At 68.3% G+C, this 55,960-nt stretch carries 53 protein-coding genes and 1 tRNA gene (2 of these 54 cut by a window edge); 20 read left to right on the top strand and 34 right to left on the bottom strand.

What is annotated here, in order from left to right:
• Positions 1-946 carry the 5' portion of a uroporphyrinogen decarboxylase gene (gene hemE, locus R5H32_RS03325; RefSeq protein ID WP_318337255.1) on the bottom strand. It extends 80 nt beyond the left edge of the window, so 946 of the gene's 1,026 nt are visible here — the first part of the coding sequence; it begins with the start codon at positions 944-946; the stop codon falls past the left edge of the window.
• Positions 947-1,056: 110 nt separating this feature from the next.
• Between hemE and hemC the strand changes: the two genes are divergently transcribed.
• Entirely contained in the window at positions 1,057-1,989 is a 933-nt protein-coding gene (hemC, locus tag R5H32_RS03320; protein ID WP_412098987.1) for a hydroxymethylbilane synthase, read from the top strand.
• 79 nt (positions 1,990-2,068) lie between these two features.
• On the opposite strand, the gene R5H32_RS03315 is transcribed toward hemC, so the two are convergent.
• Entirely contained in the window at positions 2,069-3,487 is a 1,419-nt protein-coding gene (locus tag R5H32_RS03315; protein ID WP_318337253.1) for an FAD-binding oxidoreductase, read from the bottom strand.
• Between the two features lie 180 nt (positions 3,488-3,667).
• Between R5H32_RS03315 and R5H32_RS03310 the strand changes: the two genes are divergently transcribed.
• Positions 3,668-4,351, top strand: a complete 684-nt coding sequence (locus R5H32_RS03310) for a YceI family protein (RefSeq protein WP_318337252.1) — start codon at positions 3,668-3,670, stop codon at positions 4,349-4,351.
• A gap of 15 nt (positions 4,352-4,366) precedes the next feature.
• On the opposite strand, the gene R5H32_RS03305 is transcribed toward R5H32_RS03310, so the two are convergent.
• The gene (locus tag R5H32_RS03305) at positions 4,367-4,981 is read right to left on the bottom strand and encodes an arylesterase (RefSeq protein WP_318337339.1); all 615 of its coding nucleotides are present in this window, start codon (positions 4,979-4,981) and stop codon (positions 4,367-4,369) included.
• Between the two features lie 79 nt (positions 4,982-5,060).
• Here R5H32_RS03305 and R5H32_RS03300 point away from each other — a divergent pair, with 79 nt between their 5' ends.
• Positions 5,061-5,759, top strand: coding sequence for an ABC transporter ATP-binding protein (locus tag R5H32_RS03300; protein WP_263333684.1), 699 nt, complete (start codon positions 5,061-5,063; stop codon positions 5,757-5,759).
• The gene (locus R5H32_RS03295; protein ID WP_318337251.1) at positions 5,756-8,284 is read left to right on the top strand and encodes an ABC transporter permease; all 2,529 of its coding nucleotides are present in this window, start codon (positions 5,756-5,758) and stop codon (positions 8,282-8,284) included. The genes R5H32_RS03300 and R5H32_RS03295 overlap by 4 nt, the downstream gene beginning before the upstream one ends.
• Before the next feature lie 64 nt (positions 8,285-8,348).
• Here the strand turns inward: R5H32_RS03295 and R5H32_RS03290 are convergent, their stop codons facing one another.
• From R5H32_RS03290 to R5H32_RS03275, 4 genes are all read right to left on the bottom strand, one after another.
• Positions 8,349-10,796 carry a heavy metal translocating P-type ATPase gene (locus R5H32_RS03290; protein WP_318337250.1) on the bottom strand — a complete coding sequence of 816 codons (2,448 nt, stop codon included), beginning with the start codon at positions 10,794-10,796 and terminating at the stop codon, positions 8,349-8,351.
• Positions 10,797-10,871: 75 nt separating this feature from the next.
• On the bottom strand, positions 10,872-12,083 hold the full coding sequence (locus R5H32_RS03285; RefSeq protein WP_318337249.1) for an efflux RND transporter periplasmic adaptor subunit: 1,212 nt from the start codon (positions 12,081-12,083) through the stop codon (positions 10,872-10,874).
• Between the two features lie 3 nt (positions 12,084-12,086).
• Positions 12,087-14,456 carry an ABC transporter permease gene (locus R5H32_RS03280; protein ID WP_318337248.1) on the bottom strand — a complete coding sequence of 790 codons (2,370 nt, stop codon included), beginning with the start codon at positions 14,454-14,456 and terminating at the stop codon, positions 12,087-12,089.
• Complete coding sequence (locus R5H32_RS03275; protein WP_318337247.1) at positions 14,450-15,157, bottom strand: ABC transporter ATP-binding protein; 708 nt, start codon at positions 15,155-15,157, stop codon at positions 14,450-14,452. Before R5H32_RS03275 ends, R5H32_RS03280 begins: the two co-directional genes overlap by 7 nt.
• Before the next feature lie 189 nt (positions 15,158-15,346).
• On the opposite strand from R5H32_RS03275, the gene R5H32_RS03270 reads away from it, so the two are divergent.
• Positions 15,347-15,976, top strand: coding sequence for a L,D-transpeptidase (locus R5H32_RS03270; protein ID WP_318337246.1), 630 nt, complete (start codon positions 15,347-15,349; stop codon positions 15,974-15,976).
• A 43-nt stretch (positions 15,977-16,019) separates the two neighbouring features.
• A complete protein-coding gene (mnmH, locus tag R5H32_RS03265; RefSeq protein WP_318337245.1) occupies positions 16,020-17,090 on the top strand; it encodes a tRNA 2-selenouridine(34) synthase MnmH in 1,071 nt (356 codons plus the stop codon).
• Between the two features lie 83 nt (positions 17,091-17,173).
• On the opposite strand, the gene selD is transcribed toward mnmH, so the two are convergent.
• Positions 17,174-19,354 carry a selenide, water dikinase SelD gene (selD, locus tag R5H32_RS03260; protein WP_318337244.1) on the bottom strand — a complete coding sequence of 727 codons (2,181 nt, stop codon included), beginning with the start codon at positions 19,352-19,354 and terminating at the stop codon, positions 17,174-17,176.
• Between the two features lie 110 nt (positions 19,355-19,464).
• Between selD and R5H32_RS03255 the strand changes: the two genes are divergently transcribed.
• Both R5H32_RS03255 and R5H32_RS03250 read left to right on the top strand, forming a co-directional pair.
• On the top strand, positions 19,465-20,475 hold the full coding sequence (locus R5H32_RS03255; protein ID WP_318337243.1) for an NAD-dependent epimerase/dehydratase family protein: 1,011 nt from the start codon (positions 19,465-19,467) through the stop codon (positions 20,473-20,475).
• 56 nt (positions 20,476-20,531) lie between these two features.
• A tRNA-Met gene (locus R5H32_RS03250) sits at positions 20,532-20,608 on the top strand.
• A 19-nt stretch (positions 20,609-20,627) separates the two neighbouring features.
• Here R5H32_RS03250 and R5H32_RS03245 read toward each other — a convergent pair.
• Positions 20,628-21,506 carry a LysR substrate-binding domain-containing protein gene (locus tag R5H32_RS03245; protein ID WP_318337242.1) on the bottom strand — a complete coding sequence of 293 codons (879 nt, stop codon included), beginning with the start codon at positions 21,504-21,506 and terminating at the stop codon, positions 20,628-20,630.
• 125 nt (positions 21,507-21,631) lie between these two features.
• On the opposite strand from R5H32_RS03245, the gene R5H32_RS03240 reads away from it, so the two are divergent.
• Positions 21,632-23,188: a trimethylamine methyltransferase family protein gene (locus R5H32_RS03240; RefSeq protein WP_318337241.1), complete on the top strand. Its 1,557-nt coding sequence runs from the start codon at positions 21,632-21,634 to the stop codon at positions 23,186-23,188.
• Between the two features lie 18 nt (positions 23,189-23,206).
• Positions 23,207-24,292, top strand: coding sequence for an aminomethyltransferase family protein (locus tag R5H32_RS03235; protein WP_318337240.1), 1,086 nt, complete (start codon positions 23,207-23,209; stop codon positions 24,290-24,292).
• A gap of 11 nt (positions 24,293-24,303) precedes the next feature.
• On the opposite strand, the gene R5H32_RS03230 is transcribed toward R5H32_RS03235, so the two are convergent.
• The 18 genes from R5H32_RS03230 to R5H32_RS03145 all read right to left on the bottom strand — a co-directional run bounded on the left by R5H32_RS03230 (position 24,304) and on the right by R5H32_RS03145 (position 41,389).
• Positions 24,304-24,738 carry a PaaI family thioesterase gene (locus tag R5H32_RS03230; RefSeq protein ID WP_318337239.1) on the bottom strand — a complete coding sequence of 145 codons (435 nt, stop codon included), beginning with the start codon at positions 24,736-24,738 and terminating at the stop codon, positions 24,304-24,306.
• Complete coding sequence (gene pdeM / locus R5H32_RS03225; protein ID WP_318337238.1) at positions 24,735-25,397, bottom strand: ligase-associated DNA damage response endonuclease PdeM; 663 nt, start codon at positions 25,395-25,397, stop codon at positions 24,735-24,737. The genes R5H32_RS03230 and pdeM overlap by 4 nt, the downstream gene beginning before the upstream one ends.
• Before the next feature lie 134 nt (positions 25,398-25,531).
• Positions 25,532-27,934 (bottom strand): ligase-associated DNA damage response DEXH box helicase, encoded by a 2,403-nt coding sequence (locus tag R5H32_RS03220; protein ID WP_318337237.1) that lies wholly within the window; start codon positions 27,932-27,934, stop codon positions 25,532-25,534.
• Between the two features lie 38 nt (positions 27,935-27,972).
• On the bottom strand, positions 27,973-28,779 hold the full coding sequence (locus R5H32_RS03215; RefSeq protein ID WP_318337236.1) for an NAD(P)-binding domain-containing protein: 807 nt from the start codon (positions 28,777-28,779) through the stop codon (positions 27,973-27,975).
• Positions 28,779-30,089: an ATPase gene (locus tag R5H32_RS03210; RefSeq protein ID WP_318337235.1), complete on the bottom strand. Its 1,311-nt coding sequence runs from the start codon at positions 30,087-30,089 to the stop codon at positions 28,779-28,781. The genes R5H32_RS03215 and R5H32_RS03210 overlap by 1 nt, the downstream gene beginning before the upstream one ends.
• 66 nt (positions 30,090-30,155) lie before the next feature.
• A complete protein-coding gene (locus R5H32_RS03205) occupies positions 30,156-30,410 on the bottom strand; it encodes a hypothetical protein (RefSeq protein WP_318337234.1) in 255 nt (84 codons plus the stop codon).
• A 15-nt stretch (positions 30,411-30,425) separates the two neighbouring features.
• Positions 30,426-30,929 (bottom strand): prepilin peptidase, encoded by a 504-nt coding sequence (locus tag R5H32_RS03200; protein WP_318337233.1) that lies wholly within the window; start codon positions 30,927-30,929, stop codon positions 30,426-30,428.
• Positions 30,930-30,933: 4 nt separating this feature from the next.
• Positions 30,934-31,794 (bottom strand): tetratricopeptide repeat protein, encoded by an 861-nt coding sequence (locus tag R5H32_RS03195; RefSeq protein ID WP_318337232.1) that lies wholly within the window; start codon positions 31,792-31,794, stop codon positions 30,934-30,936.
• A 27-nt stretch (positions 31,795-31,821) separates the two neighbouring features.
• The gene (locus R5H32_RS03190; RefSeq protein WP_318337231.1) at positions 31,822-32,388 is read right to left on the bottom strand and encodes a tetratricopeptide repeat protein; all 567 of its coding nucleotides are present in this window, start codon (positions 32,386-32,388) and stop codon (positions 31,822-31,824) included.
• A 4-nt stretch (positions 32,389-32,392) separates the two neighbouring features.
• Positions 32,393-33,376: a type II secretion system F family protein gene (locus R5H32_RS03185; protein ID WP_318337230.1), complete on the bottom strand. Its 984-nt coding sequence runs from the start codon at positions 33,374-33,376 to the stop codon at positions 32,393-32,395.
• 15 nt (positions 33,377-33,391) lie between these two features.
• Positions 33,392-34,360: a type II secretion system F family protein gene (locus tag R5H32_RS03180; protein WP_318337229.1), complete on the bottom strand. Its 969-nt coding sequence runs from the start codon at positions 34,358-34,360 to the stop codon at positions 33,392-33,394.
• Between the two features lie 6 nt (positions 34,361-34,366).
• On the bottom strand, positions 34,367-35,800 hold the full coding sequence (locus R5H32_RS03175; protein WP_318337228.1) for a CpaF family protein: 1,434 nt from the start codon (positions 35,798-35,800) through the stop codon (positions 34,367-34,369).
• A gap of 15 nt (positions 35,801-35,815) precedes the next feature.
• Positions 35,816-37,063, bottom strand: coding sequence for an AAA family ATPase (locus R5H32_RS03170; RefSeq protein WP_318337227.1), 1,248 nt, complete (start codon positions 37,061-37,063; stop codon positions 35,816-35,818).
• Positions 37,064-37,322: 259 nt separating this feature from the next.
• Positions 37,323-37,991, bottom strand: a complete 669-nt coding sequence (locus R5H32_RS03165) for an OmpA family protein (RefSeq protein WP_412098985.1) — start codon at positions 37,989-37,991, stop codon at positions 37,323-37,325.
• Between the two features lie 10 nt (positions 37,992-38,001).
• On the bottom strand, positions 38,002-39,426 hold the full coding sequence (locus tag R5H32_RS03160) for a type II and III secretion system protein family protein (protein ID WP_318337338.1): 1,425 nt from the start codon (positions 39,424-39,426) through the stop codon (positions 38,002-38,004).
• Positions 39,427-39,639: 213 nt separating this feature from the next.
• Positions 39,640-40,545 (bottom strand): Flp pilus assembly protein CpaB, encoded by a 906-nt coding sequence (gene cpaB / locus R5H32_RS03155; protein ID WP_318337225.1) that lies wholly within the window; start codon positions 40,543-40,545, stop codon positions 39,640-39,642.
• A 215-nt stretch (positions 40,546-40,760) separates the two neighbouring features.
• A complete protein-coding gene (locus tag R5H32_RS03150; protein WP_318337224.1) occupies positions 40,761-40,958 on the bottom strand; it encodes a hypothetical protein in 198 nt (65 codons plus the stop codon).
• Between the two features lie 227 nt (positions 40,959-41,185).
• Entirely contained in the window at positions 41,186-41,389 is a 204-nt protein-coding gene (locus R5H32_RS03145) for a hypothetical protein (protein ID WP_318337223.1), read from the bottom strand.
• Positions 41,390-41,744: 355 nt separating this feature from the next.
• On the opposite strand from R5H32_RS03145, the gene R5H32_RS03140 reads away from it, so the two are divergent.
• Together R5H32_RS03140 and R5H32_RS03135 are read left to right on the top strand one after the other, a co-directional pair.
• The gene (locus tag R5H32_RS03140) at positions 41,745-42,626 is read left to right on the top strand and encodes a lytic transglycosylase domain-containing protein (RefSeq protein ID WP_412098984.1); all 882 of its coding nucleotides are present in this window, start codon (positions 41,745-41,747) and stop codon (positions 42,624-42,626) included.
• A 10-nt stretch (positions 42,627-42,636) separates the two neighbouring features.
• Positions 42,637-44,070, top strand: a complete 1,434-nt coding sequence (locus tag R5H32_RS03135; protein ID WP_318337222.1) for a UbiA family prenyltransferase — start codon at positions 42,637-42,639, stop codon at positions 44,068-44,070.
• Positions 44,071-44,074: 4 nt separating this feature from the next.
• Here R5H32_RS03135 and R5H32_RS03130 read toward each other — a convergent pair whose 3' ends face one another.
• Positions 44,075-44,311, bottom strand: coding sequence for a hypothetical protein (locus tag R5H32_RS03130; RefSeq protein WP_318337221.1), 237 nt, complete (start codon positions 44,309-44,311; stop codon positions 44,075-44,077).
• Between the two features lie 180 nt (positions 44,312-44,491).
• On the opposite strand from R5H32_RS03130, the gene R5H32_RS03125 reads away from it, so the two are divergent.
• The 5 genes from R5H32_RS03125 to R5H32_RS03105 all read left to right on the top strand — a co-directional run bounded on the left by R5H32_RS03125 (position 44,492) and on the right by R5H32_RS03105 (position 46,977).
• Positions 44,492-45,244, top strand: a complete 753-nt coding sequence (locus tag R5H32_RS03125) for a M48 family metallopeptidase (protein ID WP_318337220.1) — start codon at positions 44,492-44,494, stop codon at positions 45,242-45,244.
• A gap of 42 nt (positions 45,245-45,286) precedes the next feature.
• Complete coding sequence (locus R5H32_RS03120; protein WP_318337219.1) at positions 45,287-45,622, top strand: DUF6455 family protein; 336 nt, start codon at positions 45,287-45,289, stop codon at positions 45,620-45,622.
• 64 nt (positions 45,623-45,686) lie between these two features.
• On the top strand, positions 45,687-46,049 hold the full coding sequence (locus R5H32_RS03115; protein WP_318337218.1) for a YigZ family protein: 363 nt from the start codon (positions 45,687-45,689) through the stop codon (positions 46,047-46,049).
• A gap of 112 nt (positions 46,050-46,161) precedes the next feature.
• On the top strand, positions 46,162-46,524 hold the full coding sequence (locus R5H32_RS03110; RefSeq protein WP_318337217.1) for a diacylglycerol kinase: 363 nt from the start codon (positions 46,162-46,164) through the stop codon (positions 46,522-46,524).
• Between the two features lie 123 nt (positions 46,525-46,647).
• A complete protein-coding gene (locus tag R5H32_RS03105) occupies positions 46,648-46,977 on the top strand; it encodes a GYD domain-containing protein (RefSeq protein WP_318337216.1) in 330 nt (109 codons plus the stop codon).
• A 39-nt stretch (positions 46,978-47,016) separates the two neighbouring features.
• Here R5H32_RS03105 and rimO read toward each other — a convergent pair whose 3' ends face one another.
• The 5 genes from rimO to R5H32_RS03080 all read right to left on the bottom strand — a co-directional run bounded on the left by rimO (position 47,017) and on the right by R5H32_RS03080 (position 51,897).
• Positions 47,017-48,402, bottom strand: coding sequence for a 30S ribosomal protein S12 methylthiotransferase RimO (rimO, locus tag R5H32_RS03100; protein ID WP_318337215.1), 1,386 nt, complete (start codon positions 48,400-48,402; stop codon positions 47,017-47,019).
• A 40-nt stretch (positions 48,403-48,442) separates the two neighbouring features.
• Complete coding sequence (locus R5H32_RS03095; protein WP_318337214.1) at positions 48,443-49,204, bottom strand: ABC transporter permease; 762 nt, start codon at positions 49,202-49,204, stop codon at positions 48,443-48,445.
• Positions 49,201-50,127 carry an ABC transporter ATP-binding protein gene (locus R5H32_RS03090; protein WP_318337213.1) on the bottom strand — a complete coding sequence of 309 codons (927 nt, stop codon included), beginning with the start codon at positions 50,125-50,127 and terminating at the stop codon, positions 49,201-49,203. Before R5H32_RS03090 ends, R5H32_RS03095 begins: the two co-directional genes overlap by 4 nt.
• Positions 50,128-50,205: 78 nt before the next feature.
• Positions 50,206-50,820, bottom strand: coding sequence for a GcrA family cell cycle regulator (locus tag R5H32_RS03085; protein ID WP_318337212.1), 615 nt, complete (start codon positions 50,818-50,820; stop codon positions 50,206-50,208).
• Between the two features lie 123 nt (positions 50,821-50,943).
• Complete coding sequence (locus R5H32_RS03080) at positions 50,944-51,897, bottom strand: carbon-nitrogen hydrolase family protein (RefSeq protein ID WP_318337211.1); 954 nt, start codon at positions 51,895-51,897, stop codon at positions 50,944-50,946.
• Positions 51,898-52,156: 259 nt separating this feature from the next.
• Between R5H32_RS03080 and R5H32_RS03075 the strand changes: the two genes are divergently transcribed.
• Together R5H32_RS03075 and argF are read left to right on the top strand one after the other, a co-directional pair.
• Entirely contained in the window at positions 52,157-53,347 is a 1,191-nt protein-coding gene (locus tag R5H32_RS03075) for an aspartate aminotransferase family protein (RefSeq protein WP_318337210.1), read from the top strand.
• Positions 53,348-53,408: 61 nt separating this feature from the next.
• A complete protein-coding gene (gene argF, locus R5H32_RS03070; protein ID WP_318337209.1) occupies positions 53,409-54,335 on the top strand; it encodes an ornithine carbamoyltransferase in 927 nt (308 codons plus the stop codon).
• Here argF and R5H32_RS03065 read toward each other — a convergent pair.
• Positions 54,317-55,276: a LysR family transcriptional regulator gene (locus R5H32_RS03065; RefSeq protein ID WP_318337208.1), complete on the bottom strand. Its 960-nt coding sequence runs from the start codon at positions 55,274-55,276 to the stop codon at positions 54,317-54,319. The two genes, argF and R5H32_RS03065, sit on opposite strands and share 19 nt — an antisense overlap.
• 99 nt (positions 55,277-55,375) lie before the next feature.
• On the opposite strand from R5H32_RS03065, the gene R5H32_RS03060 reads away from it, so the two are divergent.
• Positions 55,376-55,960 carry the 5' portion of a sterol desaturase family protein gene (locus R5H32_RS03060; RefSeq protein ID WP_318337207.1) on the top strand. 411 nt of this gene lie beyond the right edge of the window, so only the first 585 of its 996 coding nucleotides appear in the window; its start codon is at positions 55,376-55,378; its stop codon lies beyond the right edge, outside the window.

Genomic DNA, 55,960 nt, shown 5'->3' with positions numbered 1-55,960 from the left:
TGTGGGGGCCGTTCGAGAAGGCCTTCACGATGCGCCGCGTCTCGGTCACCAGCGCCTCGCCGCCGGTGACGAGGAGCGAGGGGTCGAGATTGCCCTGCACGCAGCCGTCCCTCTGCACGTTCTCGGCCGCCCAGTCGGCCGCGACCGAATTGTCTAGTGCCACGCAATCGGCGCCGGTCGCCTTTGCGAAGCCGACATAGCGCCCGCGCGCCTCGCGCGGGAAGGCGATGACCGGCAGGCCGGGATGGCGCGCCTTGAGCGCGGCGATGATCCGCGCGGCGGGCGTCACGGCGAAATCGTCGAAGTCCCGGCCCTTGAGCGAGCCGGCCCAGCTGTCGAAAAGCTTGATGACCTCGGCTCCGGCCTCGACCTGGGCCGAGAGGTAGTCGATCGTCGCCTCGGTCAGAAGGTCGATGAGCGCGGCGAAGGTCGCACGGTCGGCGGCCTTCAGCGCATGGGCCGGACCCTGGTCGGGCGTGCCGCGCCCGGCGATCATGTAGGTCGCCACGGTCCAGGGCGCGCCGGCGAAACCGATCAGCGTGACCTCCTTCGGGAGTTCGCGGGAGAGGATCCGCACCGTCTCGTAGACGGGTGCCAGCGTCTCGTGGATCGCGTCGCGGTCCTTCAGCCGGGCGAGGTCGGCTTGTCCCGTGATCGTGGACAATCGCGGCCCTTCGCCGGTTTCGAACCAGAGATCGGCACCGAGCGCCTGCGGCAGCAGGAGGATGTCCGCGAAGAGGATCGCGGCGTCGAAGCCGTAGCGGCGAAGCGGCTGCAGCGTGACCTCGGCGGCGAGGTCGGGGTTATAGCAGAGCGACAGGAAATCACCGGCCTTCGCGCGAGTTTCGCGGTATTCCGGCAGGTAACGGCCCGCCTGGCGCATCATCCAGACCGGCGGTACGGGCAGGGTTTCGCCGGCTAGGGCGCGCAGGATCGTCTTGGTCATCTCTCACCTCTCGGCCTCTTTCATCCCGCCCTGCGACGGGATGTCAAGCGGATGCGCCGGCGCGGCCCATTGCAAGGGCATTCTGTCGCGGTTATGCCGGGCTCATGGACATGCCCGACGCAAACCGACCGCTGAAGATCGGCACCCGCGGCTCGCCGCTGGCGCTGGCGCAGGCTTTCGAGACCCGTACGCGCCTGATGGCCGCGCACGGGCTGCCCGATGACGCCTGCGAGATCGTGATCATCAAGACCACCGGCGACAAGGTGCTCGACCGTCCCTTGAAGGAGATCGGCGGCAAGGGGCTCTTCACCAAGGAGATCGAAGAGGCGCTCCTGTCGGGCGAGATCGACATCGCGGTCCATTCGATGAAGGACATGCCGGTCGCCCAGCCCCGCGGGCTGACGCTCGACTGCTACCTGCCGCGCGAGGACGTGCGCGATGCCTTCGTGTCGCCGTCGGCCGGGAGCCTCGCGGATCTGCCCGAGGGCGCGGTCGTCGGCTCCTCCTCGCTGCGCCGGCGCGCCCAGCTTGCCAACCGGCGGCCGGACCTGAGGATCGTCGAGTTCCGCGGCAATGTGCAGACAAGGCTAAGGAAGCTCGAGGACGGGGTGGCTTCGGCGACCTTCCTCGCAATGGCGGGGCTGAACCGGCTCGGCATGACCGGGGTCGCGCGGGGGGCGATCTCGGTCGACGAGATGCTGCCGGCCGTCGCGCAGGGCGCCATCGGGATCGAACGGCGCCTGGCCGACACCCGCGCCGCGGAGCTGCTCGCGGCGATCCACGACCGCGCGACAGGCGAGCGGCTGGCCGCCGAGCGCGCCTATCTCGCCACGCTCGACGGCTCCTGCGAGACGCCGATCGCCGGGCTCGCGATCCATAACGGCGCGGGGCTATTGCTCAGGGGCGAGATCCTGAGGCCGGACGGCTCCGAGGTGATCCGCGGCGAGCGGCGCTGCGGGGTCAGGGACGGGGCCGAGGCCGGGGCGGACCTCGCGCGCGATCTACTCGCGCATGCGCCCGCGGGATTCTTCGACTGGCGCTGAGGTGACTTTGGCCGCGGTGCCGCCCTCCGACCGCAGATCGTGAAGCCGAGCCGTCGTAAGCGGCGGATCGGGGCTGCGGTCAGGTCTGGGGTTCGGGCACGGTCTTTCCCGGATTGAGGATGCCCTTGGGATCGAAGGCCGCCTTCACCGCCCGCATCATGTCGAGCGCCACGGGATCCTTGCGCCGCCGCATCGAGCCGAGCTTCGACAGGCCGATGCCGTGCTCTGCGGAGAAGGAGCCGCCGAGGTCGGCGACGATGTCCTCCACCGCCTCGGTGATCCTGTCGTCGAGTGCCGAGTCCTCGCGGCCGGGGAAGATCGCGAGGTGGATGTTGCCGTCGCCGAGGTGGCCGACCGTGTTTGTCACGGCGCCGGGGGCGAGGGTGTGAAGCCCGTCCTTCAGCCGCGCGAGGAAGGTCTCTACCCGGTCGAGCGGCAGCGCCACGTCGAGATCGACGGCGTGGCCGACCCCGGTCGCGATCTCGGCCGCTGCCTCGCGCCGGGCCCAGATCGCCGCGCGCTGGGCCTCGGACGTGGCGATGACGGCGTCGAGAACCAGCCCCTCCTCGAGCATGGCGCCGAGCGTCTCCTCGAGGAGGCCGGTCAGGGGAACGCTGCCGTCCGCGCCGGGGTCGGTGTCGCGGGGCGCGGTCGCGCCAAGCTCGACGAGGATAGTCACGTCATGGATCTCCGCGAAGGGCTGGCCGAGATCGGGACGCCGGTCGCGGAGCTGCTCCATGTAGTCGCGCGGCATGAACTCGAAAGCCTCGACGAGGCCGCCGGTCGCCCGCTGCAGCCGGTTGAGGAGCGCCAGCGCCGCGGCCAGCGAGGGCGCGGCGAGCATCGCCGTCGCATGGGCGCGCGGGGCGGGAACGAGCTTCATCACCGCCGCGGTGATGACGCCGAGCGTGCCTTCCGCGCCGATGAATAGGCCCTTCAGGTCGTAACCGGAGTTGTCCTTGTGAAGCTCTGACATGAGATCCATCACCCGCCCGTCGGCCAGAACCACCTCGAGCCCGAGGCAGAGCGCGCGGGTGGAGCCGTAGCGCAGCACGTTGGACCCGCCCGCATTGGTCGAGAGCGCCCCGCCGATCGTCGCCGACCCGCGCGCGCCGAACCAGAGCGGAAAGTAGAGGTCCAGCGCCGCGGCCGCGTCGTGGAGGCTCGACAGGATGACACCGGCCTCGACGACGGCGGTCCGCGCCTCGGGGCGGATCGCGCGGATCCGGTTCATCCGTTCGAGCGACAGCATGAGCGCGCCTTCGGCCTCGGTGCCGCCCGTGAGGCCGGTGCGCCCGCCGGCGGGGACGACGGCAAAAGCCTCGGCGCTGGCGAGGCGCAGGATCGCGGCGACCTCCGCGGTCGTGGCCGGGCGCAGGACGGCGCGCGGTTCGGACCGGTACCGGCCGGTCCAGTCGTCGCGGTACGGGGCCATGTCGGCGCCGGTCAGGACGTTCGCGGGACCGACGATTTCGACGAGCCGCTCGATAAGGGTCATGCGGGGAGCCTCCGGATTTCGGGCGCCACTCTCTGGCATGGTCGCGGCATTGGCCAGCGGAAACTAACTCGCGCCGCGCGGGGTGGCGCCGATCCGGAGCGCGGTCCGGACGCGCGCGTTGACAGCCGCCCGAGGCCGGTGGAGCGTGGCCCCCGGAGCCCATGCCGAGGGAGACCACATTTGCCGCCGTTCGCGCGTTCCCGCGCCCTCCTGATCGCCGCCCTCCTAGCCGGTGCGGGCGCCGCCGCCGAGGATCGTCCGGCTATCGTGCCGGTCGCCACGCTCGCGCCCGCGGGGGAGTACCGCCTCGATCCGGCCCACGCGCGTCTCAGCGTCGCGGTGAGCCATCTCGGCTTCTCGAATTACACACTCTTTCTGACCGGACTCGAGGCCACGCTGGCCTTCGACCCGGCCGATCCCGAGGCGATGGAACTGAAGGCGCGCGTCGATCCGGGTTCGGTGCGGACCCTCCACCCCGATCCCGAGGTCGATTTCGACTCCATTCTGGCAGGACCGAACTTCCTCGACGCCGCGCGTTACCCCGAGATCACCTTCGAGAGCCGCTCGGTGCGGCTCGTCGCGCCCGAGCGGGCGGCGGTGACGGGAGACCTGACGCTCCACGGCGTCGCCCGCCGGATCACGCTCAGCGTGACCTTCAACGGCGGCTATGCCGGTCATCCGCAGGATCCCGGCGGGGCGCGGGTCGGGTTCTCGGCGCGCGGCACGATCTTCCGGTCGGATTTCGGAATCACCTTCGGCCTTCCCGCGCCCGGCACCACGCTCGGCGTGGGCGACGAGGTCGCGATCCGGATCGACGCGGAGTTCATCAATCCCGACGCGCCGGGGCCGCAGCTCGGCCCGTGAGGCGCGCCGGGTGCCTCACTCTGCGCTGTCGAGCATGTCCAGCACCTCCGGCCCGAGCCCCTCGACCACGAGCGCCACGCCCTCGGCGTTCGGGTGCAGCCCGTCGGGCTGGATGTAGGCGGCGATCGCGGCGGCGCGATCCTCCTGCGCGAGGATCGGGGCGAGGAAGGGCGGGGCGAGGCGGGCGCCGTGCGCCTCGGCGAGATCGGGATAGATCGCGTCGAAGGCGGCCTTGTAGTCGGGCCCGTAATTGCCCGGCGCCGTCATCGGCACGAGGAGGACCGGAAGCCGACGTTCGTTCGCGCGGTCGAGGATCGCGTCGAGATTGGCGCGTGCCTCCTCCGGCGGCAGGCCACGCAGGAGGTCGTTGCCGCCGAGCGTCACGATCATCGCATCGACCTCGGGCGTCAGCGCCCAGTCGATCCGCGCCAGCCCGCCGGCCGTCGTGTCGCCCGAAACGCCGCCGTTCAGGACCGTGATCTCGGCGCCATGCTCGGCGAGCCAGCCCTGCAGCTGCTGCACGAACCCCTCTTCGGGCGGCAGGCCGTAGCCCGCGGTGAGACTGTCGCCGAAGGCGAGCAGGGTCAGCGGCTCGGCCGCCGCCCCCGCCGGAACGAGCGCCGCAAGCAGGGCTGTGGCGCGGGCGAGGTTGCCAGCGCGCCCCCGGACCCCATATGGATTTGGAAGGCGGAACGGGCGGATAGACCGGATGAGCGAGACGATCCTGAAGATGGAAGCGGCCCGGCTGGTGCTGGAGGGCAATGCCGGACCGCTGGAGATCCTGCGCGGCGTCACGCTGTCGGTGGCGCGCGGCGAAAGTCTCGGTCTGGTCGGTCCGTCCGGGTCGGGCAAGTCCTCGCTCCTCATGCTGATGGGCGGGCTCGAACGCGCCACATCGGGCCGGGTCGAGGCTCTGGGCCAGGACCTGACGGCGATGGACGAGGACCAGCTTGCCCGGTTCCGCCGGGGCAATATGGGGATCGTGTTCCAGTCCTTCCACCTTATTCCGACGATGACCGCGCTGGAGAACGTCGCGATCCCGCTGGAGTTGGCGGGCAAGCGCGACGCCTTCGGCCGCGCGGCGGCGGAGCTGGAGGCGATGGGTCTCGGCGCGCGGATGGATCATTATCCGGCGCAGCTCTCGGGCGGCGAGCAGCAGCGCGTGGCGCTGGCGCGCGCCGCCGCGCCGCGCCCGGCGATCTTCCTCGCCGACGAGCCCACCGGCAATCTCGACGGGGCGACCGGCGAGGCGATCATGGAGCTTCTCTTCGGCCTGCGCGACCGGCATGGCGCGACGCTTATCCTCGTCACCCACGCGCCTGAGCTTGCGGCGCGCTGCGACCGGGTTGTGCGGCTTCTCGACGGGCGGATCGCCGGTGAGGAACTGGCCCGCAAGGTGGCCGAATGACGCTCGCGCTCGCCGCCCGGATCGCCCGGCGCGAGATGCGCGGCGGGCTCGGCGGGTTCACGGTGTTCCTCTTGTGCCTGATGCTCGGGGTCGCCGCCATTGCCGCTGTGGGCACGGTGCGGTCGGCGATCGAGGTGGCGATCCGTGACCAGGGCGCGGTGCTCCTGGGCGGCGATGCCGAGATGTCCTTCACCTATCGCTACGCGAGCGAGGCCGAGCGCGCCTTCATGGAGCGCCGGGCGGAACGGGTGGCGGAGGTCGTCGATTTCCGCTCCATGGCGGTCGCGGGCGAGGGCGAGACGGCCGAACGGGCGCTGACCCAGGTCAAGGGTGTGGACGACGCCTACCCTCTGACCGGGCGGCTGGTGCTCGATCCCGACATGCCGCCCGCCGAGGCGCTGGCGGATGTGGACGGGGTGCCGGGCGCGGTTCTCGACCCGGTGCTGGCCGACCGGCTCGGGCTCGCGGTCGGCGACCGCTTCCGGCTCGGGCTGAAGGAGTTCCGCGTCGCCGCGCGGCTCCTGCGCGAGCCGGACGGCGCCACGTCGGGATTTACCTTCGGGCCGCGCAGCATCGTTCGGAGCGAGGCGCTCGCGGGCTCGGGGCTGCTGGAACCCGGCAGTCTCTTCGACACCCATTACCGGCTCCTGCTGCCGGCGGGGAGCGACCTCGACGCGCTCAAGCGCGAGGCCGAGGCCGCGTTCCGCGACACCGGGCTCCGGTGGCGCGACGCGCGGCGCGGCGCGCCGGGTATGCAGAGGTTCGTGGAGCGGATGGGCTCGTTCCTGGTGCTGGTCGGGCTTGCAGGGCTTGCCGTCGGCGGTGTCGGCATCGGCGCGGCGGTGACCTCCTACCTCGAGGGCCGGGTCGAGACGATGGCGGCGCTAAAGGCGCTCGGCGCGGAAAGCCGCATGATCTTCGCGGTCTATCTCGTCCAGATTGGCATGCTGGCGGGGATCGGCATCGCCCTGGGGCTCGCCCTTGGCGCGGCGCTGCCGGTTCTGGCCGGCCCGCTCATCGCCGCGCGGCTGCCGATCCCGGTCGAGATTGTCGTGGCTTGGCGGCCTCTGGCCGAAGCTGGTGTCTACGGTGCGCTTGCTGCGGCCCTCTTCGCGCTCTGGCCGCTCGCGCGAACGCGGGAGGTGAAGGCGGCGGCGCTCTTTCGAGATCTCGGTCCGGGGCGGCGGCAATGGCCGGGCTGGCGGCTGGGGCTCGTGCTCGCGGCCATCGCCGGTCTCCTGGTGGCCGTGGCCACGTCCCTGTCCGGCGTGCCGACCCTCGCGCTCTGGACGCTCGGCGGCGTCGCGACGGCGCTTGTCGTTCTCGCCCTCGCGGCCTTCGCACTCAGCCGGATCGCCCGCCGGATGGGCAAGCGCGCGCGCGGGCGGCCGGCGCTGCGGCTCGCGCTCTCGGCCATCGGGGGGCCTCGCGAGGAGGCCCGCGCCGTGGTTCTGTCGCTAGGGCTCGGGCTCTCGGTCCTGGCCGCCGTCGGCCAGATCGATGCCAATCTCAGGGGCGCCATCGCCGAGGACCTGCCGGAAGTGGCACCGTCCTATTTCTTCGTCGACATCCAGCCCGACCAGATCGAGGGCTTCCGCGCCCGGCTCGCCGATGACAGGGCGGTGACGAGGGTCGAGGCCGCGCCGATGCTGAGGGGCGTGGTGACCGAGATCAACGGCCGTGACGCGCGCGAGGTGGCGGGCGATCACTGGGTGGTGCGGGGCGATCGCGGTCTGACCTATGCGGCGGTGCCGCCGGAGGGCACGAAGGTGGTGGCGGGGGCGTGGTGGCCGGAGGATTACGCCGGGCCGCCGCAGATGAGCTTCGCGCGCGAGGAGGCCGCGGAGATGGGCTTGAGGCTCGGCGACCGGGTGACGGTGAACGTCCTCGGCCGCGACATCGAGGCCGGGATCACCTCGTTCCGCGAGGTGGATTTCGGCACCGGCGGCATCGGCTTCGTGATGTCTATGAACCCCGCCGCCCTTGCCGGCGCGCCGCACAGCTGGATCGCCACCGTCTATGCCGATCCGACTGCCGAGGCGGCGATCCTGCGCGATCTCGCCTCGGCCTATCCCAACATCACCGCGATCCGGGTGCGCGACGTGGTCGACCGGGTCTCCGAGGCGCTCGCCGCGATCGCCCGGGCGACCGCGATCGCGGCCGGGGTGACGCTTCTGACCGGGGTCGTAGTGCTCATTGGCGCAGCGGCGGCGGGCGAGCGGGCGCGGATCTTCGAGGCGGCGGTCTTGAAGACGCTCGGGGCGACGCGCGGGCTGGTGCTGAGGAGCTTCGCGCTCCGTTCGGCGCTGATGGGGGCGGCCGCGGGGCTGGTGGCCGTCGGGTTTGGCGCCGGCGCGGGCTGGGCGGTGATGGTCTTCGTGATGGAGGGGGCGTTCCGTTTCGAGCCGGTCTCGGCGGTGGCCATCGTTTTCGGTGGCGCGCTGGCGACGCTGGCCGCGGGGCTTCTCTTCGCGCTCCGGCCGCTCGCGGCGCGGCCGGCGCAGGTTCTGCGGGCGCGGGACTGACGGCGAGGCCGGGGGGCGCCGCCCCCCGGGACCCCCCGGGGGTATTTCGGCAATGAAGAAGGGATCAGGCGCGTGCCTGCCGCCATGGGCCGGCGCGGCGGAGCCGGAGCGCGTTCGTCACCACGAAGACCGAGGAGAGCGCCATCGCGGCGGCGGCGAGCATCGGCGAGAGCAGCATGCCGTTCACCGGGTAGAGGAGACCGGCGGCGACCGGGATGAGGAGCACGTTGTAGCCGAAGGCCCAGAAGAGGTTCTGGCGGATGTTGCGCATCGTCGCGCGCGAGAGCCGGACCGCGTCGGCGACCGCGCCGGGGTCGCCGGTCATCAGCACCACCTCGGCGGCCTCGATCGCGACATCGGTGCCGGTGCCCATGGCGATGCCGATATCGGCGGCGGCGAGGGCGGGGGCGTCGTTGATGCCGTCGCCGGTGAAGGCGGTCGTGCCTTGCGATTTGAGGGATTCGAGGGCCGCGACCTTGCCTTCTGGCAGGACCTCGGCCTCGACATGGTCGATGCCGAGGCCGGCGGCGATGGCCTCGGCCGTGGCCCTGGTGTCGCCGGAGATCATCGCGGTCTTCACGCCCATCTCGTGGAGCGCGGCGATTGCCGACCTGGCACCCGGTTTGACCGGGTCCGCGACGGCGAGGAGCGCGGCTGGTCTTCCGTCGACGGCGATCAGGATCGGGGTCTTGGCCTCGGCGGCGAGGCGCGCGGTCTCGGGGGCGAGGGGAGCCGCGTCGATCCCGGCCTCGGCGAGCGCGCGGGCATTGCCGATGAGGAGCTCGAGGCCGCCCACGCGCGCGGCGAGGCCGCGGCCGGGCAGCGCCTTCGCGTTCTCCGCCTCGGGCGGGGTGAGGCCGCGCGCCTCCGCCTCGGCGAGGATCGCCCGGGCGAGCGGGTGTTCGGAGCGCGCCTCGGAGCCGGCAGCGAGGGCGAGGACGGTGTCGGCATCGAAGCCGTTCGCGGGGATCAGATCGGTGAGGCGCGGCGTGCCCTCGGTCAGGGTGCCGGTCTTGTCGAAGGCGACGATGCGCGCCTCGGAGAGCCGCTGGAGCGCGTCGCCGCGGCGAAAGAGGAGGCCGAGCTCGGCGCCGCGGCCGGTGCCGACAAGGATAGAGACCGGGGTGGCGAGCCCCATCGCGCAAGGACAGGCGATGATCAGGACCGAGATCCCGGCGACCAGCGCATGGGTGAGCGCGGGGGCGGGGCCGACCAGGAGCCAGGTGAGAAAGGACAGCGCGGCAAGCGCCATCACCGCGGGGACGAACCAGAGCGTGATCCGGTCGACGAGCGCCTGGACCGGGAGTTTCGCGCCCTGCGCATCGGCGACCATGGCGATGATCCGGGCAAGGACGGTATCGGCACCGGTGGCGGTGACGCGGAAGCTGAGGGCCGCAGCGCCGTTCACGGTGCCGCCGGTGACCGGGGCGCCCGCGTCCTTCTCGACCGGGGCGGGTTCGCCGGTGAGCATGGATTCGTCGATCCAGCCATGCCCCGCGGTCACGATGCCGTCGACCGCGACGCGTTCGCCGGGGGCGAGGCGGATGATGTCGCCGGGGGCGAGGTCCTCGACCGGCACGTCCTCGACGCCGCCGTCGCGCTCGACCCGCGCGGTGTCGGGGCGGAGCCCGATGAGCCGCCGGATCGCCTCGCCGGCCTGGCCCTTGGCGCGGGCCTCGAGGAGCCGGCCGAGCAGGATCAGCGTGACGATGGTGGCGGCGGCCTCGTAATAGACGCCGCGCGCGGCCTCGGGGAGAAGGCCGGGGGCGAAGGTCGCGACCGCGGAATAGGCGAAGGCGGCGAGGCTTCCGAGCGCCACGAGCGAGTTCATCTCGGGCGCGCCGCGCAGGAGCGCGGGAATGCCGTGGCGGAAGAAGAGGAAGCCGGGGCCGAGGAGAATTGCCGCGGTCAGAACGAACTGGATGCGCCAGGAATTGGCTTCGCCGAGCGTTCCCATGACCCAGTGGTGAAACGCGGGCACCATGTGGGTGCCCATCGCGAGCACGACGACCGGGACCGCGAGCACGGCCGAGATCGCGACGGCGCGGCGGAGTTTTGCGGCCTCGTCGGCCTGACGGTCGCCCGAAGGTGCCGCCTTGAGGGCCGGCTTCGCAGCATAACCGGCGGCGGTGACGGCTGCGGCGAGCGCCTCGGGCGTCGTGGTGCCGGAGGTGTAGCGGATGCGGGCCGACTGGGTGGCGAGGTTGACCTCGGCCTCCGCGACGCCCGGAACGGACTTCAAGGCCCGTTCCACCCGACCGACGCAGGAGGCGCAGGTCATGCCCTCGACCTCGAGCCGGGTCTCGATCTCCGTGGCGGGGTAGCCCGCCGCCTTCAGCGCCGCGGCGAGCGTCACCGCATCGGTGCCGTCGAAATCGACGCTCGCGGTGCCGGCGATGAGGTTCACCTGCGCGTCCTCGACGCCTGAGACGGCTTTTAGCGCGCGCTCGACGCGGCCGACGCAGGAGGCGCAGCTCATGCCCTCGACGGTGAAGGTGGTGTGGGTGGTCATGGGGCCTCCTTCCGCCGATAGATGTGGGGCGGAGGGGGGAAAGTCAAACGCGCGTGTCGCCGCAGGACCGCCCGATCAGGGTGCGCCGCGGTCGGTGACCGGCGTGCCCTCGGCAATGGCGTCGGAGGGGTGCAGGATCACCCGGTCGCCGGGGGCGAGGCCGTCGGTGACTTCGGCCGCGGTGCCGTTCCGGCGGCCGATCGCGACCGGGGTCAGGCGGGCGGCGCTGTCCATCTCGCGAAAGACCGCCCATTGGCCGTCCCGCCGAAAGAGCGCCGAAAGCGGCACCTGAAGCACATCGGCGCCTTCCCAGGTGACGATGCGCAGATAGACCGCGAAGCCGTCGCCGAGGCCCTTGCGCGTCTCGGGCGGGCTGGTGATGTCGAAGATCGCGTCGACGCGCTGCTCCTCGATGCCGAGGGCGGAGACCTTGGTGCGGGCCGAGGGTTCGACGCGCCGCAAAGTCGCCTCGAGCGGCACCGGGCCACCCCAGCGTTCGACGATGGCGCGGGTGCCGGGTTCGAGGCCCACCGCATCGGCTGAGAGAAGGTCGGCGACGATCTCCAGATCGTCGGTGCGGCCGAGCGAGACGAGCCTCGTGCCCGCAAGGACCGGCCGCTCGCTGACGATGTCGACCGAAAGAACGGTGCCGGTGATCGGCGCGCGGAGCGTGACGCAGCATTGCTCGCCGGGGCCGGAGGCCGCGCCCGGCTCGATCAGCGCGGCGCGGGCGCGTTGCAGGGCGCTCGTCGACATCGCCACGTTCGACTGCGCGGCTTCGCGCGCGGCGAGGCGGATCGAGAGGATCTGGCTCGCGTCCTCGAGCTGGGTCAGCGAGGTGACACCGCGCTCGGCGAGCGTCTGGGCGCGGTCGAACTGGCTTTGCGCATGGGTGAGCTCCTCCTCCGCCTGCCGGAGCTGGGCCTCGGCGAAGCGGAGCGCCGCCTCGGCTTCCTGCACCGCGGCCTGGGCCTGCTGGCGCGAGCGCGCGTCGAGGAGGGCCGGAGCCGCGGGTTCGACCACCGCGACCACCGTTTCGCCCGCGACCACCGGATCGCCGACCTCCACCGGCGCCCGGCGCGCGGTGCCGAAGATCGGGGTTGCGACATCGAAGACGTCATGGATCCGGGTTTCGCCGTCGGCGTTCACGGTGACCATCATCGGCCCGCGCGCGAGTTCGGCGATGTCGACCGGCACCGGCTCGGTCCGAAAACCGATCCAGCCGAGCCCGGCCAGCGTCGCTGCGCCAATGAGGCCGATGATGTAGTGGCGCGGTTGCAGGGCCATGGGTCACTCCCTTGTTTTCATGACCGCGACGAGGTCGAGCCTGTCGATGCGGCGGCGCACGATGAGCGCCGAGATGAGCGCGGTGACGAGCACGATCAGGCTCGCGCGGGCGAAGGTGGAGGGGACGATCACGAAGGGGATCTCGTAAAGGTCGCTCGTCACGCCCTGGGTGAAGGCCCAGGCGATGCCCATGCCGGCGAGCCAGCCGAAGGGTTGGGCGAGGAGGGCCAGCACCATCGTCTCGCCGACGAGGATGAAGGAGACCTCGCCGCGCGAGAAGCCGAGGATCCTGAGGCTCGCGAGCTCGCGGGCGCGCTCGGAAAGCTGGATGCGGGCGCCGTTGTAGGTGACGCCCACCGTGATCAAGACGGCGATGACGATGTAGACCGTCGCGGTGATGTCGATGTTCTTCTGGATCGTGTCCTTGAACGAGCGCAGCATGTCGGTGAGCATCGCCGTCCCGGCGAGCGCCGGCATCTCGTTGAGCGCGCGGTGGAATTCGGCCCTGTGCGCCTCGTCGATGGTCACGTTGGCGACCGAGACGCGCGGCGCTTGGCGGCGGATCGCGTTCAGCGTCTCGAAATCGGCATAGGCGCCGAGGCCGATGTATTGCGGGATCGTCGCGTGGAGCGGCAGCGACACTGTCTCGCGGCGGCCCGACAGGAACTCGACCTCGACAGGATCGCCGATGGCGAGGTCGAGCTGCTCGGCGAGCCGCTCGGTGAGGACGAGCCCGCCCGGCGCTACCGCGGTGACGCGGCCCGCGTCGGTGACGACGCGCGAGAGATCGGAATCGGGGCGGCGCGCCTCGATCCCGGTGTGCTTTTGGAGATGGCCGTTCCGGAGGATCACCGCTTCGCTCAACTGCCCCTCGATCTGGAGGGCGCCGGGCAGGCTGCGCAACTCGTCGAGCGCGATCTCGGGCAGGTCTTCGGTGAACATGAGAACGACATCCTGACGGTTGGCGAGGCCGAATGTGGTGTCGAGCATCTTGTCGAGCGCGTCGTCGAAGAAGTTCGCCGCGGCGAGGACGGCGACGGCCATGGAAAGCCCGAGCGCGCTCGCCGCCGCGCGGAGCGGCCAGCGAACGAGGTTGCGCAGGATCATCATCGCCGGCTGCGACAGGCGCAGGCGGGCCATGATCCGGTCGATGAGCCCGCGGCGGAAGCGCGGCGGCGCGGGCGGCTGCATCGCGACGGCTGGCGGCAGGCGCGCGGCCTTGAGCGCCACCCTGAGCGCGCCAAAGGCGGCGGAGCCGAGACCGATCAGGCCGGAGATCGCGTAGACCGTCCAGGAGCCGCGGAAGATCAGGTAGGGGAAGTTGAAGAAGTCGGCATAGAGCGTGGCGAGCCCATGTGCCATCCAGGCGCCAAAGCCCCAGCCGACGAGGATGCCGACCACCGCCGTCAGCCCGGCGAGCATGAGGTAGTGCATCGCAATCGCGGCGTTGGAATAGCCCAGGGCCTTCAGGAGCCCGATCTCGGAGCGTTCGAGCGCGACGATGCGGCCAAGCACCATGTTCACGAGAAAGGCGGCGACGCCGAAGAAGATCGGCGGCAGGACGACCGTCATGGTCCAGAGCTGGTCCATCTCGGAGGAGACGAAACTGTCGGAGATCTGGCGGTCGCGGCCGTAGGCGCCGGTGCCGCCATAGGGGTCGAGCAGGGCGTCGAGCCGGTCTATGACCTCGGCCTCGCTCGCGCCGGCATAAAGCGCGATGGTCACGCTGTTGAAGGCGCCCGACATGTCGAAGGCGGCCTGCACCGCGCGTTCGGGCATCCAGATGACCGCGAAGCCCTCCTTGTCGGGCATCAGCGCGCCGGGGCCGAGCGCGTAGATGAACTCGGGCGAGAGCACGGTGCCGGTGATCGTGAGCTCGCGCCTTGCGCCGTTCAGGTTGGCCGAGAAGCGGTCGCCGGGCCGGTAGCCGTTGGCGAGCGCGAAGGGCTCGTTGACCGCGATCTCGGCTTCGGCATCGGGGTCGGGCAGGCGGCCCGAGCGCAGGATCGGCAGGTTGAGAAGCGGCTCCCCCGAGGCGGGCAGCGAGAGGATCTGGCCGACCGCGACCTCCTCGCGCCCCGGCAGGTCGAGCATCACCATGCCCTCGGTCCGCGCCTCGGCGGTGCGGATGCCGGGGATCGCGGCGATCTCGGGCAGAAGCGACATCGGCGCGCGCCGCGCCGGGGCCCAGAGATCGGCGAGGCGGTTGCGCCCGTAATAGGCGTCGCGGCTGTCGCCGAGCGCCTGGTACATGCCGAACGACGTCAGGAGCGCCGCGACACCGCAGGCCAGAACCATGGAGATCGCGAGGACCTGCGCCCAGAGGCGGAAGAAGTCGCGCAGGAGCTTTCGGTCGAGCGCGTGCATCACCATTCGATCTCCGAGGGCGCGAGCCGGGTGTCGTTGGTCTCGACGGAGGAGATGCGGCCGTCCTGAAAGCGGAGGACCCGGTGCGCCATCTTCCGGATCATCGCGTTGTGGGTGATCACCACGGTCGCGGTGCCGAGTTGCTCGTTCACGGTCTGCAGCGCCTCGAGAACCTGGACGCCGGTCTTGCTGTCCAATGCGCCGGTCGGCTCGTCGCAAAGAAGCACTTCGGGCCGCTTGGCGATGGCCCGCGCGATCGCCACCCGCTGCTGCTCGCCGCCCGAAAGCTCGGCCGGGAAATGGTCGAGCCTTGGTTCGAGCCCGACGAGCGCCAGCGCCTCGGCCGGGCGCATCGGGTGTTTCGAGACATCGGTGACGAGCTGGACGTTCTCGCGGGCGGTGAGCGAGGCGACGAGGTTGTAGAACTGGAAGACGAAGCCGACATGGTCGCGCCGGTAGGCGGTGAGCTGGCGGTCGCCCATGCCGGTGAGCTCCAGGTCGCGAAACCAGACCCGGCCCGAGGTCGCGCCGTCGAGCCCGCCGAGGATGTTCAGAAGCGTCGACTTGCCCGAGCCGGAGGGGCCGAGCAGGACCGTCAGCTCGCCCTCGTAAAGCTCCAGATCGACGCCGGCGAGGGCGTGGACCTTCACCTTGCCGGTGTCGTAGATCTTGGTGAGGCTTTCGGTTCTGAAGACAGGCGGGGCCATGGCAAGTCCTTTGCGATCCTATCGCCCGGAGTGCGGGCCGCGTCATTGATCTGGCGCAATCTGGAGACGACGATCGTGGCGGTGTCTTAATCCATAATGGCATGTCCGTGCCGTAACGAGGCCATATTCTTCGGAAAAAACCGATCCAACGGTGCTGTTTTTGGGTTAGAATGGAAAATACCGCCCTGCATGGGCGGCGCTGCAGAGGAGATCGAGACGATGCCCGACCGTCGTGCGCTTGTGACCGGAGCCCTCGCCGCGGGGATGTTCGCCGCCCTGCCGCCCGCCGCTCGCGCCGCCGCCGGGCAAGCGACAGCGACGTCCGCCCAGCCGGTGCCCGGCCTCACGATCGCGCCGGAGTTCTACCCCACCGTGATGCGAGTCAAGCGCAGCTTCGTGCAGGGCTCGATTCATGTGCTCTCGTCGCAGCATTTCCTCTATTTCATCGACAAGCCCGGCTGGGCGGTCCGCTACGGCGTCGCGGTGGGCAAGGCCGAGCTCGTCTATCGCGGTCAGGCCGTGGTCGGGCGCAAGGTCGAGTGGCCGAGCTGGAAGCCGACGCCAGAGATGATCGAACGCAATCCTGCGGCCTACGCGAAATATGCCGACGGCATGCCGGGCGGGCCGAACAACCCATTGGGCGCGCGGGCGCTCTATCTCTACCAGAACGGCCATGACACCGCGATCCGGATCCACGGCACGACCGAGCCGAACTCGATCGGGCGCTCGGTCTCGAACGGCTGCATCCGGATGGTCAACTCCCATGTCGTCGACCTCTACAACCGCGTCGCGCTCGGCGCGCCGGTGACGGTCTACTGAAGCCCCCCCTTCCGGCGCAGCGCGCGGGGCGCTATGAGGGGCCATGGCGCTGACCCTCACCTCCCTTGCCCAAGTGGCCGCGTTCGATTTCGACATGGTGATCGACGTGCGCTCGCCCTCGGAATATGCCGAGGATCACCTGCCGGGCGCGATCAACCTGCCGGTGCTCGACGATGATGAGCGCGCCCGCGTCGGCACGATCTACAAGCAGGACTCGCCCTTCCTCGCCCGCAAGCTCGGTGCCGCCCTCGTGGCGCGGAGCGCGGCGCGGCATCTCGAAGGGCCGCTTGCGGATCTGCCGGGCGGCTGGCGGCCCCTGGTCTATTGCTGGCGCGGCGGCCAGCGGTCGGGCTCCTTCGCGACGATCCTCGGCCAGGTCGGCTGGCGGGTGGAACTGGTGCAGGGCGGCTACAAGGCCTGGCGCACGCTCGTGGTCGAGGAGTTACAGGAACGCCCCGTCCGGGCCCCGGTCGTGGTGCTCGACGGCAATACCGGCTCGGCCAAGACCGAGGTTCTCGGGCTCCTCGCGGCCGAGGGGCTGCAGGTGATCGACCTCGAAGGGCTCGCCAACCATCGCGGTTCGCTCTTCGGCGACATGCCCGGCGGCCAGCCCTCGCAGAAGGCGTTCGAGGGGCGGCTCGCCACGGCGCTCGCCGCGCTCGATCCGGACCGGCCGGTGGTGGTGGAGGCGGAAAGCTCGCGCGTCGGCAACCTCTCGGTGCCGAAGCAGCTCTGGGCGGCGATGTGCGCCGCGCCGCGGGTCCGGATATCGGCGCCGCTGGCGGCGCGGGCGGACTATCTCGCGCGGGCCTATGCCGATGTCACCGACGATCCGGCGCGGCTCGCCGCCGTGGTGGAGCGATTGCGGCCGGTCCATTCCGCCGAGGTGATCGAGACCTGGCTCGGGCTCGCGGGGCAGGGCGCCTATCCCGATCTCGCGCGCGACCTGATGCAGCGCCACTACGACCCGCGCTACGAAAAACACCGGGCGCGTTTCGAGCCGGACCGCGAGGCCGTGGTCGAGACCCCGAGCCTCGCCCCGGATGCGCTGCCCCCGCTCGCAAGCGCAGTGGCCGCGGCCGCGCGGCGCCTCGCGGTACCTGCGCGGGACTGACCCCGCCCGAGTGCCCGTCGCCTTTACGACGGGCGCGAGAGATCGCGTGCGCCCGGAACGGGCGCTCCGCCGGATCAGCCGGATCAGTCCTCGACCGTCAGGAAGGCGGGACCCTCGGTCAGCTCGCCGATGACCGCCGCCGGTTCACCCGCATCGCGCAGCCGGCGGACGAGATCCATCGCCGCCTCTGCCGGCACGGCGGCGAGAAGGCCGCCCCCGGTCTGCGGATCGAAGAGCAGGTCGGCGCGCGGGCTCTCTGTCAGGAACATCCGCGCCATCACCGCGCGGTTCGCGGGCAACAGAGTCGATCCATGCCCCGCCGCCGCCAGCGCCTCGGCGCCGGGAAGGAGCGGAACGTGGCGGAGCGAGATCCGCGCTGCCGTGTCCGAGGCCTCGAGCATCGTCATCAGGTGGCCGGCGAGGCCGAAACCGGTGATGTCGGTCATCGCATGGGCCTCGGGTCCGAGGATGCGCGCCGCCGCGCCCTGGGTCCGCGCCATCGAGGCGAGCGCCCCGGCCACCACGTCGCCCGGCGCGGCGCGGGCCATCTCGGCGGCGAGGATCACGCCGGTGCCGATCGGCTTGGTCAGGATCAGCCAGTCGCCCGGACGCGCGTCGGACTGGGCGAGCGCCGCGCCGGCCGACAGGCCGGTGACGGTGAAGCCGATCGTCAGCTCGGCGCCGAGGCTCGTGTGGCCGCCGACGACATCGGCGCCCTCGACGCCGAAGGTCTCGGCCGCCGCCGCCATGATCTCGCGCAGGGTCTCGGCCTGGAGCCGCGGCGACATGCGCGGCAGGATCACCTGGGCGAGAGCCGCCTGCGGTCGCGCGCCCATCGACCAGACATCGCCCATCGCATGAATCGCGGTGATCCGGGCCAGGAGCCAGGGATCCTCGGTAAAGGCGCGGACATGGTCGGTCGTGATCACCTGCTGGCCCTTGCCGTGGGCGAGGACCGCGGCGTCGTCGCCGGGGCCGGATATCACGTCGGGGCGATGCGGCGCGGGCAGGCCCGCGAGCGCTGCCTTGAGATCGGCCTGGCCGACCTTGGCGCCGCAGCCGCCGCAGAGCGGCTTGCCGCGGCCAAGCTCCTCGCGCACCCCGGCCGCGACGCGCGCGGGCAGGGCGGGCGGGTCCATCGCCGGCAGCTCGTGGAACTTCGCCATGAAGCGGCGGTCGATCCGGTCCTTACAGCGCCAGAGCCAGGCGCCGTCGAGCGGCAGACCCCACTTGTCGGCGACCGCGTGCTTCGATCCGGTCGAGATGAGCTTGAGATAGTCCGATTGCGGCCGGTAGCGCCGCATCCGCCCCTTGCCGGTCAGCGCGACGCCGAGATTGCGCAGGAGCACCGGCGCCTGGCGCACGGCGAAGACCCCGGCCTTCGGGCGCGGCGCGTGGGACAGATGCGCGATGTCGCCCGCGGCGAAGATCGCCGGGTCGCCGGTCGAGCGCAGCGTCGGACCGACCATTACGAATCCATCCTTGAGCGGCAGCCCGGTCGTGGCGAGCCACCCCGGCGCCCGCGCCGCGGCAGTGCCGATCACGAAATCGGCCGGGACGAGCTGGCCGTCGGCGAGCCGCACGCCGTCAGGCTCCACCGCCGCGGCGGGCATCTCCTCGATCAGGGTGATCCGGGCGCGGTCGAGATGCGCCCGGAGCGCCCGGCCCGCCCCTCTGCCGAGCGCGGCGAGCGCGCGATCGCGCTCGACGAGCGTGACCGAAGCCTCGGAACCGAGCCGGTGGCGGGCCGCGAGCGCGAGTTCCACCCCCGCGACGCCGGCGCCGACCACGGCGACCCTGGCGCCGGCCGCGCCGGCGGGACGCAGGCCGACATAGGCCTCCCAGCGATCGGCGAAGGCGTCGAGAGGTTTCGCCGGCACCGCGAAATCGGAAAAGCCCGGCAGGCGCGGCATCTCGGCGGTGATGCCGATGTCGATAGAGGCGATGTCATAGGCCACGTCGGGCCGCCCCGGCACGATCACCCGGCGCGCCGCGCGGTCGATCCCCGCGGCGCGGCCGAGGATGAGCCGCGCCCCGGCGTGGCGGGCAAGTTGCACCAGGTCGATCTGCAAGGCCTCGCGCGGGTAATGCCCGGCGATATGGCCGGGCAACATGCCGGAATAGGCCGCGGTCGGCGCCGGGTTGATCAGCGTCAGCCGCACACCGGGCAGGGGTCGCATCCCCCACATCCGCAGCACCAGCGCATGGGTATGGCCGCCGCCGATCAGGACGAGGTCGCGGGTGAGCGGAATCTGGGGCTGCATCGGGGCTCCTTTCCCGCTCTCCCTAGCGCGGCGCGCGGCGTTTGGCGATGCCCGGCCTTGGCCCCCGCGCGCCGACCGGCTATTCATCGCGCGAGGGCAGGGAGGACAGCATGCGCGTCTACATCACCGGGGCGGCCGGTTTCATCGGTTTCCACCTCGCTAAGCTCCTGCTCGACGAGGGGATCCGGGTCCACGGCATGGACGGGATGACCGACTATTACGACGTGGCGCTGAAGCGGGCGCGTCTCGGCATACTGATGCAAACGCCGGGATTCGGCTTCACCGAATGCATGCTCGAGGACAGCGCGGCGCTCGTCGCGGACATGGGCGCGTTCAAGCCCGATGTCGTCGTCCATCTCGCCGCCCAGGCCGGCGTGCGCTACAGCCTCGAGGCGCCGCGGAGCTACCTTTCGTCGAACATCGAGGGCACGTTCAACGTGATGGAGGCGGCGCGCGACCTCGGCGTGAAGCACCTGCTGCTCGCCTCGACCTCCTCGGTCTTCGGCGCCAATACCGAGATGCCCTACCGCGAGACCGCCAAGGCGGACCTGCAGGTGTCGCTCTATGCCGCGACCAAGAAGGCGACCGAGGCGCTGTCCCATTCCTGGGCGCATCTTTATCACCTGCCAACGACCTGCTTCCGGTTCTTCACCGTCTACGGCCCCTGGGGGCGCCCGGACATGGCGCCGTTCAAGTTCACCAAGGCGATTCTCGCGGGCGATCCGATCGACGTCTACGGCCACGGCCAGATGTACCGCGACTTCACCTATGTGACCGACCTCGTGCGCGGCGTGCGGCTTCTCATCGACGCCGTGCCCGAGCGGCCTGCGGGCCCCGAGGCGATCGCAGAGGGCGACAGCCTGTCGCCGGTGGCGCCGTGGCGGGTGGTCAATATCGGCAACGGCGAGAAGGTGGCGCTCGGCGATTTCATCGCCGCGATCGAGGCCGCGGCGGGCAAACCCGCGAAACGCAACCTGATGGAGATGCAGAAGGGCGACGTGCAGGCGACCTGGGCCGACAACAGCCTCATGCGGCGACTCACCGGCTACGGGCCGGAAACCGACATCCGTACCGGGATGGCGGCCTTCGTCGGCTGGTACCGCGACTATCATGGTGTGTGAGGGCCGAGATTCGCCCTTGACGGGGCGCGGGGGCTGGCATACCTAGCCCGCGCAGTGGCTAGGTAGCTCAGCTGGTTAGAGCACGTGACTCATAATCACGGGGTCGGGGGTTCGAGTCCCCCCCTCGCCACCACTTCCCCTCCAGACAGACATCATCCTCGCTCCGCCGCCGCGATCAGCCAGTCTGCGAAGGCCGCGACGTCCGGATTTGCCAGCGTTCCCGCCTCATAGGCGAGGAAATAGCCATAATCATCAAGGGCATGCTCCGACAGGCGGCAAAGCCGGCCGCTGTCGATCTCCGGCTGCACCAGCGCGTCGTTGAGCGCGATTCCCTGGCCGTCGATCACCGCCTGGACGCGCACGTTCGGGTCGGCGACCGTGAGGACCGCGCTCCGCGCCGCGAAGGGCAGGCCGGCGGCGCGGTGCCAGTCGGCCCAGGCGGCGCTGCCGGAGCGGTCGGCGAGCAGGGTGAGCCGCCCGAGCGCGGCAGCAAGCCCCGCGTCGCGCACGAGCGCCGTCGCCGCAGGTGCTCCGGTGGCGAAGGCAGGGCAAAGAAAGAGCGGGCGGATCGCCACGTCGCTCCAGTCGCCCTTGCCCCAGCGGATCGCGAGGTCGATGCCCTCGCCCTGCAACTCGGTCAGGTCGACCATTGGCTGGATACGGATTCGGACCCTGGGATGGGCCTCGAGGAAGTTCATCAGCCGGGGGGAGAGCCAGCGCGAGGCGAAATAGGTGGTCACGCCGACCGTCACCGGCCTTTCGGACGCCTCGCGCAGATCGGCGATTCGCGCCTCGACCGTGTCGAAGGCGGCCTTCAGCGTGGCCGCCAGTTCCTGCCCCTTGGCCGTTGGAGCGATGCCGCGCGGCAGGCGCGTGAAGAGCGCGAACCCGAGCACGTCCTCGAGTCCGCGGATCTGGTGGCTCACCGCGCCCTTTGTGAGGTTCAACTCCTCGGCGGCGGCGGCGAAGCTCGCATGACGCGCGACAGTGGCGAAAACGCGCAGGCTGTCGTAATGGCGGAACCGCATCATTTGCGTATAGGAAAACTATACAACAAGAGCAAATCAATTCGCTTGTCGATTTGCTGAACTGGCCTTTTCTATGGGCGTATCCGGGCAATTCCGCATCCGGCGATCCAGCCAAGAGGCGAGCCGTGTTGACCCATGAAGCGCCGGCAACCACCGATACCGGTCCCGAGCGGCGGCGCGGCGGCCGAGCCCGGCGGGCCGCGGGCAACATCGCGGCGACCGGGGCGGGCCGGTTTCTGCGCCGGATCCCGGCCTACGAGCTTCTCGGCGAGGAGGCGCTCGCTAAGCTCGAGGAGCAGGCCGACTGGATCCTCGCGGAGATCGGCATCGACTTTCGCGGCGACGCGGAGGCGCTCAGGCTCTTCGCGGCGGCGGGCTGCGAGGTGACGGACGAGCGGGTGCGGTTCCAGCCCGGACAGGCACGTGCGCTCTGCGCCACGGCGCCGGCGGAGTTCACGCTCCACGCCCGCGATCCGCGCCACTCGGTGATCCTCGGCGGCGATCACCTCGTGCTGATGCCGGGCTACGGCTCGCCCTTCGTGACCGATCTCGACCGTGGCCGGCGCTACGCGACGATCGAGGATTTCCGCAACTTCGTGAAGCTGGCCTGGATGTCGCCCTGGCTTCATCACTCAGGCGGCACCGTCTGCGAGCCGACCGACATCCCCGTCAACAAGCGCCATCTCGACATGATGCACGCGCATCTGACGCTGTCGGCGAAGCCCTTCATGGGCGCCGTGACCTCGGTATCGCGCGCCGAAGACTCGATCGAGATGGCGCGGATCGCCTTCGGCGCCGATACGGTCGCGGAGCACGCGGTGATGCAGGGCAACATCAACGTCAACTCGCCGCTGGTCTTCGACGAGACGATGACCGGGGCGCTGCGCACCTATGCGGCGGCGGGGCAATGCGTCTGCGTCTCGCCGGCGATCTTCGGCGGCGCGATGGGGCCGGTCACGCCCGCCGCCGTCGCCGCCCAGACCCATGCCGAGGCGATGGCCGGGATCGCGCTGGCGCAGCTCGTCCGGCCCGGCTGCCCGGTCGTCTACGGCAGCTTCCACAACACGATGAGCCTCAAGTCCGGCGCGCTGACCTTCGGCACGCCCGAGGCCAATCTCGTCACGATGGCGCTCGGCCAGCTCGCGCGGCGGCTGAGGCTGCCGGTGCGATCCGGCGGCGGGCAGATCACGGCGGCCAATTCGCCCGATGGCCAGGCGATGCAGGACAGCGCTTCGGCGATGTGGGCGACGGTCATGTCCGGCGCGAACCAGGTCTGGCACGCGGCGGGCTGGCTCGAGGGCGGGCTGACCATGGGATACGAGAAATTCGTCATGGATCTCGACCATTGCGGGGCGATGCTGACGCTCGCCTCGGGGATGGAGGTCTCCGCTGACACGCTCACCCGCGAGAGCTACCACGAGGCCGGGCCGGGGCAGAATTTCCTCTCCACCAGCCATACGATGCGGCATTTCGCGCGTGCCAACCACATGCCCGACATCGCCGAGGCCGGCCCTTACGAAAGCTGGGTCGAGGCCGGGTGCCGGACCGCCGAGGAACGCGCCAACGACCTCTGGAAGGCGATGCTCGCGGCCTACGAAGCGCCGCCGATGGACCTCGCCACAGCCGAGGCGCTCGACGACTATGTGGCGCGCCGCAAGACGGCGGCGTCGGACGAATGGTACTGACCCCGAAAGGATATCCCCATGACCGCACCCCTCAGCCGCACCTCCGTCCTCGCCGAGCGCCACCGCGCGCTCGGATCGGGGCTCGAGGACTGGAACGGCATGGGCACCGCCTGGACCTACGCGACCGACCCCGAGGCCGAGCACGACGCGGTGCGCGAGGCGGCGGGAATGTTCGACATGTCACCCCTGAAGAAGGTCTTCGTGCGCGGGCCCGAGGCCGCTTCGGTGCTCGATCACCTTACGACCCGCGACATCTCGCGGATCCTGCCCGGCCGGTCGGCCTATCTCTCGGTCCTGACCGAGGCGGGCACGATGGCCGACGACGCGATCGTGTCGAACAACGGCGGCGATGACTGGATGATCGTCCACGGCTCGGGCGACACGATGGCGCTGCTCGCGGCCTCCGCCGCCGGGCGCGACGTGACCTTCGCGCTCGACGACGACCTCCACGACATCTCGGTGCAGGGGCCGAATGCGCTTGGCCTCTTGGACGCGGCATCCCCCGACGATATCGGCGCGCTCGGATACTTCCAGCACAAGCCGACCCGGCTTTTCGGCCATCCTTGCCGGATCTCGCGCACCGGCTATTCCGGCGAGCGCGGCTACGAGATATTCGCCCGCGCCGAGGTGGCCGGCGCGATCTGGGACCGGCTCGCCGAGACAGGCGTGATGCCCTGCTCCTTCACCGCGCTCGACAAGGTCAGGATCGAGGCGGGGCTCCTTTTCTACGGCTACGACATGACCGAGGCGCACACGCCCTGGGAGGTCGGGCTCGGCTTCACGGTCAGCCAGAACAAGGGCGCGTTCCGGGGCCGGGAGGCGCTGATGGCCGCCAAGGGGCGCGAAGCGATCCGCAACGTCGGGCTGATCGTCGATCACGGCGACATGCTGGCGGGCACGCTGGCGCTGGCAGGCGAAGAGGTGGGGGTGATCAACAGCCCCTGCTGGTCGCACCGGATGGAGAAATCGCTGGCGCTCGGCCATGTCCGGGCGGACATTGCCGACGGCACGGTGCTTGAGGTCATTGCGGATGGCGTCACCACGACCGCCCTGGTCGCGCCGCTGCCGTTCCATGATCCGGAGAAGGCGCGCACCCACGGCTGAGGGCGGCGCTCTCAGCCCGGCATGACCGCGACCATCGTGCCCTGGAGGACGGCGATCAGGCGGAGCTCGCCCGCCGCCTCCACGGCGACCTCGGCGGTGACGACGGTGAGCCGCCGGCCGGCCTTCACGACGCGGCCGGTGGCGATCAGCCGCTCGCCGCGCGCGGGCGCGAGGAGGTTGATCTTCATCTCGGCGGTCATCACCTCCGCCTCCTCCGGCATCAGCATAAGCGCGGCATAGCCCGCAGCGGTGTCGCCGAGCGCGAAGGTCAGCCCGGCATGGCCGACGTCGTGCTGCTGGCGCGCGGTGGAAAGGATCGGCGCCTCGATCCGGCATTCGCCGGGCCCGAGCGCGGCGATCTCGGCGCCGAAGGTCGCCATCAGGTTCTGGCGGGCGAAGCTCGCCCGCACCTTGGCCTCTCGGCCGGGGTCGACAGTCCCGTTCATCCGTCCCCCTTCCGTTGCGGCATCGGCACCGCCCGCGCGACCCTGCCGGTTAGAACCGCGCGTGCGCCCGGCGCCATCAGCCCGGCGAGCGTCGGATCGCTGCAGTTGAGCCCGCCGGTATAGGTGCCGTAGGCGGGCATGATCACCCGCGTCCGATCGACAAGAAAGCAGGGCCGCGCCTGACCCGCAAGCCGCGCCTTGGGATGGTAATGGCCCGAGACCTCGCCCCCCGCCCCCGTCTCGGCGACATGGCGGAAGGTGAGCGGCCCGAGCCGCAGATCCGCCCGGTGCTCGCCGCCAAGCGCCACGGGGCCAGGATCGTGATTGCCCTCGATCCAGACCCAGCGCCGCCCCGCCATCAGCCGCGCCAGCCAGAGCGCATGGGCCTCGCCGAGCTCCGCCGCCCGAAGATCGTCGAACGTGTCGCCCAGACAGATAACCATCCCCGCGCCGGTCGCCGCGATGTCGGCGTCAAGCCGCGCGAGTGTCTCGTCCACCTCATAGGGCGGCAACAGCGCCCCGGCCCGTCTCGCGTACCTCTCCGAGCGCCCGAGATGCAGGTCCGATACCACCAGACACCCTTCCGCCGCCCAGTGGAGCGCTCCGGAAGGCAGCGCCGCCAGCGCCGCGCCTGAAAGGGTGAATGTGTAGGCGTTCATGCCCTCTTCCTGCCTCGCGGCAGTTGAAAAGACAATTACGTCTTCTTCATTGCCCACGTACCCCGGGGGTCGTCCATTGGTGCGCCATTGGTTCGAGAACCAATGGACGACGGGCAGCGCCCCCGGCCGCCGGTTCAGCCAAGCCCGGCCTCTGCCATCAACCGCTCCGCCGCCGCATCCATAAGCCGCTCGCGCGCCGCGCCCTCGACCGGCACGCGCCCATGCTCGAGGAAGAGTGGCGCGGCCAGGGGCGTCACGCGTGGCAGGGCGAGATGCTCGATCCGCCCTGCAACGCGATCCAGCATCGCCTCGATCCTGCCGAAGCTGACGAGCCCGCGCATCGCCTCTTCGCGGGTGACCTCGAGCAGCAGATGGTCGGGATCGTAGCGACGGAGCGTGTCGTAGAGGATGTCGGAGGAAAATGTCGCCTGACGTCCCGACTTGCGCGTGCCGGGATGGTTGCGGGCGATCAGCCCCGCCACCAGCGCCACGTTGCGAAAGCTGCGCTTCATGACGGCATTGCCGGCGAGCCAGCCCTCCAGCCCCTCGCGAAGCCGTGCGCGATCCAAGAGCCGGGCCGGGTCGGCGACCGTGTCGAGACCCCAGATCAGGGTCGCATAATCGGTCGCGACGAAACCGAGCGGGTTCAGGCTCTCCTCCTCCATACGCCTGGTCAGCAGAAGCCCGAGCGTCTGCTGCGCCGCCTTGCCAGCAAATCCGTAGGCGCAGAGATGCGCGCGGCCCTCGGCCGGGAAGGTCTCGACCAGAAGCCGGTCGGGTGCGGGCAGGCGCGACATCGTGCGCTGCAGATCCAGCCATTCCGAGGTGTGGGCTGGCAAGTCGGGCCAGCTTTCCTGCCCGAGCATTGCGAGGATGCGCTCGCAAAGCTGGGTCGAGGTGGAGAACTTGGTGCCGGAGAAAACCGCGATCTTCGGCTCGCGGCCCGGCGCAGGCGACACCTCGAGCACCATTTCGCGCAAGCCGACATGGCGCACCACCTGGCCACCGATCAGGAAAGTGTCTCCGGGCGAGAGCGTCGAGGCGAAACTCTCCTCGACCTCGCCGAGCGGCTGGCCGCCGAGCCGGTTCTGCCAGCGCACCTTGACCATCTCGGTGTCGGTGATCGTGCCGATGTTCATTCGGATATCGCGGGTCGCGCGCGGATCGCGCAGGCTCCATAGCCCGTCGCGCGACATCAGCCGCCGCCAGCGGTCATAGGCCTTCAGCGCGTAGCCGCCGGTGGCGCAGAAATCGAGGCAGGCGTCGAACCCGGCCCGCGTGAGCGCGGCGTAGGGGCCCGCCGAGGTAACCTCAGCGTAGAGCGCGTCGGCCTCGAACGGCCCAGAACAGGCGGCAATGAGGATGTGCTGGCAGAGGACGTCGCGCGGCCCGGCGCCGCGTGGGTCTCCGTCGAGGTCATGCGCCTTCACCGCTTGCAGGGCGGCCTCGCACTCGACCACCTCCCAGCGATTTGCCGGCACCAGCAGCGCCTTCGACGGCGCGTTGTAGCGGTGGTTCGCGCGGCCGATCCGCTGCACGAGCCGCTTGACGTTCTTCGGCGCGCCGACCTGGATCACGAGGTCCACATCGCCCCAGTCGATGCCGAGGTCGAGCGATCCGGTGCAGACCACCGCGCGCAACTCGCCCGCGACCATCGCCGCCTCGACCTTCTCGCGCGCCTCGCGGGCGAGCGAGCCGTGGTGGATGCCGATCGGCAGGCCCTCGTCGTTCGCCATCCAGAGGTCGCGAAAGAAGAGCTCCGCCTGGGCGCGGGTGTTGTGGAAGATCAGCGTCGTGCGGTGGCGGCGGATCTCGGCGAGCACTTCCGGGATCGCGTAGCGCCCGCCGCCACCTGCCCAGGGCGGCGGGGTGTCGGTCCGAAGCATCGCGATATCTGGATCGGGGCCAGGATCGGCATGGATGATCGCGCAAGGATCGGGATGCCGCGCGAGGAAGCGGGCGATCGTGGCGGGATCCTCGACCGTGGCCGAGAGCCCGACGCGCCGCAGCCCCGGCGCAAGCCGGGAAAGACGGGCGAGGCACAGCATGAGCTGATCGCCGCGCTTCGATTCCGCGAGTGCATGGACCTCGTCCACGATCACGCGGGACAGTCCCGCGAAGATGCGCGGCGCGTCCTCGTAGCTCAGGAGCAGTGCGAGGCTTTCCGGCGTCGTGAGAAGGATATGCGGCGGATCGGCCCGCTGGCGGCGGCGCTTCGCCTGGGAGGTGTCGCCGGTGCGGTCCTCGATCCGGATCGGCAGGCCCATCTCCGTCACCGGTACCGTCAGGTTGCGACGGATATCGGCCGCAAGTGCCTTCAGGGGCGAGATGTAGAGCGTGTGCAGGCCAGCCCGCCTTCCATCCGCCAACTCTGCAAGTGTCGGTAGAAACCCGGCGAGCGTCTTGCCGCCTCCGGTCGGCGCCACGAGGAGGAGCGCAGGCTCGCAGGCGCGATCGAGAAGCGCCTGCTGGTGCGGATGGACCTGCCAGCCGCGGGACGCGAACCAGTCAGAAAAAGAGGCGGGCAGGGGCTGCATGGCCCCAGTCTAGGCGCGCTATCCGGCCCGCGCCAAGCTCAGTGTAGCGCCCGCGACTTCATGCTGCGAAACATTTCCTGCACCTTGTGCGGCGGGGTCAGATGCGCGCCCTTGAGTGCGGTGTCGAGCGCGGTCTCGACCTCGCGCACCAGCGTCGTGACGCAGTCCGCCGTGCCGCTTTCCGGCGCGACCGGGTCGGCGATGTCGTGGCCCGGCAACAGGAGGCCGTCAAGCGTGTCGCCGGTCATTTCGATCAGCCGCGCCTCGTCGATGCCCTGGGCCTCGGCCCAGTCGAGCGCGATCCGGGTCAGTGCGGTCGCGGAGGCGGCCAGGAAATCGTTCATCACCTTCGCCGCCATCGCCGTGCCGAAGCCGCCCATTCGGGTCGCCTGGTGGCCGATCTGGTCGAAGACGGTCGCGATGCGGCCGATCTCATCTTCGTCTCCGCCGAGGAAGAACGACAGCCGCCCTTCCTCCGCCGCTCGGAACGAGCCGCTAAAGGGCGCGTCGATCAGCGCGATCCTGGCGTCGATCCGGCCGCGGAGCGCGCGCACATAGCGCGGCGAAAGGGTCGCGGCGATCACGATCGTCTCGAGCCTGGCCGCGCGTTTCGCGAAGGCCGGCCCCTCGAACAGCAGCGCCTCGGTCTCGGCGATGCCGCGGGGCGCGATGATCAGGCAGGAAAGCCCGTCCGCGAAGGCCTGTGCCTCGGCGGCGCTTGCCTCGTGGCCCGCGCCATCGAGCGGTGCGAGGCCGAAGGCCTCGGCTGTGATTTCAGCGGCGTGCAGCCGCGCGAGAAAGGGGCGTGCGACGCGGGCCGACCCGGCGATTCCAATTCCCCGCATCAGTGGATGATCTTCTCGTCGCGGACGAACATGTTGGCCCATGCGCGGTCGATCAGTTCGGGCGACATCTGGATGGGGATGCCTTCGAAAGTGCAGATCGCGATCATCTGGTCGATCAGGAAGATCGGCTGGTAGTTCGCATAGACATTGTCGATCGTCGGGTACTTGACCTTGAGCAGGTGCAGAAGCGCCTTTTCGTCTAGGGGCATGTTCCTCCTCTTGGCGACCATCGCGAAGATCTTGAGGAATATCTCCTGGTTCGGGCCGTCGATCTTGATCTTGAAGAAGATCCGGCGCAGCGCCGCCCTGTCGAAGATCTCGTTCGGGTGGAAGTTCGTCGAGAAGATCACCAGCGTGTCGAACGGCACCTCGAACTTCTCGCCCGACTGCAGCGCGAGGATGTCGCGGTTTTCTTCCAGCGGCACGATCCAGCGGTTGACGATCTTCTGCGGCGGCTCCTGCTGGCGGCCGAGGTCGTCGATGATGAAGACGCCGCCGGTGGCCTTCATCTGCAGCGGCGCGGTATAGGTCCGGGCCGTCGGGTTGTAGGTCAGGTCGAGCATGTCCAGAGACAGCTCGCCGCCCGTGATCACCGTCGGGCGCTCGCAAAGCACATAGCGGTTGTCGAAGCGGTTCGAGCTGCGGCGCAGGCTCGTCGGATCGTCGACCGAGGCCTCGGCCGCGGAATGCACGATCGGGTCGTAGACCGTGATCACCTGGCCGGAATACTCGACCGCCTTCGGAACGTAGATCTTGTCGCCGATCGCGTCGCGGATGCCGTTCGAGATCGAGGACTTGCCGTTGCCCGGTGGTCCGTACATCAGGATCGAACGCCCGGCGCCGACGGCCGGCCCGAGGTGGTCGAGAAGCTCGTCGGGCAGGATCAGGTGGCCCATGGCACCGGTCAGCTGCTGGCGCGTCATCTGCACGTTGCGGATCGATTGTTTCCTGACCTGCTCCCGATAGACCTCGAGCGGGACCGGCAACGCGCCGTAATACTCCGACTGGCTCAGCGCGTCGAGCGCGCGCGCCTTCCCGGCATCGGCGAGCTGATACCCCATCTCGCCGCCGGAATTCGCATGCAGCGTGCCGGTCGCCTCCAGTAGCTTTTGGCCGCGCGCAAGGTCGATCAGTTCCTGCGTGACGGGCAACGGCAGGGCGATGATCCGCGATATTTCCGAGGCACGTTCCAGATTCATGCGGAACATGGTCTTGAGGAGGATGTCGCGCATCATCACGACGGAGAGGCCGGTCTCGGCCAAAGAGCGCGGCGGGGAGGGCGCGACGACGTTGGGTACCTGCATGTTCATCGGGTCGTGGCCTCCTTAGACACCAGACAGCTGCAATCGCACGGGCTGTAACACGCGCGACAACCTTCAGTCTGCAACGGGATTCATACCGGCAATGTGCCGGGCCATTGTGGCCAAAAAATGGAAACAAATTCGGATCGATGCGGCAATTGGCAGAGCCTGCAGGACGTCGCAGACGTCATTGCCCGAAGGTCCATCCTGCTCATGGGTGGCGCTCATCGCCCATGGTCGCTGCAAATGGTTGACGTAGCGGCACGGATGAGGCGGTGCGCCGCCTTTCCGGCGGCGCCGCAGCCTGCTCTGCAAAGCGGTCGAGTTCATCGCGCCCGGATCGGCTCATGCTCCGGGCAGAAAGGCACCGAGCGCGAGGTAGGCGACCAGTGTGCCGGCGAGCGCGAGGCCCATCGGGAAGTCCTTGCGCGTCCAGGATACCCAGTCGGGGGTCATCCGCCGGATCGCGGGGATCGCCCGGAGGAGGCGGTGCGCGCTGAAGGCGCCGAGCAGGAAGGCCGCGAACATCGGCAGCACCAGCGCCGAATGGGACGCGGCGATGAACGGCGCCGCGGCGGCGGCGAACTTGGCGTCGCCGGCACCGAAATTGGCGATTGCGTTCAGGACGAAGCCGATCGCTAGAACCACGACGAGGTTGATCCAGCGCCAGGCCCATGGCTCGAACGGCAGGACGAGAACGCCCACGACCGCATAGATTCCGACCAGCGTCAGGACCGCTCTGTTGGGGATCCGCATCGAACGCAGGTCCGACCAGCAAACCCAGGCACAGACCGGCAGAACGCAGATCAGAAGGATCAGATAAGCATGCGACGCAGACAGGCCAAGCACCTGCTCAACCCTTCGTCACGCTGGCGTTGAGCGTCTCCAGCGCGCGAGCCGCCTGGTCGAAATAGCGCGGGCTGGTTTCGACAGCATCCTCGAGAAGCCCCTGTCCGATGGTCACGTCGCCATGCTTGATCGCGGTCAGACCCGCCGTATAGAGCAGCTCCGCCCGTTCCTGCTGCGTCATCGGCACGATCGGCATATCGTACTTGCGCTGTGCCGCACGGGCGAGGACGAGGTTGTTCTTGGTCGTGAAGGACGACCTGTCGTAGGCCAGCGCCTCGCCGAACAGCTTCTCGGCGCCAGCGAAATCGCCGCGGGTCAGCTTCGAGTAGCCCCAGTTGTTGAGCACGCCCGACGGCCGCGTGGTCAAGCCGACGGCGGTTTCGTAGAAGCTGTCGGCCTTGGACCACTTCTTGTTGGCGTCCGCCACCATTGCCTCGATCCGGTAGCGGTCATAGGTCTCGTGAGTCGGCGGGATCTGGGCGAGTTCCGCCTCGGCTTTCTTCCACTCGTTGGCGCGGATCAGCGCGTCGGCCAGTGCAATGCGGTCTTCGTTGGTGCCTTCGGGGCTGGCAATGACGGCCCGCCAGGCGATCGCGGCTTCGGTCGGCTTCTTGGCCCGCACGAGCGACTTCGCAAGGCCGCGCTTCAAGTCGATCCGGTCCGGATACTGTGCAATCGTTTTCTGGAAGTAAGCCACGGATTCGTTGGGATCGGCCACCGTGAGCATAACGTCGTTGAGGTTGCTCTCGTCGATGACGTTGACGCTCTCGATCGCGCGCTTGACGTCGGCATCCGAGTTCTTTTCACAGGCCGGAAGAACCGACACGCCGGCGATGCAGAGTGAAATCAAGATAGGATGGCGCATTTGCTGCGTCCTTTGCTGCCTCGTGCCTCAGTGTTTGGTGAGGAGCAGGTATTGCCCGTGCCCGCGCCGCACCAGCGAAAATTCGCTATTGTCGGAGTCATCATAGGCCGGTTCGTCGAGCTTGGCGAGCGAGAGACGCAGATTATCGCGGATGGCGTCCGATCGGCCACTGTCAAGCGCGAAGGCGGCTTTGAAGACGCGGCTTGCCTCCCCGACCTCTCCGCGCTCCATCAGCACGACGCCGAGGTTGTTCCATGCGGGAACGAAGGTCTCGTCCGTGTCGATCGCGCGGCGCAGTATCGTCTCCGCCTGGCCGAGCCGGCCGAGCTGGAGGTTGGCAGATCCGATCGCTGACAAGACGTCGACGGTCAGGCCATGTTCGGAGGCGGCGCGCATGTAGGCCTTGAGCGCCATCTCGTATTCCCTGGCCTCCATCAGCCGGTGACCGACGATGAGACCGTCGACCGCCTCCTCGCCCTTGACCGGACCCGACGGCGCGAAGGGCGAGGCGCCCTTCGCGGTCTGGCTACCGGTCGAGTCGCAGCCCGCCAGCAGGCCGACTGCGACCACAAGTCCAATGATTCTAGCTGGCATGATGTCAGGGGCCGAAGTTCGCGAACAGCTGCATCATATCATAGAGCGACGGCCCTACGAGGATGATCAGGAGCGGCGGCACGGTAAACAACATGGTGCCGAGGGTCATCTTGGTGGGCAGCTTGTTCGCAACCTCCTCGGCCCGCATCACGCGCTTGTCGCGCATTTCCGATGCATAGACACGCAGCGCCTCGGCGATCGATGTGCCGAATGTTTGTGACTGGATCATCACGGTGACGAACGAGCCGACGTCCTGCACGTCGGAACGTTCGGCAAAGGCGCGCAGGACCGTTGACTTGTCCTTGCCGGCCTTGACCTCCTGAGAGACGATCTCGAACTCCTCGGCGAGAGCCGGATAGCCGGCCGCCAGTTCCTTCGAAACCCGGATGATGCCCTGGTCGAGGGACTGGCCCGCTTCGACGCAGACCAGAAGCATGTCGAGGGCGTCGGGGAAGCCGTTCTGGATCTCCTGCTGACGGGTCTGGATCCGGCGCTCGACCCAGTATCGCGGCAGGTAGTAGCCGATCGCGCCGGGTATGATGACTGAAAGGATCAGCTTGGTCGAAGATACCTCGTCGCCGGCCGAGGCGAAGATGGCATAGATCACGCCAGCAAGCAGGAAGAGGATGCCTAGCATGAACTGGATCGCGTGGAAGGTTCGAACCGCTTCGCGGCCACGATAGCCAGCGCGGGTCATCTTCAGCCGCGACGAACTCATTTCCTCCGCGGTCTTGGGTTCCAGGAAGGTCGCGAACTTGTCGAGCTTGTCGGAGCCGCGCGCGGCCCGAAGCGATTTCTTTTCCGTCGCGCGGACGGCCCGGGAGGCCGGGGTCGCGGTGTCGCGCAGCTTCGCGTAAGGATCGGCCCGCTTCTTCAGGATCGTCGGCAGGGCCGCCGCAATAAGCAACACGCCGAGCACGGCAACTGCGAAGAGCGGGCCGAGCGGGCCGAAGCTCTCGATCAGGAAATTGTTGATCGCATTGAGCATAGCGGTCGGTTCCCCTCAGACCTTGATGTTGACCATCATCTTCATGAAGACGAAGTTGATGCCGAGGAAGGTGAAGACGATCAGCGCCGCCGGGATGAAGGCATCCGTGTCCTTCACGGTGTCGAAATAGGTCGGCTTGAAGATCTGGATCACCGCGAGCACGCCGAGCGGGAACAACGACAGGAACGCGCCCGACCATTTCGCCTCGGCGGTAATGGCGCGGACGCGCCGGAAGAGACGGAAGCGGGCGCGGATCACCTTGGCGAGACCGTCAAGGATCTCGGCCAGGTTTCCGCCCGATTGCTGCTGGATCGTAACCGCGACAGAGAGAAACCGAAGATCCTGCATGTCCATGCGCTCGGCCAGATCCTTGAGGGATTCCGAGATGTCGCGACCGTATGCGCTTTCGTCGGCGATCATGCCGAACTCGGAGCCGAGAGGGTCGGCGACCTCCTTGGCGACGATCTGGATCGCCGAGGAAAAGGGGTGGCCGACGCGCAACGACCGGACCATGAGTTCCACCGCATCCGGCAGCTGTTCCTCGATCAGGTCCATGCGCTTCTTGGCCTTGCGGTGGATCCAGAAATAGACCGCTCCGACGCCCATCACGATCGCCACGGCGATCTGGATCGGGGTCGAGGCGGAGGTGCCGATCTTCAGCCCCAGGAAAGCGACGAAGGACAGGAGCACCATCATGACGATCAGGGCCTTCGGCGAGAACGCGATGTTGGCCCTCTGCGCCTTGGTCGCAAGGATCGAATAGAGCGGAATACCCCGGGCCTTCAGGTGCTGGCTCGCCTCCTTGCGAAGCTGCTCGAGAACCTGCTCGCGCTTGCCGCCCTTGTCCAAGAGGTCAAGCCGCCGGTTCACCTTCGAATTCAGCGAGATCGACTTGCCGAAGATGACCAGGTAGATGCCCTCGACCAAAAGCAGAACGGCCAGGAAGATCAGAGCGTAGATGATCGGGGTGGGGCTGATGATCATGCGCGTTTACTCCGCGGCGATGGGGTCGTAGATGGAGGCTGGCAGATCGAATCCCCACTGGCGGAAACGCTCGGCAAAGGCCGACCGTACGCCGGTCGCGGTGAACCGGCCGACGATCTTGCCGTCTGGCGCGATGCCTAGCCGCTCGTAGCGGAAGATCTCCTGCATCGAGATGACGTCGCCCTCCATTCCGGTGAGTTCCGTGATCGAGACCATGCGGCGGGAGCCGTCCTGAAGCCGCGAGACCTGCACGATCAGGTTGACGGCCGAGGCGATCTGGGCGCGCACCGCCTTGATCGGCATCTCGATCCCGGCCATGGAGATCATGTTCTCGAGGCGCGAGATGCCGTCGCGGGCGGAGTTGGCGTGGATCGTCGTCATCGATCCGTCATGGCCGGTGTTCATGGCCTGCAGCATGTCGATCACTTCCTCGCCGCGGGTTTCGCCGACGATGATGCGGTCTGGACGCATCCGGAGCGCGTTCCTGAGACAGTCGCGCTGGGTGACAGCGCCCTTGCCCTCGACGTTGGGTGGACGGCTTTCCATCCGGCCGACATGCACCTGCTGAAGCTGGAGTTCGGCGGTATCTTCGATCGTGAGGATCCGCTCGGAGTTGTCGATGAAGGACGACAGCGCGTTCAGCGACGTTGTCTTGCCCGAACCCGTACCGCCCGACACGATGATGTTGAGCCGCGTCGACACCGCGGCCTGAAGGTAGGCGGCCATCTCCTCGGTGAAGGCGCCGTAGCGGACGAGATCGTCGACGCCGAGCTTTTCCTTCTTGAACTTCCGGATCGAGACGAGCGAGCCGTCGACCGCGATCGGCGGCACCATGGCGTTGAAACGCGAGCCGTCGGCAAGGCGGGCGTCGACATAGGGGTTCGATTCGTCGACGCGCCGGCCCACGGCCGAAACGATCTTGTCGATGATGCGCAAGAGATGGCGCTCATCCTTGAACGTGACGTCGGTCAGTTCGAGCCTGCCGTCACGTTCGACGAAGATCTGCTGGGGGCCGTTGACGAGGATGTCGTTGACGCTGTCGTCCTTGAGCAGCGTCTCGAGCGGGCCAAGGCCCATGACCTCGTGATAGAGTTCCTGGACCAGGTTGGCGCGCTCGTCCTTGTTCAGGACGACGCTCAGTTCGTCGAGCGCCTCGGTCGAGATCGCGACGATCTCCTGGCGGAGGTCGGATTCCGTGGCATGTTCCAGCGCGGCGAGGTTGAGGTTGTCGAGTAGCCGCTTGTGCAGTTCGACCTTCAACTCGCTCATCTTCTCCTTGCGCTTCTTCTCCTTGTCGGCCGCGATCGACTGGGCCGTCGGAGACGCGGCGAGCGGCTGGCGCCGGACGGCAGCGACGGCGCTCGGCGCTTCCGCGGCAGGCCGGGACGGTTCGGTCGCCGCCGGGGCAGGGCTGGCCGGTTTCTTGTAACGGGAAAACATGGCGATCTCTCCAGGTTACAGGGCGGCTTCAGCGGCCTTGTTCAAGTCGAAGATCGACTTCGCGAGCTTGGCGATCTCGCGCCGCAGCGGGTTCTTCGCGGCGGTGTCCGCAAGCGGAAGGCCGTGATCGTTCGACTCGGTGACCTGTCTGGAGCCATCCGGAAGCTGAAGCTCGATCGTGATCCCAAGGCTTTCCGCCAGACGCTTCACCCGGCTCTTGCCGGACAGGTCGGTGAATTTCGGCGCCCGGTTCAGGACGTAACGCAGCTTTTCGTACGGCAGTTCCTCGGCCTTGAGCGCCCGGATCATCCGCAGCGCGTTCTGCGCCGAACGCATGTCGAGCTCCATCGTCGCGAAATAGACGTGAGCCTGGTTGAGCACCGCTTCGGTCCACTGCACCACGGTCGAGGGCATGTCGACCACGACGAAGTCGAAGTTGGCTTTCGCCACCTCGAGCACCCGGTTGATGTCCTCCGAGGTCACGATGTCGAGCGGCAGCATCTCCGACGGCGCGGTCATTACATGGACCTTGTCGTTGAATGGAAGCAGCGCCTGCAGGAAGCTGACATTGTCGATAGAAGCCGTGTTCGACAGCATCTCGTAGACCGCCTCGCGCCGGGGCAGGTCGAGATAGGTCGAGACCGAGCCGTACTGGAAATCCAGGTCGAGCAGGCAGACCCGCGGGGCGTCGTTCTTCTGGATGGTCGCAAGCTCCCAGGCGAGGTTCACGGCAAGCGTCGTCGCCCCCGCTCCGCCGGCGAGGCCGTGGACCGCCAGGATCACGCCGTTCCGGTCGCCCTTGGGCTTGTAGCCCGGTGTCTGGGCGGGTTCTTGCATGATCTGGGCGACGGCCGGCGCTCGGTTCACCCGCTCGATAGCCTCGCGCAGGGCGTTCTCGGGCAGGGGGTAGGGGACAAAATCGTCCGCGCCGAGCTTCAGAAGCTGGTGCAGCGCGATCGGGCTGACCTCTTCGGCGATCAGGATGACCTTCACGCCCTTGTCTTTTGCCGTCGTGATGATGCCGGAGATCCGTGCGAGGTCGTTCTCGTCCTGCGTGTCGACCGCAATGGCGACGAATTCGAGCGAATCGGCGTCCGGCTGATTGAGGAACTGCGCCGCGTCGTCAAACGTCAGGTCCCCCCAACTCTCTCCGAGTTCGGATTCCATATCCTCGATGAGGAGGTCGAAGTTGCTGACATCGCGCGAAATTGTGCAAGCGACGATCGGCGCCGGCTCCGGCTGCAATGCTGCTACGCTGCTCATTAACACATGTCCTTCTCTACGCGGGTGCGTCTTTAAACCGGGTCGTCGCGCGTCCGCGCCCGATCCCATATGGCCAATTCCGTTCACCCGGCGCGACTCGGGCGCCGCGCCATTGCTCCCGAGTTTCGAAACTCCGTGAGAATCTTGGCAATATTGGGGCTAAAAGATCGTAATTATGCGTTGCTGGTGGACGATGGCATGAAATGGGCGGACTTTGTCGCCAAAGTCCGCCCATTCGTCGAAACAGTCTAGGCAGGAATCAGCCGCCAGAGCCAACCGCAGCCGTACCTTCCGTCACTTGCGCCTGGCTGTGGACCGGTTCGGCACTGCTGACATAGTTGCGCCAGATGACTTCTGCATACTTGCCGTTGAGGATCGTCGGATGCTTTTCGACGAAGCCGGACACCTCGGTGACGGTGCGACGGTTGCGCCGTTCGGGCGCCTGGACGTAGACCAGAGGCTGGGTCTTGCCGAACGAGGCGACGGCCTCGAGGCGCGAGCGGCTGATGCCCTGGCTCGACAGGTAAGCCACGACAGCTTGTGCGCGACGCAGGCCGAGCGCCTTGTTGTAGGCTTGCGATCCGACGAGGTCGGTATGGCCGTAGACGCGGAACCGCACTTCGGGGAACTGGCGGATCCAGTGGGCCTGCTGCCGCAGCGCCGCTTGCGCCTCGCCGTCAAGTTGCGAACTGTCGAAGGCGAAGTTCACCGTGTTCGGCACATCGGCGGCGAAGCGGCGCGTGAGGTCGATCGCATAGGACTGCTGGCCGGTCTGGACGAGGGTGTTGTTCATCGTCGCGTTGCCGAAGTCGTTGGTCTCGATCTCGGATCCGGCCTCGGCATAGAAGGCGCGGGCCGTGTTGGTTTCCTTCGAGCAGCCAGCGAGTGCAACGAAACCGGCCGCGAGGAGGAGGAGGCTCTTTTGCATTGGCATCGTCTTACTCCATCACATAGCCGTAGGAACCGGAATAGTCCTGCTTGGCGACCTCGCCGACGGCACCGCCGGACGACGCGGTCTTGCCGAACAGGAAAAGCTCGGACTCACTGGGCGGCCTGACGCGGTCTGTCGGCAGCGCCAGCGCCTGGCCGTTGACTGGCGTGACCAGATGCGGCGTGACGATGATCACGAGTTCAGACTGGTTGCGCTGGTAGTCGGCGCTGCGGAACAGCGCCCCGAGGACGGGAATGTCACCGAGCCACGGTACCTGGTCGTTCAGGTCGGTGAAGTCGTCCTGAAGAAGGCCCGCGATCGCGAAGCTCTCGCCGTCGCGCATCTCAACCGTAGTCTCGGCTTCGCGGCGACGGAAGGCGCTGACCGAAATGCCGGCGGCCGTGACGCTTATGGTCGGGTCGATTCCGGACACCGCGGCGTTGATCATCAGGTTGATGACATCGCCTTCGACCACACGGGGGGTAAAGGCCAGTTCGACACCGAAGGGTTTGTATTCGATCGATACCGTGTTGTTGTCGCCGCGCACCGGGATCGGGTATTCGCCACCGGCAAGGAAGCTGGCTTCCTGGCCCGACAGCGTCGTCAGGTTCGGCTCGGAGAGCGTGCGCACCAGGCCCTTGCTCTCGAGCGCCTCGAGCAGGATGCCGAACTCGAACGCGCCGGCTGAGAATCCGAGGAGCGCCTGCCCGGTGTTCTGCGAGTTCGGCAACACACCGGGACTGATCTGGGAGAGACCGGTTGCATCATTCGCCTCTCCGAGCACGAGCCCGGCCCCTGGTCCGAGGCCAAACGCGCCGTTAATGTCGGAAGTCGACAACCCGGCGGCAACGCCGGCCTGAAGCTGCTTGGAGACTCCGCGCCGGACTTCGGCGAACCGGACCTTCAGCATGACCTGCTGAACGCCGCCGACACCCATCAGGTTCGACACCCGGCCCGGCGCATAGCGCTCGGCCAGATCGAGCGCCCGGTCGAGCCCCTGCGTCGATGAGACGACGCCGGACAGGACGATGCCGTCGTTTGCGGTCCGAACCTCTATCTTCTCGCCGGGAAGGATCTGCTCAAGGCGCTCCTTGAATTCCGCGACATCAAGCGAGACCTGAACATCGACGTTGGTGATCAGCTTTCCGTCCGGGGCGAGAAGCGTGAGCGTCGTGCGCCCGGGAGCCTTGCCGAGAACGTAGATCGTCCGGTCCGAAAGCGTCGAGATGTCGGCGATTCCGGGGTTGGCGATCGAAAGTTCTGCGAAGGGCTGGTCCGACTCGACCACCACCGCGCGGTTCATGGGAACGACAAGTGCACTCGCTATAGAACCGTCGATGATCTTCAGTGTTTCCGCTGTAACGCATGCGGGAACGGCCACAGTGAGCGTCGCGCCCAGCAGCCCTGCCGCAAATATCTTTTTCGTGCTCATGTGACCTGCCTCTCCGATCACTTCTTCAGGAACGGGTCGAATTTGCCCGGCTTGAAGCAAGCTTGCGGGAACCCGCGTTTGTTTGCAACTATCAAGTGTTTGCACAAACTTCTTTATGTGGGGATGTGGCAACACTCTGGTATGCGTTGTGAAAAAATAAGCGCCGGCCACCACATAGGGTGACCGGCGCGCCCTCGTTTCCGCGCGGGCAGTTCAGTTGGTGCAGGGGATTACCGTCTCGACGATCTCTCCGCCCTTGTTGGTGCGGATGCTGCACACGGGCGCCGGCGCGGCGACCGGCGCCGGCGCGGCCTCGACGATACCAAGCAGTTTGTCCCGGTCGATCTCGACCGCGCCGATGACCGTTTCGTCACCGCTGCCGACCAGGGCCAGCGTCAGGCGCCCGGTTTGCTGGGCCAGCGCGAGCGCCGCCACCTGCTCCGACGTTGCCTCTACGGTAACGGTACGCGCGATTATGGTCTCTTCCGATCGGTCGGCATCGGCCGACTGGTCGATCGCGATCAGCTCGACATTGGTGTCGATGAGTTTCGCGGTGTCCTTGCCGTTGATGTTGCCGCTCCAGTAAATATCGACCCTGTCGCCGGGGCGCAGGAAGCCGGAGACGCCCGTCGTCACGTCGACATTGATGGCGAAGGCGCGCATGCCGGGTGTGAGGGTGGCGGTGATTCCGGCATCGGTGCCCGGATCGGTGATCTTGGACGCGAGCATCGGCTCGAACGGCTCGAAGGTGCGCATCGCGGCGCGGGGGCGGGTTTCTCCCTCCCAGAAAACCGGAACGATCGCGGGATCGCCGCCCTGCGGGGCCACGATGGTATTGAAGGCGCCTTCGGGCACCTTGCCCTCGTGCCACTTGATCACCTCGAGATCGTCGACCGTAAACCGGTCGCCGTATCTCAACTGCCGCTTGGTCACGACGACGTCCACGAGCTTCGTCGCCTGGGCCTGCTGCGCGGCGAGCATGTCACGTTCCGCCTGAGCCTGCGCAATATACCCTTGCGCCATATATACGGCAAAGCCTGCGAGGGCGACCCCGAGCACCAGGACCAGACCAAATACCAGACGCATGTCGATTCCTTTCGTCGAATAGGCAGCAGGCACCGCTCCTCCGCGGGGTGCGCCCGTCCGCCTGCTTATCTTGGATTGTCGGTGGGGAATACGGCGAAATGGTGGTCAAAGCGAGCCGGTGGGGTGGAATATCCCGATTTCCGGAAACACTCGGCAGAAAGATGCCGTGTTATGTCGCGCGTCGTCGCCCGAGAAGAAGGGGCGCGGGCTGCCTGGCCCTAAAGCCCTCGGGCGGAGCGTTGCGTCTATCAGGGAGCCTTCAGCGTTTCGGGGACGGTCCGGTTGTCGAGAGAGCGCCGCACCGCGTCGCCGACGCTGGTCATGCTTCCCTTCATGCCAATCATCGCGGCCACGGACAGAACGATTGCACCAGCAGTCAGCACCACCCAGTCGACAGTGACGGCACCGTCCTCGTCGGTGGCGAAACGTGTGGACTTTCTGAACATTCTCATATCGTGCCTCGTAAGCGCCGCGCGATGTATACTGCGACTGAACGCCATTCCAGTCTTCGCCCCTGACCCACTAGAGCCGCGCAACATGGCGCTAAAACGGCGGGCGTCGGTCATTTTTGCGCCCGATTCCTTGGGCTGCGTCACCGCCCGCTTCGGAAACGAAAAACCGCGCCCGGAAGGCGCGGCTCTCGTTCGGTCGGTTTGACCGAGACCTCAGATCGTCACTTCGCGAGCGGGTCCGAGGGAACCTCCGAGGTGGTCAGCCAGGTCTGGATCTTCAGGGCCAGACCGTCGCTGCCGGTCTTGACCGCAGCCAGCGCGGCGACAGCGAGTCCGACGACGGCGGCCGTCAGCACGACCCAGTCAACGGTCACAGCGCCGTCTTCCTCATTGTGGAACTTCTTGAACATCTTGAAGAATTTCATGTTTCTCTCCGTTTGCTTCGCCCGTTTCGCCATCCGCATCCGATCTTCCGGGGTGTCTTTTCAAAGTCCCGTCCCGGTCGCGGCATGGCCTAATCTGGCTCTGGAAACGTGGCATGATTTGGGCAGTGATCGTACTTTTTATGGCTGCGTTAAGTATTCTCCTGAAATCCGTTAAGGCTCTGATTTTAAATAATTAAAAAAATCGATATGAAATCTTGTCGCGCCTCGATCTGTTGCCAAAAGGCCGAATCGGCATGTTTTTGGCGGACGGCGATGCCGGAAAAGCTGGTTCCGGAAGCCGGATTCTGAGAAAAAGGGATCAAGAACAACATCAAGCAGGCAGGGCGGGCAAATCGTGCGTCGGTATGGACAGGCACTTTCATGCAGCGTCGCCGCGGCGCTGATTGCGGGGGCGCTGCAGGCGGAGACCGTCGCGGCCCCCTATCCGGAATTCACCTTCAAGCGGATCGGCGTGCCGAAATCCGCGGGCTCGGCCCCTGGCGCCAAGCGCATAACGGTGCAGATCGACCCGGCGGAACAGGCGCTGCGGCTGGCATCCGCGCCGCTGCCGCCGCCGGAGAACCCGATCCCGCGCGGCGGGCGGGCGCCCGGCCTCGAGCCGGCGGTTCCGTCCGGGCCGCCGTCTCCGAGCGAATACGACTGGTACTGGAAATCTGTGTCGCCATCGCTCGGCAACTCGGCGGGACGGTTCGACGTCGCGCTCGCCACCTTGAGCCAGGGACCAAACGGCACGGTCGTCCCCGCGCCGCGGCTCCAGCACCTGCGCGACATCGCGGCGCGTCACGGCAGCGAGATCCTGAGCGCGACGATTGGCACCGAGGTCTCTCCCGCGCTCGCACTCGCGGTGATCGCGGTCGAAAGCGCGGGCCGGGCCGATGCGGTTTCCTCGGCCGGCGCGGTGGGGCTGATGCAGCTCATCCCGGCGACCGCGGACCGCTTCGGCGTGCGCAACAGCAAGGATCCGGTCCAGAACATCAAGGGCGGCGTCGCCTATCTCGACTGGCTGATGCGCGAGTTCAACCGCGATCCGCTGATGGTGCTCGCGGCCTACAACTCTGGCGAGAATGCGGTGAAGAAGAACGGCGGCGTGCCGCCCTATGCCGAGACCCGCGCCTATGTTCCGAAGGTGCTCGCGGCCTGGACGGTGGCGCGCGGCCTTTGCCGCACGCCGCCGATGCTGGTGTCCGACGGTTGCGTCTTCGTGGTCGAAGGATGAGTGGCCTGCGATGACCGAGGTGAAGCCGCTCGTCCTCGATGTCGACGGCACATTTCTCAAGACCGACATGCTGTTCGAAACCTTCTGGGACGGGCTCGGGCGCGATCCGGTCGCGACCCTTGGTGTGCTCGCGCGGAATTTCCGCCGGCCCGAGCGGCTCAAGGCCGAGCTGGCGGCGATCGCACCCCTGCGCACCGACCTCCTGCCGGTCAATCCGGAGATCGCCGATCTCGCGCTGCGCTCACGCATGGCCGGTCGCGAGGTGGTGCTCGCCTCGGCCTCCGACCGCGTCCTGGTCGAGCGGCTCGCCGCGGATTACGGACTTAGCGAGGAGGTCTTCGCCTCCGACGGCGAGGTCAACCTCAAGGGTCCGGCCAAGGCCGAGGCGCTGGTCGCGGCGTACGGCGAGCGCGGCTTCGACTATGCCGGCGACGCGGCGGTGGACATGCCGGTGTGGGAGCGCGCCGAGAACGCGCTCGTCGTGGGCCGGGTTCCGTCGGCGCGGGCGCTGATCGCGCGGGGCCGGAACGTCGTCGAACTGCCCGGCGGCTGGAGCCCGGCGGCCCTGTTCCGCGCGCTCAGGCCGCATCATTGGGTCAAGAACCTGCTCCTGCTGCTCGCGATGATCGTGTCGCTCAGTTTCGACCTCGCGACGCTGGTGCCGATCCTGTGGGGCGTCGTCGCCTTTTCGGCCGCCGCCTCGTCGATCTACGTCGTCAACGACCTTCTCGACCTCGAGGCGGACCGGCTGCACCCGACGAAATGCCGCCGCCCCTTCGCGAGCGGCGAGGTTCCGATCGCGATCGGAATGGCCGCGTCCGCGGCGCTCGGTCTCCTCGCACTTGGCATGGCGGCGGCGATCAACGGGGCCTTTTTCGGCGTCGTCGTGCTCTACATGGCGCTGTCGCTGGCCTATTCGCTGAAGCTCAAGCGGATGCGCTGGGTCGATGTGGCGACGCTCGCCGCGCTCTACACGATCCGGGTCATCGCCGGTGCGGCGGCGGGCGCGGTCGCTGTGTCGATCTACGCGCTTATCTTCGTCTTCCCGATGTTCATCACGCTCGGCTGCGTCAAGCGGCTGACCGAGCTTACGCTCGCCTCCAACAATGAACGTCTGCCGGGGCGGGGCTACGGGCGCCCGGACCGCGGCGACCTTCTGAACGTCGCCGGGCTGGGAACGGTAGGCGCGCTCCTGGTTTTCTTCCTCTTTTCGATCAGCGAGCAAGGCCGGATGCTCTATCCTGCGACCTGGGTCCTGTGGCTCGCGATGCTGCCGATGGCGATCTGGCTGGTCCGCATGGTGATGCTGGGATGGGTCGGCAAGCAGGACTACGATCCGATCGTCTTCGCGATGCGCGACAGGTTCGGTATCGGCATCCTGATGATCACGCTCGGCCTGATGTTTCAGGCGGCGGGACTCTGGGGCAAATGGTTCGGAGCCTGACCGTTCAGCCTTTCGGCTTCAGCCGGTAGACGCCCTCCGGCAGGTTCAGCGCGGCGGCGAGCTCGCGCACCTGGGCCATCGACATGACGATCTTGCAGACCTCGTCCTTGCGCGGATCGTATTGCTCGATCGTCACGCATTCGGCGAATCCCTGGATCGTCACATCCTCTTCGAGGTTGGGACTGCCCTCGTCGACGAGGGTGATGACGGTCGCGTCGAAATCGTGCTCGATTGTAAACATAGTGCCAGCCTAGCGCGGCCCGCGACCGGGCTCAATGCCGGTCGTGGGGGTGCCGGTGCCGCAGCGGAAAGCGGATGTCCGCACGGGATCGTGAACGGGTGGATATGGGTCTTTCGCTGACTTCGGCGCAACGGTAATTTGACACTGCAACGAGCAGTCAAATCGGCCCGGGAGAGGCGAATGAAAAAACTGGCAATCCTTGCCGCCGTCGCCTTGGCGGGCTGCGTCGAGACCGTTCCGCAGTCACCCTATCCACAAGCTCCCTATCCCTATCCGCAAGCGCCCTATCCACAAGCCCCCTATCCGGCCGGGCCTGTGGCCGATTCCGGTCCGGTCGTCCCCCCGCGGATCGCGGCCCGTAACTTCGCGAGCGTCGTCAGCCGCATGGAGCCGGTGATCGAGCGCGAGTGCTGGAACCTCGGCGTCGGGAACTGCGATTTCCGCATCGTCGTCGACGACCGGCCCGGCCAGCCGCCGAACGCGTTCCAGACGCTCGACCGTTCGGGACGGCCGATCATCGCCTTCACGCTTCCCCTGATCGCCGAAGCGCGCAACACCGACGAGCTTGCCTTCGTCATGGGCCACGAGGCCGCGCATCACATCGCCGGCCACATCCCGCGTCAGCAGCAGGAGGCGATGACCGGCGCGCTGATCGCCGGTGTGCTGACCGCCGCAACCGGGGCCGACTCGAGCGCGATCCGCGGCGCTCAGAACATCGGCGGCACGTTCGGCGCCCGGCGCTTCGCCAAGGATCACGAGCTTGAGGCCGACTCGCTCGGCACCGTCCTCGCCTGGCAGGCCGGCTATGACCCTGAACGCGGTGCGGAGTTCTTCACCCGCATTCCCGACCCCGGCAACCGCTTCCTCGGAACCCATCCGCCCAACGCCAGCCGGATCGACACGGTGCGCCGCACGCTTGCTGGTCTGCGCTGACCGCGGTTTCGACGGCTCTTGATTTGAATCAAGGCGTCAGCCATGGTCATCGCGCGATGGTGGCGCAAACGCGACGGATCGGAGGAAGGCGCGATGGGTAGTGTCGTGAGGATGGCGGCGAAGTCCGGCGGGGCCGGGGCCGAGCTTCCCTATTTCCTGACCGAGGAGGAGACTCGGCGCCACGGCGTCGACATCGGCGAGGCGATCCAGTCGGGGATCCTCACGCCCGACGATTTCCGCGCGATCCTGGCGCTGTGCCGCGACTGCAACGAAGGCCGGGAACTGCGCCGCGAGCCCGGCCATGACCGCCACGCGCATGTGGCGCCCGATTGGTGCGCGAACCGCGCCGTGCTCGAGGGCCTGCGCGGCATCGTCTGAACAAAGCCCGGCCGCAGGCTTGGCAGCGCCCGCCGCAGGCTCTATTCCCGGCGGCGGAGGTGCCATGCGGATCATCGAGAACGTGCTGAGCGATCGCGGCTCGAAATACGCCGTGTCGGGCGGCCCGGCGGCGAGCCGGGAGGCTGCGGCGGCGTTTCTGGCCGAACTCACACGGGCGAAGAAGTTCGCGCGCGCCACCCATAACAGCTGGGCGCTGCTCCTCGAGGAGGATGGGCGGCGCGAAGGGGTGAAGAACGACGATGGCGAGGCCGGCGCCGGGGCGGTGATCCTGCGGATGCTCGAGCGCGAGGGGCTGGTCAACCACATCGTCGTCGTCACCCGCTGGTATGGCGGGGTGAAGCTTGGCGGCGACCGGTTCCGTCATGTCACCGAGGCGGTGCGGGTCTACCTGGCCGAGCGGGGCTGAGGCCGCTGCGGCGCGGGCGGCAAAACGTCGGCATTCCGTCGGGCAAAGGTCGGCGATTGGCAGCCGCCCCGGCGCGGCGCTAAGGTCGCGGGAGGACCGACCGGAGGAACCCATGCGCGCCATCGTCACAGCCGAGCTCCGGCGCTTCGCCAACACCTGCATCTGGTCCTGGCAGGGCTGGTCGGCGGCCTGGGCGAGCGAGAAGTCGCTGCGCCAGTGGACGGTGGTCAACCTCGCCTCCGCGACGCTCGCCTTCGCGCTCGACCTGACGCCGGGCGAGCGGGCGATGATCCTCGCGCTTGGCCTCCTGATCCTCGCGGCGGAGCTGTTCAACACGGCAATCGAGGAGATCGTCGATCTCGCCTCGCCCGAGCACGATCCGCGGGCCGGCAAGGCCAAGGACTGCGGCTCGGCGGCGGTGGCGGCGACGGCGATCGCGGGCGGGGTGGCCTGGCTCGTGGTGCTTCTCGGCTGAACCCTCCCGTTCGTCCCGCATGGCGTGAATCGCGTTCGTGTGGTAGAAAAGGGCACTTGCCTACAGACACTTAAGTGCATCGTCCGGCGCTTGATCGGGCGTTCAACTGTTTGGGAGGACAGCATGCCGACATTCATTCTCACCGGAAACTACGAGAGCAGCGCCATCAGGGGCATGATCGCGAGTCCCTCGGACCGCGAGGCCGCGGCGCGGGCGCTGATCGAGGCTGCGGGCGGAAAGCTTCTGCATTTCTACCTGACCTCGGGCGACCGGGATTTCATGGTGATCTCGGAGGCACCCTCGATGCAGGATCTGCTGCCGAGCCTCATGGCGGTCGGCGCCTCGGGCCAGATCAGCCATATGCGGACGGTCCAGGCCTTCACCGCCGCCGAGTTCAAGGCGGCGCAGGAAAAGGCCAAGGCCATCGCCGCGGCCTACAAGCCGCCCGCGTAGCATCAATGAGAGCCGGATCGCCTGAGCGCCGTCATTCCTTCAGGCGATCCGCCCCCAAAGATCGTATTCGCCCGCCTCGTCGACCTCGACCGTGACGATGTCGCCGGGGGTGAGCGTCTCGAACCCCTCGTCGATGAAGAGGTTGCCGTCGATCTCGGGCGCGTCGGCCTTGGTGCGGCAGGTCGCGCCCTCGGCGTCGACCTCGTCGACGATGACCTCCAGCCGAGTGCCGACCTTGGCGGCGAGTTTCGCCTCCGAGATCCCTTGCGCCTTTTCCATGAAGCGGTCCCAGCGCTCCTGCTTGACCTCGTCGGGGACGTGGTCGGGGAGCGCGTTCGAGCGCGCGCCGGCGACGTTCTCGTACTGGAAGCAGCCGACGCGGTCGAGCTGGGCCTCGTCCATCCAGTCGAGAAGGGTCTGGAACTCTTCCTCGGTCTCGCCGGGATAGCCGACGATGAAGGTGGAGCGGAGCGTGATCTCGGGGCAGATGGCGCGCCAGGCCGCGATCTCGTCGAGCGTCTTCGCGGCGGCGGCGGGGCGTGCCATGCGCTTCAGCGTATCGGGATGGGCGTGCTGGAACGGGATGTCGAGATAGGGCAGCACCAGCCCCTCGGCCATCAGCGGGATGAGGTCGCGCACATGGGGGTAGGGGTAGACGTAGTGCAGCCGGACCCAGGCGCCGAGTTGCCCGAGGTCGCGGGCGAGGTCGGTGATATGGGCGCGGTGCTCGCGCCCGCCGCGGCCGGCGCTGACCCCGTGTTTCAGGTCGAGCCCGTAGGCTGAGGTGTCCTGGCTGATGACGAGCAGTTCCCGCACCCCGGCCTCGACCAGCTTTTCCGCCTCGCGGACGACCGCATGGGCGGGGCGCGAGACGAGGCGGCCGCGCATGTCGGGGATGATGCAGAACCGGCACTTGTGGTTACAGCCCTCGGAGATCTTGAGGTAGCTATAATGCCGGGGCGTGAGCTTCACGCCGGTCGCGGGCATGAGGTCGACGAAGGGATCGGGCGCGGGCGGCACTGCGCCGTGAACCGCGTCGAGCACCTGTTCGTACTGATGCGGGCCGGTCACCGCGAGGACGGAAGGATGCGCGCCGGTAATGTAGTCGGGCTCGGCCCCGAGACAGCCGGTGACGATCACCCGGCCGTTGGCCGTAAGCGCCTCGCCGATGGCCTCGAGGCTTTCCGCCTTGGCGCTGTCGAGAAAGCCGCAGGTGTTGACGATGACGGCGTCCGCGCCCGCGTAGTCGGGGCTGATCGCGTAGCCCTCGGCCCGGAGCCGGGTGAGGATGCGCTCGCTGTCGACCAGCGCCTTGGGGCAGCCGAGGGAGACCATGCCGATCCGCGGCTGGCCGGGGCTGGCGGGACCGTCGAAGACGGGCTTCGGCGCGAGGTCGGGGCGGAGGTTCGGCGGGTTCTGGGTCATGGCGGCGGCGTATACGCGTTCGCGCCCGGCAAGGAAAGGGTCAGGCGCGCAGCCGCCAGCCGGTGCGGAAGATCGCCCAGACCGCGAGGAAGCCGAGCGCGAGGAAGATCGCGAGGGCCAGGACCGAGGCGGCCAGCGGCACGTCGGCCTGGCCGAAGAAGGTCCAGCGGAAGCCCGAGACGAGGTAGAGGACCGGGTTGAGCTTCGCCACCGCGGTCCAGAACGGCGGCAGCATCGAAGTCGAATAGAAGGCGCCGCCGAGGAAGACGAGCGGTGTGATGACCATCATCGGGATGAACTGCAGCTGCTGCCAGTCCTTGGCCCAGATCCCGATCAGGAAGCCCCAGAGCGCGAAGCCGAAGGAGGTCAGGATCAGGAGGAGGAGCGCCAGAACCGGGTGGGCGAGCGGCAGGTCGACGAAGAAGAGCGCGGTGAGGTAGATCACGATGGCGATGATCACCGATTTCAGCGCCGCCGCGCCGACGAAGCCCGCGACGACCTCGAGGAAGGAGACCGGGGCGCAGAGGATCTCGTAGATCGTGCCCACGAACTTGCGCATGAAGATCGCGTTCGCGGCGTTCGAGAGCGATTGCTGCAGGACAGTGAGGATGATCAGCCCCGGCACGATGAAGGCGCCGTAGCTGATCTCCTCGACCGACTGGATGCGGCTGCCGATCGCCGCGCCGAAGACGACGAAGTAGAGCACGGTCGAGACGACCGGGGCGGCGAGCGATTCCCAGGGCGTGCGCCAGAACCGGGCCATCTCGAAGTTGAAGATCGTCAGGATCGAGCGCGCGTTCATGCCATGTCCCTCACGAGCCGCAGGAAGACCTCCTCGAGCGAGGTCTGTTCGGTGGAGAGGTCGCGCACCGCGAGCCCGTGGCCTGCGAATTCCGCGAGCAGCCGGGCGATGCCGGAGCGGTCGGCATGGGTGTCGTAGCGGAAGCGCACCGTGCGCCCGTCGGCGCCGAGGTCGAGCCCGAGGCCGGCGAGGGGGGCGGGCAGCGCGGCGACGGGGTCGGTCAGCTCCACGGTGAGGATCTTCTGGCCGAATTCGTGCATCAGCTCGGTCTTGTCGCGGACGAGCAGCAGACGCCCCTTGTCGATGATGCCGACGCGGTCGGCCATCTCCTCGGCCTCTTCGAGGTAATGCGTCGTCAGGATGATCGTGACGCCTTGCTTCTTCAGGCCGCGCACGACCTCCCACATCTCGCGGCGGAGGTTCACGTCGACCCCGGCGGTGGGCTCGTCGAGAAAGAGGATGCGGGGGCCGTGGGCGAGCGCCTTGGCGATCAGCACCCGGCGCTTCATGCCGCCGGACAGCTCGCGCAGCTTCGCGTCGCGCTTGTCCCAGAGTGCCAGCGCCCGGAGCACCGTTTCGAGGTAGGCGTCGTCGGGGGCATTGCCGAAAAGCCCGCGCGAGAAGCGCACGGTGTTCATCACGGTCTCGAAGAATTCGAGCGTGATCTCCTGCGGCACGAGCCCGATAAGCGACCGCGCCGCACGGTAGTCGCGGATGATGTCGTGGCCGCCGACGCTGACCGAGCCGCCGGTGGGGGTGACGAGGCCGCAGGTGATCGAGATGAAGGTGGTCTTGCCGGCGCCGTTCGGCCCGAGAAGGGCGAGGATCTCGCCCTCGGCGATGTCGAGCGTGACACCCGACAGGGCATGGGTGCCGCTGGCATAAGTCTTGGAAAGGTCGCGGACCTCGATGATCGGTCGCATGGGGCCTCCTGTTCGCGGGCGGAGGCTACGCGCAGGCGGCGGCGAAGGAAAGCACCCTCCTGCCGCCTGCCGCCGGGATCAGCGGCGCCGGTCGCGGCGCGAGGACATCGGCTGGAAGGCGACGCCGACATGGGCCTCGCAATAGGGCTTGCCCGGCTGGGCGGAGAGGCCGCAGAACCAGAAATCCTCGGTCGCCGGGTCGCCGATCGGCCATTTGCAGGTGCGCTCGGTCAGATCCATCAGGCCGATCTTGCGCGCCTTCTTCTCGACCTCGCGGACCGAGGCGAGCGCCTCGGGGCTGATCTCGCCAGCCGAGGGCTGCGGCGGCAGCGGCTGGCCGGCCGGGATGATCGGCTTGCGCGCGGGCGTCGCGGGCTGGGCCGCGGCGGGCTGGGCCGGTTCGGCACGCTGCGGCGCCGCCGCCGCGGACTGGGCGGCGGGCTTCGGCTCGGCGCGGGGGGCGGCCGGTTTCGCCGCCGCCGCGGGGCGCGGTTCGGGCTTCGGCGCGGCTTCGGGCGCCTTGGCCTTCGGCTCGGGCGCGCCGCCGACGCGGTTCGACAGGCCGAGCCGGTGGACCTTGCCGATCACCGCGTTGCGGGTGACGCCGCCGAGTTCCTTGGCGATCTGGCTCGCCGACTGGCCTTCGGCCCACATCTTCTTCAACGTCTCGACGCGCTCGTCGGTCCAGGACATGACTGACCCTCGGGTTGGCAAGGCACAAGACGGCGCTCATCGGGCGATGCGCCGTCCGGCCTCGAATGAATTTCGCCCCATTCTATCCGGGACGCGCCGAGATACAAGCAAGGGCGGGGAGTTTCAAGCGCCCCCCGTGTCGTCCGGGCCGAACCGCACCGGCGGCTGCGCCGCCCGGTTGACCGAGAGCGTGAAGATGTCGGGACGCGCGTAATGGCCCGCCACATCGAACTTGCGCCGCGACGCGCGGGCGCGCGCGACGTCGATCTCGGCCGAGAGGAGGCCTTTCTCGGCATGCATCGGTCCGGCCTCCACGCCGCCGAAGGGCTGGTAGACGACCGCGTCGCCCGGATTGATCCACTCGCCGGGGTCGGGAAAGATCTCGTCGCGGTGGGGCAGGTCGGCGGGAATGTCCGCCGCCTCGATGGCGGTGGCGCAGCCGATGACCCAGACGCCTCCCTCGCGCGCGATGTGCTGCATCGTGGCAAGCCAGGTCGGCCCGCTGTCCCAGGTCGGCGCCACGTAGATGTCGAGGTTCTGGGCATAGAGCGTAAACCGCGCGAGCGGCATGTAGTTCTCCCAGCAGATCAGCGCGCCGACCCGGCCGACGGCGGTCGGCACCACGCGCAGGCCCTGGCCGTCGCCGCTGCCCCAGACCATGCGCTCGGGATTGGTCGGCATCAGCTTGCGGTGGTTGTTCAGAAGCGTGCCGTTGGCGTCGATGATGGCGCAGCTGTTGAAGAGCGTGCTGCCGCTGAACCGGCCGTCGATCTCCTGGTGGCCGATCACGACGACGACGCCGTGCTCGCGGGCGGCCTCGCGCACGGGGCGCAGGCCGTCGCGCGAGAGATCGACCGAATTGGCCTGCGACAGGCGAAAAAGCGCATCCGTCGCGGCCATGCCGCGCCCAGGCAGGAGCCGCCAGACGAAGGTCGGGTAGCCCGGCAGCCAGACCTCGGGAAAGACGACCATCTCGGCCCCGCCAGCGGCGGCCGCGCCGATCAGCGACACGGCCCGCTCAAGCGATCGCTCAAGATCGAGATAGACCGGCGGCTCCTGGACGATGCTGACTTTCATGTGTTCCTCTCCCCTTGACCGGGCGATGGTAACACAAACGGGGGCGGAGCGCGGCGGCCGACGGTTTTTGTGGACAGGCGCGGGTTTAGCCGCTATGCGGCGGACCATGACGCACCGGACCCAAGCCTTTGCCCGTCCCCGACGCCGCCGCACCCGCGCCTGACGTCCGTCACCCCGTGGCCTCGCCACATCTCCTTCACAACGTTGACTCGGGCCCCCCGCTCAGGCACCCATTGACCTTCCCATCCGGAGTCCATCCATGATCCCGTCGATCCTTCCCACCTACAACCGCGCGCCCCTCTCCTTCGTGAAGGGCGAGGGCAGCTGGCTCATCGAGGCCGACGGGACGCGATACCTCGACCTCGGCGCCGGGATCGCGGTCAACGCGCTCGGCCATGCCAATCCCGACCTCGTCGCGGCGCTGACCGAACAGGCGAGCAGGCTCTGGCATGTCTCGAACCTCTACCAGATCCCCGAGCAGCAACGGCTGGCCGACCTTCTGGTGGAAAACACCTTCGCCGACACCGCCTTCTTCACCAATTCCGGCACCGAGGCGGCGGAGCTCGCGATCAAGATGGCGCGGAAGTACTGGTACGAGAAGGGCGCCCCGCGCGAGGAGATCCTGACCTTCGAGGGCGCCTTCCACGGCCGCTCCACCGGGGCCATCGCGGCCGCCGGGTCGGAGAAGATGGTCAAGGGCTACGGGGCCCTGATGCCGGGCTTCCGGCAGCTGCCCTGGGCCGACATGGCGGCGCTGAAGGCCGCGATCGGCGACAGGACCTGCGCCGTGATGGTCGAGCCGATCCAGGGCGAGGGCGGCATCCGCCCGCTCTCGGACGCCGACATGAAGACGATCCGCCAGCTCTGCGACGCGACCGGCGCGCTTCTCATCTTCGACGAGGTGCAGTGCGGCGTCGCCCGCACCGGCCGGCTCTTCGCCCATGAATGGTCGGGCGTGACCCCGGACATCATGATGATCGCCAAGGGCATCGGCGGCGGCTTCCCCTTGGGCGCGGTGCTGGCCACCGAGACCGCCGCCAGCGGCATGACCGCGGGCACCCACGGCTCGACATACGGCGGCAACCCGCTCGCCTGCGCGGTCGGGGCCAAGGTCATGGAGATCGTGACCGACCCCGGCTTCCTCGCCGAGGTCAACCGCAAGGCGGCACTCCTGCGCCAGAAGCTCGAAGGCCTCGTCGCCGCCCATCCCGGCATCTTCGAAGGGGTGCGCGGCCAGGGCCTCATGCTCGGCCTGAAATGCAAGGTCGCCCCGGCCGAGGTGGTCAAGGCGGGCTACGCAAGGCACACCCTGACCGTGCCCGCCGCCGACGAGACGCTGCGCCTCCTGCCGCCGCTGACGATCACCGAGGAGGAGATCGCCGAGGCCGTCACCCGCCTCGACGCCGCGGCAGCGGACCTGGAAACCGCGCCTGCCGCTTCTTCATTGTGAAAATACCCCCGGGGGTCCGGGGGCAGGCAGCCCCCGGCGCTCTCCACAAAGGACGACGCCGATGAACCATTTCCTCGACATCCACAAGACCTCGCCCTCCGACCTGCGGGCGATGATCGACCAGGCCCGCGCGATGAAGGACGCGCGTAACAACCGCCCCAAGGGCATGGCCGATGACGCGACGCCGCTTTCGGGGCGCATGATCGCGCTGATCTTCGAGAAGCCCTCGACCCGAACCCGCGTTTCCTTCGATGTCGGCGCCCGCCAGATGGGGGCCGAGACGATGGTGCTCTCGGGCAAGGAGATGCAGCTCGGCCACGGCGAATCTATCGCCGACACCGCGCGGGTCCTGTCGCGCTATGTCGACCTGATCATGCTGCGCACCTTCGAGGAGGCGACGCTTCTGGAGATGGCCGAACACGCCACCGTGCCGGTGATTAACGGGCTCACCGACTCGTCGCATCCCTGCCAGATCATGGCCGACATCGTCACCTACGAGGAGCATCGCGGGCCGATCGCCGGCCGCAAGTTCGTCTGGTCGGGCGATGGCAACAATGTCTGCTCGAGCTGGCTCCACGCCGCCGGCCAGTTCGGCTTCGACCTCACCTTCACCGGCCCCGAGACGCTCGATCCCGATCCGAAGGCGGTCGCCTTCGCCCGCTCCAGGGGCTCGACCGTCGAGATCCACCGCGACCCGCTTGTCGCGGCCGAGGGTGCCGACGCGATCGTCACCGACACCTGGGTCTCGATGCACGATCCCGAAAGCGCCCGAGAGCGGCGGCACAATCAGCTTCGCCCCTACCAGGTCAACGCGCGGATGATGGGCCAGGGCAAGCCCGACGCGCTCTTTATGCATTGCCTGCCCGCGCACCGCAACGAGGAGGCGACGAGCGAGGTGATGGACGGCCCGCAATCGGTGATCTTCGACGAGAGCGAGAACCGCCTTCACGCCCAGAAGGCGATCCTGCGCTACTGCCTCGGAGCCTGAGCGCCGGCCTCTCGCACCACGAGCTCCGCGGCCTGCGGACCGGCGAACCAGTCGCGGACGGCGTCCAGGAACACGGTGACGGCCCGGCGCGGGCGGCCAGCCAGCCGCCCCGCCATCAGCGTCAGGCCCGGCAGCGGCGGCCGCAACGGCACCTCCGCGAGCTCGGCGCCGCCATAGCTGGACCTTGTCCTCGGCCGCATGTTGAGAACCGCGAGTCCGGTCCCCGCGCCGACAAGGCTGCGGATCATTTCCGTCGAGGATGACGTCGCGACGATCCGGGGGGCAATCCCGCCCGTCTCGAGGAGCCGCCGCGTATATGCTCCGGCAAGCGGCAGGTCGAGCAGCACCAGGTCCGCGCCGTTCAGGTCGGCAAGCGTCGCCTCGCCCCGCAGCGCGAGCGGATGGTCGGCCGGCGCGAGGATGTAGGGCGGTATGTCGAGAAGCGCCTCGGTCTCGATGCCGGGCCGGACCTCGCCACCGGCGAACAGGATCACGTCGAGCCGCCCGTCGATCAGCCCGGCTTGCGCGCTGTCATTGTCGCAGTCCCGCAGATCGACCCTGAGGCCAGGGCTCGCGGCCATGAGCGGCTGCAGGATTTCCGGCAGGAACGCGGGGGCGACCGGGGCGTAGTAGCCGATCCGAAGGTCGCCCGCGAGCGAGGCGCCGAGCGCGTGACCCTCCGACATCACGGCGTCGTATTCGTCCAGAAGGGCCTTGATCCGCGCCGCCAGCGCCCGCCCGGCGGTGGTCGGCGCGATGCCCTTCGCACGGTTGCGGGTGACAAGAACCGTGCCGAACTCGGCTTCGATCTTGTCGATGGCGGTCGCGACCGCCGAGGGCGCGACATGCAGCGCCGCCGCGGCCCCGGTGATGCTGCCATGCTCGGTCGCGGCGAGATAGGCGCGCAGCAGGCGCAGCGACAGCCGAAGGTCTCCTTGCATCCCGTATCCTCTGATTTTCAGAATTAGATGACAGTATAAATCTGTTTTTCAAGGGAATCGTTTGGACGCATGATCGGGCCGCGTAACGGGGAGTTGCCGATGTCAGACCGAACAGATCCTTCCGGATCCGCCCTCAAGGGCTGGCACCATGTGCCGGACGTGCCGATCCGCGTCTCGCCGTTCTTCACCTGGCCGCCGGATCCGGCGCGGATGGTGCGCTGGCTTGCGGTGCGCTGGCTGGCGCTTGCCGAAAACTCGATCCTCGTCGGCGTGGCGCTGATCTCCTGGGCCTGGTTCCAGCCGTCGCTCGAGGTCGCGCGGACGCTGGCACCGGGCTGGATCGCCGGAATCTGGCTGCGCAACTTCGTCCTGATCGCGCTCGTGGCGGGGGGGCTTCACCTGTTCTTCTTCACCCTCCGTCGGCAGGGCGATCGCCTGAAGTACGACCCGCGCGACCTTGCGCGGTCCGGTCGGCAGTTCAGCTTCGGCGGGCAGGTCCGCGACAACATGTTCTGGACCCTGACGAGCGGCGTCGGCTTCTGGACCGCCTACGAGGTGCTGATGTTCTGGGCGATGGCCAACGGCTGGGCGCCGGTGCTGGCCTGGTCAGCGCATCCCTTGTGGTTCGTTGCGCTCTTTCTCCTGACCCCGGTCTGGATCTCGTTTCACTTCTACTGGGTTCAC

The organism is Defluviimonas sp. D31 (genome assembly GCF_033436765.1).
In the GTDB taxonomy this organism is placed as follows: domain Bacteria; phylum Pseudomonadota; class Alphaproteobacteria; order Rhodobacterales; family Rhodobacteraceae; genus Albidovulum.
This window is presented reverse-complemented; position numbering and strand designations above follow the sequence as displayed.

Coding starts and splice junctions, on each gene's coding strand:
- hemC (WP_412098987.1), top strand. CDS start 1,057: ATGCCCGACGCAAACCGACCGCTGAAGATCGGCACCCGCGGCTCGCCG.
- R5H32_RS03315 (WP_318337253.1), bottom strand. CDS start 3,487: ATGACCCTTATCGAGCGGCTCGTCGAAATCGTCGGTCCCGCGAACGTC.
- R5H32_RS03300 (WP_263333684.1), top strand. CDS start 5,061: ATGAGCGAGACGATCCTGAAGATGGAAGCGGCCCGGCTGGTGCTGGAG.
- R5H32_RS03295 (WP_318337251.1), top strand. CDS start 5,756: ATGACGCTCGCGCTCGCCGCCCGGATCGCCCGGCGCGAGATGCGCGGC.
- R5H32_RS03290 (WP_318337250.1), bottom strand. CDS start 10,796: ATGACCACCCACACCACCTTCACCGTCGAGGGCATGAGCTGCGCCTCC.
- R5H32_RS03285 (WP_318337249.1), bottom strand. CDS start 12,083: ATGGCCCTGCAACCGCGCCACTACATCATCGGCCTCATTGGCGCAGCG.
- R5H32_RS03280 (WP_318337248.1), bottom strand. CDS start 14,456: ATGGTGATGCACGCGCTCGACCGAAAGCTCCTGCGCGACTTCTTCCGC.
- R5H32_RS03275 (WP_318337247.1), bottom strand. CDS start 15,157: ATGGCCCCGCCTGTCTTCAGAACCGAAAGCCTCACCAAGATCTACGAC.
- R5H32_RS03270 (WP_318337246.1), top strand. CDS start 15,347: ATGGGCGGCGCTGCAGAGGAGATCGAGACGATGCCCGACCGTCGTGCG.
- mnmH (WP_318337245.1), top strand. CDS start 16,020: ATGGCGCTGACCCTCACCTCCCTTGCCCAAGTGGCCGCGTTCGATTTC.
- selD (WP_318337244.1), bottom strand. CDS start 19,354: ATGCAGCCCCAGATTCCGCTCACCCGCGACCTCGTCCTGATCGGCGGC.
- R5H32_RS03255 (WP_318337243.1), top strand. CDS start 19,465: ATGCGCGTCTACATCACCGGGGCGGCCGGTTTCATCGGTTTCCACCTC.
- R5H32_RS03245 (WP_318337242.1), bottom strand. CDS start 21,506: ATGATGCGGTTCCGCCATTACGACAGCCTGCGCGTTTTCGCCACTGTC.
- R5H32_RS03235 (WP_318337240.1), top strand. CDS start 23,207: ATGACCGCACCCCTCAGCCGCACCTCCGTCCTCGCCGAGCGCCACCGC.
- R5H32_RS03230 (WP_318337239.1), bottom strand. CDS start 24,738: ATGAACGGGACTGTCGACCCCGGCCGAGAGGCCAAGGTGCGGGCGAGC.
- pdeM (WP_318337238.1), bottom strand. CDS start 25,397: ATGAACGCCTACACATTCACCCTTTCAGGCGCGGCGCTGGCGGCGCTG.
- R5H32_RS03220 (WP_318337237.1), bottom strand. CDS start 27,934: ATGCAGCCCCTGCCCGCCTCTTTTTCTGACTGGTTCGCGTCCCGCGGC.
- R5H32_RS03215 (WP_318337236.1), bottom strand. CDS start 28,779: ATGCGGGGAATTGGAATCGCCGGGTCGGCCCGCGTCGCACGCCCCTTT.
- R5H32_RS03210 (WP_318337235.1), bottom strand. CDS start 30,089: ATGAACATGCAGGTACCCAACGTCGTCGCGCCCTCCCCGCCGCGCTCT.
- R5H32_RS03205 (WP_318337234.1), bottom strand. CDS start 30,410: ATGAACTCGACCGCTTTGCAGAGCAGGCTGCGGCGCCGCCGGAAAGGC.
- R5H32_RS03195 (WP_318337232.1), bottom strand. CDS start 31,794: ATGCGCCATCCTATCTTGATTTCACTCTGCATCGCCGGCGTGTCGGTT.
- R5H32_RS03190 (WP_318337231.1), bottom strand. CDS start 32,388: ATGCCAGCTAGAATCATTGGACTTGTGGTCGCAGTCGGCCTGCTGGCG.
- R5H32_RS03185 (WP_318337230.1), bottom strand. CDS start 33,376: ATGCTCAATGCGATCAACAATTTCCTGATCGAGAGCTTCGGCCCGCTC.
- R5H32_RS03180 (WP_318337229.1), bottom strand. CDS start 34,360: ATGATCATCAGCCCCACCCCGATCATCTACGCTCTGATCTTCCTGGCC.
- R5H32_RS03175 (WP_318337228.1), bottom strand. CDS start 35,800: ATGTTTTCCCGTTACAAGAAACCGGCCAGCCCTGCCCCGGCGGCGACC.
- R5H32_RS03170 (WP_318337227.1), bottom strand. CDS start 37,063: ATGAGCAGCGTAGCAGCATTGCAGCCGGAGCCGGCGCCGATCGTCGCT.
- R5H32_RS03165 (WP_412098985.1), bottom strand. CDS start 37,991: ATGCAAAAGAGCCTCCTCCTCCTCGCGGCCGGTTTCGTTGCACTCGCT.
- R5H32_RS03160 (WP_318337338.1), bottom strand. CDS start 39,426: ATGAGCACGAAAAAGATATTTGCGGCAGGGCTGCTGGGCGCGACGCTC.
- R5H32_RS03150 (WP_318337224.1), bottom strand. CDS start 40,958: ATGTTCAGAAAGTCCACACGTTTCGCCACCGACGAGGACGGTGCCGTC.
- R5H32_RS03145 (WP_318337223.1), bottom strand. CDS start 41,389: ATGAAATTCTTCAAGATGTTCAAGAAGTTCCACAATGAGGAAGACGGC.
- R5H32_RS03135 (WP_318337222.1), top strand. CDS start 42,637: ATGACCGAGGTGAAGCCGCTCGTCCTCGATGTCGACGGCACATTTCTC.
- R5H32_RS03130 (WP_318337221.1), bottom strand. CDS start 44,311: ATGTTTACAATCGAGCACGATTTCGACGCGACCGTCATCACCCTCGTC.
- R5H32_RS03125 (WP_318337220.1), top strand. CDS start 44,492: ATGAAAAAACTGGCAATCCTTGCCGCCGTCGCCTTGGCGGGCTGCGTC.
- R5H32_RS03120 (WP_318337219.1), top strand. CDS start 45,287: ATGGTCATCGCGCGATGGTGGCGCAAACGCGACGGATCGGAGGAAGGC.
- R5H32_RS03115 (WP_318337218.1), top strand. CDS start 45,687: ATGCGGATCATCGAGAACGTGCTGAGCGATCGCGGCTCGAAATACGCC.
- R5H32_RS03110 (WP_318337217.1), top strand. CDS start 46,162: ATGCGCGCCATCGTCACAGCCGAGCTCCGGCGCTTCGCCAACACCTGC.
- R5H32_RS03105 (WP_318337216.1), top strand. CDS start 46,648: ATGCCGACATTCATTCTCACCGGAAACTACGAGAGCAGCGCCATCAGG.
- rimO (WP_318337215.1), bottom strand. CDS start 48,402: ATGACCCAGAACCCGCCGAACCTCCGCCCCGACCTCGCGCCGAAGCCC.
- R5H32_RS03095 (WP_318337214.1), bottom strand. CDS start 49,204: ATGAACGCGCGCTCGATCCTGACGATCTTCAACTTCGAGATGGCCCGG.
- R5H32_RS03090 (WP_318337213.1), bottom strand. CDS start 50,127: ATGCGACCGATCATCGAGGTCCGCGACCTTTCCAAGACTTATGCCAGC.
- R5H32_RS03085 (WP_318337212.1), bottom strand. CDS start 50,820: ATGTCCTGGACCGACGAGCGCGTCGAGACGTTGAAGAAGATGTGGGCC.
- R5H32_RS03080 (WP_318337211.1), bottom strand. CDS start 51,897: ATGAAAGTCAGCATCGTCCAGGAGCCGCCGGTCTATCTCGATCTTGAG.
- R5H32_RS03075 (WP_318337210.1), top strand. CDS start 52,157: ATGATCCCGTCGATCCTTCCCACCTACAACCGCGCGCCCCTCTCCTTC.
- argF (WP_318337209.1), top strand. CDS start 53,409: ATGAACCATTTCCTCGACATCCACAAGACCTCGCCCTCCGACCTGCGG.
- R5H32_RS03065 (WP_318337208.1), bottom strand. CDS start 55,276: ATGCAAGGAGACCTTCGGCTGTCGCTGCGCCTGCTGCGCGCCTATCTC.